Genomic DNA, 56,114 nt, shown 5'->3' with positions numbered 1-56,114 from the left:
GCCCCTCGACCCGGTTGAAGGTCGCCGCCGACTGGGCAAGCGAAACCGCGGCGACGGCCACCAGCACCACCACCACGATCGCCAGCTGCAGGACCAGCAGCTGGCCGGCCAGAGTCGGCCGCTTCCCGATTCGCAACGCCACGGCCGCATGATCACCGCTGGAACCCATCGAAAGCCACCCTTCAGCCCCGATCGAGTCGTGACCACAATGAACTCAACCACCGCTGCAACCACAACACAGACGCCGTACCGCCCCAGCCAGCACCATCTCGAACAGATCCCCTGTGTGATTGGAGTCCTGATGAGGTCGAAGGTTTGGGTGGCGGCGGCAACTGTGGCCGCGCTGGTGGGTACGGCGGGTTGTGGGGCCACGGCGGAGAAGAAGGACTCGGCGGCGCCTGGGGGTGGGAAGCCGGTGAGTGGGTTGCGGTTGATGGTGCCGAATACGGCGGGTGGTGGTTACGACACGACGGCTCGGGTCGCGGCCAAGGTGATGGACGACGCGAAGATCGCGTCCGGGACCCAGGTGTTCAACCTGCCCGGCGCGGGCGGGACGGTCGGTCTGCAGCGGACCGTGAACGAGAAGGGCAACGGGAAGCTCGCGCTGCAGATGGGGCTCGGCGTAGTCGGAGCGACGTACACGTCGAAGTCGAAGGCGACGCTGGCCCAGACGACTCCGCTGGCCAAGCTGATCGAGGAGGCCGGGGCGATCGTGGTCCCGAAGAACTCGCCGTACCAGACGATCGGTGACCTGGTCGCGGCCTGGAAGGCGAACCCGAAGGGGCTCGCGGTCGGCGGCGGATCGTCACCCGGCGGACCCGATCACCTGCTGCCGATGCAGCTCGCGCAGGCGGTCGGGATCGATCCCAAGCAGGTCAACTACATCTCGTACGACGGCGGCGGCGAACTGCTCCCTGCCTTGCTGGGCAGCAAGATCGCCTTCGGGGCCAGCGGATTCGGTGAGTTCCTGGATCAGGTGGAGAGCGGTCAGGTTCGGGTCCTCGCGGTGACCAGCGAGCAGCCGGTCGCGGCGTTGAAGGACGTGCCGACGCTCAAGGGATCCGGGATCGACCTGGTCTTCACCAACTGGCGCGGGATCGTCGCGCCGCCGGAGATCAGTGCCGCGGACAAGCAGGTCTGGATCGATGCGCTGACCCGCATGCACGACTCAGCGGAGTGGAAGGCCGAGCTGACCAAGCACGGCTGGACGGATGCGTTCGTTGCCGGTGACGCGTTCGGCACCTTCCTGACCGAGCAGGACAAGGCGGTTGCCGACGTCCTGACCAAGCTGGGCCTGGCGGCATGACGGTGGTCGAGACTCCTCCGATCGAGGCTCGACGGGACAAAGCGCAGTACGGCGTCTGTGGGTTCCTGGCGCTGGTCGGCGGCCTGGTGATCGTCGACGCGCTGGGGATCCAGCACATTGCCAACAGCAACGATCCGATCGGGCCGAAGCCGGTACCCATCGTGCTCGGCGTACTGCTGCTGGTGATCGCGGTCCTGTACGCCGTCGACGTCGCGCGGGGCGGTACCGGTGAGGCGGAGGGCGGTGAGGATGTCGATCCGACCTCCGCGGTGGACTGGAAGACCGTGCTCCTGCTGATTGCGGCGTTCGTGGTGAACCTGGTCCTGATCGAACCGGCCGGCTGGGTGATCAGCGGAGCGGTGCTGTTCTGGGGTTCGGCGTACGCGCTCGGTAGTCGGCATTATCTGCGGAACCTGCTGATCGCGGTTGCGTTGTCGTTGGCCACGTTCTACCTGTTCGCGATCGGGCTCGGCGTGAACCTGCCGGCCGGCGTACTGCAAGGGATCCTGTGATGGGTAACCTCTCGAATCTGCTCGCCGGGTTCGGCGATGTGCTGACGCCTCTGAACCTGCTGCTTGCGCTGCTCGGCGTGACGGTCGGTACGGCGGTCGGCGTACTGCCAGGGATCGGGCCGGCGATGACGGTCGCGCTGTTGCTGCCGATCACCTATGGGTTGGAGCCGGTGCAGGCGTTCATCCTGTTCGCCGGGATCTTCTACGGCGGGATGTATGGCGGTTCGACGACTTCGATCCTGCTGAATACACCGGGTGAGTCGGCGTCGGTGGTGACGGCGATCGAGGGCAACAAGATGGCCCGGAGTGGTCGAGCCGCGCAGGCGCTGGCGACCGCGGCGATCGGGTCATTCGTGGCCGGGACGATCGGGACGCTGCTGCTCGCGCTGGTCGCGCCGCAGGTGGTGAAGTTTGCGATCAGTCTGGGTGCACCGGACTACTTTGCGATCATGCTGCTGGCGTTCGCCGGGGCGACGTCGGTGCTGGGGTCGTCGCGGATCCGCGGGTTCGCGGCGTTGCTGCTCGGGCTGGTGATCGGGCTGGTCGGGATCGACAAGGTGACCGGGCAGGAGCGGCTGACGTTCGGTATCCCACAGCTTGCCGATGGCATCGATGTGGTGGTGGTTGCCGTTGGCATCTTCGCGGTCGGCGAGGCGTTGTGGGTGGCTGCGCACTTGCGTCGTACGCCGGGGACCGTGATCCCGGTCGGTCGGCCGTGGATGGGCCGGTCGGACTGGCGGCGGTCGTGGAAGCCTTGGTTGCGGGGGACGGCGTTCGGGTTCCCGATCGGGGCGTTGCCTGCTGGTGGGGCGGAGATTCCGACGTTCCTGTCATATGCGACCGAGAAGAGATTGTCGAAGCATCCGGAGGAGTTCGGGCACGGGGCGATCGAGGGTGTCGCGGGACCGGAGGCGGCCAACAACGCATCCGCGGCCGGGACGCTGGTGCCGATGCTGGCACTTGGGTTGCCGACCAATGCGACTGCCGCGGTGATGCTCGCCGCGTTCACGTCGTACGGGATTCAGCCGGGCCCGTTGCTGTTCGAGCGCGAGTCGCGACTGGTCTGGGCACTGATCGCCAGCCTGTTCATCGGCAACCTGATGCTGCTCCTCCTCAACCTGCCCCTGGCGCCGGCATGGGCGAAGCTCCTGCAGATCCCCCGCCCCTACCTCTACGCAGGCATCATCTTCTTCGCCTCAATGGGCGCCTACGCCGTCAACGCCCAACCGCTGGACCTTCTACTGCTTCTGTTGCTGGGCCTCCTCGGCTTCGCCATGCGCCGCTTCGGCCTGCCGGTCCTCCCCCTGATCATCGGCGTCATCCTCGGCCCCATCGCCGAACGCCAGGCCCGGATGTCCCTGCAGCTGTCGAACGGCGAACTCCACGGCCTCATCGGCGGCCCGGTCTCCTACGTCATCTACGCCGTTCTCCTCGTCCTCCTGGGCTGGCCGCTGATCTCGAAATACATGACCAAACGTGTCACCCATTCAGCCTCAAACTGACGCCATGATCATCGAAAGGGCCTGGCTGGCAGTCGTCTCGGCCGAACACACCCACCGCGCAGTGGCAGGCGGCTTCGTCCAGCTCAACCACGGCAGACGCCCCGGCGTAGCCCGCCTGCACCGAGGCGACGGCTTCGTCATCTACTCCCCCACCGACCAGTACGGCACCAAAACCCCACTCCGAGCCTTCACCGCCCTAGGCATCGTCGCCGACGACACCCCCTACCAAGCCGCCCCCATGTCCATGGGCTCCCGCGGCACCATCGCCCCCTGGCGCCGAACCATCACCTTCCAAGAAGTCACCCCACTCCCCCTTACCCACATCACCGCCAATCTCGACCTCACCACCCAACCGAACTGGGGCTACCAACTACGCCGAGGCCTGGTCCCCCTCACCCGCGCAGACTTCGCCACCCTCCAACAGGCCATGACCACAAGCACGAAGGACAGGACGTAGACAGGTACGCATACCCGCGCGCCCGCCTGAGCCGGTCGCGCGGGGCGTCGATTCCACCGACACCTCCTGTCGTTCGTGCACCATTGGGCACGATCTGGTCTCGGTGGAAAGTGGGGCCAACCGAAGCGTTGGAAGGTGCGTCTCAGATCGCGTCAGGCCAACTGGGGCCGCGTGAGGGAGGGACTTGTGATGAAGAAGAGCGTGGTTGGGCGGATGCTGGCTGGGGCCTTGGCGGCGGGGGTTGCTGCTGTGGTTGCGGGGGCGGGGGCCAGTAGTGCGGCGGCGCCTAGCTACGGGTACAAGTGCTGGGGGACCTCGAAGGACCACTGCAACGTGGCGTTGCAGGCGCCGAAGGGGTGGAAGTTCACGCAGATCGACCGGTTCGAGGCGAAGTTCACGCATGGGTCGAACGAGATGCTGCGGGTGGACGGGATCTACTCGAAGGTGAGCCCGAAGGCTCAGGTTGCGCGGAAGACTGCTGCGCTGAAGAAGGTGCCGGGGCTGAAGATTCTGTCGCAGTCCCACGGGGTCGCGCTTTCGACGGTTCCGTGGAACGCCAAGAAGGTTGTGTTCTACGACGTGAAGTACACCTACCGCGACGGCGCCCGCGGGCAGCGCGTGGTCACCACCCGGTACGCCGACACGCTCGACGGCGGCAACCGGGCGTACCTCGAGCTGACCGTGGGTGGGCGGTTGCAGGACCAGGCGACCCTCGACCAGGTGCTGACCAAGGCGACACAGACGGTCACGCTTGTCGGTTGAGGGCGATAGCTTCAGGTCATGAAGCTGATCGGGGACGACGTACCGGTCGCCGCGGCTCGACGGATCGCGCTGGGGGCGCAGGGGTTCGCGGGCGGGCGGCCGGTAGGTCGCATCGACGTACGGCGGATGCGGTCGGCGATCGGGGACGCCGGGGTGCTGCAGGTCGATGCGGTGAATGTGTTGACGCGGGCGCACTACCTGCCGCTGTTCTCGCGGTTGGGCAACTATTCGCGGGACCGGCTGGATCAGTTGAGCTGGGGGCCGAAGGCGGAGCTGTTCGAGTTCTTCTGGGCACACAAGGCGGCGTTGCTGCCGGTGGAGTACTTCCCGCTGCTGAAGCACCGCATGCAGGCCGCCAGGCAGCAGGACTGGGATACCGAGCTCGCGCCGGAGATCACCGCGCCCTGGTCGGTGGTGGTCGGGATGCGACGGTTGCGGGCCGAGCGGCCCGGGTTCGTCGAACGGGTGCTGGCGACGATCACCGAGCAGGGACCGCTGACGGCCGGGCAGATCAGTCCGGACGATGTACGCCGGAAGCGCAGCGACCCCGATCCCGACCCGACCACGGGTTCGATGTGGAACTGGCAGGACGCCAAGATCGCGGTCGAGTACCTGTTTTGCGCCGGTCTGGTGAGCATCGCCGGCCGGCGGAACTTCGAACGGCTCTACGACCTCACCGAGCGGGTGCTACCGGCCGCCGTACTGGCTGCGCCGGAGCCTGATGATCCCCAACGGGAGCTCGTCAAGATCGCCGCCCGCGGGATCGGCATCGGCACCGCTGCCGACCTCTGCGGCGCGCGCGGACACTACAAGCTGCCAACAGCCACCGCCCGCCGGATCGTCACGGAGCTGGTCGAAACCGGTGAACTCATCCCGGTAAAAGTCGAGGGCATCCCCAAGCAGAGCTACCGCTGGCACGAGACCGTGGATCGTCCGGTCGACGCCCGCGCCCTGCTGTCGCCGTTCGATCCCCTGATCTGGAACCGCGACCGCACCCACCAGTATTTCGACTTCTTCTACCGGATCAGCATCTATACCCCAGCAGCCGATCGCATCCACGGGTACTACGTGCTCCCGTTCCTGCTCGGCGACAACCTGGTCGCGCGCATCGACCTCAAGGCCGACCGATCCACCTCCACCCTCGTCGTCCCCACCATCACCCCCGAGCCCGGCGCCCCGGACCTCGCCGAGCCGCTGCTCGCCGAGCTCCGGTTGATGGCCGGCTGGCTGGGCCTCACCAACCTCCGCATCACCGCCACCAGCCCCCTCGGCCGTTCTCTGGCGTCAGCGGACTGAGCGGACCTTGCTCACCAGTACGCCGGCCAGGGCGGTGACGACTGCGGAGAGCAGGTAGAGGACCGGGTAGCCGCCGAGGTGTTTGACGATCGGGGCTGCGATCAGCGGGGCGATCACCTGGGGCAGGGAGTTGGCGATGTTGATGACGCCCAGGTCTTTGGCTCGGTCCTTGGCGTTGGGGAGGACTTCGGTGATGAGGGCGAAGTCGACTGAGAGATAGACGCCGAAGCCGATGCCCAGGACGATTGCGCCGAGGATGGCGCCGGGCCAGGTGGGCCAGACGGCGAGGATGATGCCGGCGAGTGCCATCACCAGGCCGGAGCCGATGACGAAGATCTTGCGTCGGCCGATGCGGTCCGACCAGCCGCCGAAGGCGATGGCGGTGGTGAGGACACAGACGCTGTAGATCGCGGTGAGGATCAGTACGGCGGTGGTGGCGTCGGCGACGCCGACCTCATCCTGCAGGTAGAAGAACAGGTAGAGCAGGCCGAGCGAGTTCCCCACGTTGAACAGGAAGCGCGTCAGCCAGGCCCAGCCGAAGTCCGGATAGCGCCGCGGGCTGACCCAGAAGCCGCGCAGGAACTCGCGCAGCACGAACGGCGGTGGCTGCACGGCGAGCGGGGTGTCGTGCGCGCGCAGCACGTACGGTACGACGGAGAGCGCGAGGAAGGCCGCACAGGCGACGTACCCGAGACCGATGCCGCCGGCAATCGTCACGAGCGCGGTCCCGACCAGCGCGCCGAGCACCTGGGCGATCGCGACCCAGCCGCCGACGAGCCCGCGCTGGTCGACCGGCACCCGGTCGGGCACGGTCGCGGTCTGTGCGGCCAGTACGGCGTTGCCGAACAACTGCACGAGGCACCAGCCGACCAGCATCAGCGCGATGCCCCGAGCACCGGCCAGCACCAGCAGCCCGGCCGCACCTCCGATCGCACCGCCGAGCGTCCACGGGACCCGGCGACCGAAGCGCGACGTGGTGCGATCCGAGACCGCACCGAAGATCGGTGTCGCGATCACCGAGACCGCCGCACCGACTCCGGTCACCAGCCCGAAGACAAACTCTTTGTTGCCTGGCGCAACTGCTTCCGACTGCTTGGCGAGCAGCACCTGGATCGGACCGAACCAGGCCGCGAACACCCCGACGTTCGCGAGCACGACAGCGGCGGTCCACCCGGCCCGAACCCGCTCAGTGGGCTCGGTGAGAGCCGTCATTCGCGATTCTGCGCGATCACGTCGTGCAACCAGTGGTACGACGCCTTGGGCGTCCGCTCGAGCGTTGCGAAGTCGACGTGTACGAGCCCGAACCGCTGTGAGTACCCGGCCGCCCACTCGAAGTTGTCCATCAGCGACCACTGGAAGTAGCCGCGGACGTCGACCCCGTCATCGATTGCCGACCGCAACGACCGCAGATACCCGTCCAGGTAAGCGATCCGCCGCTGGTCGTCGACCACACCGTCGACCGGTACGTCGTTGATCGCGCACCCGTTCTCGGTGATGTAGATCGGTGGCAGGCCATCGCCGTACCGATCCTTGAAGGTCCGCAGGATCTCACCGAACGCGTCCGGCACGATCGGCCAGCCGAAGTCGGTCCGCTCGTACCCCTCCAGCGCCCGCGGCTCGAACGGCAGCCCCGGCGGCAGCGGGATCCCGTCGGTCGCGCCGACATCCGCCTGCCCGGTCGCCGCGCCGACCGAGACCGGCGCGTAGTGGTTGATCCCGAACCAGTCGACCGGTGTCGAGATCACCTTCAGGTCGTCCTCGACCGGCCCTGGCATCGCGGCCTCGTAGCCGGCCGGGTACTTCCCGAGCAGCACCGGATCGGCGAACAACCAGTTGATCAGGTTGTCGTACAGCCCAGCGGCCTCGACATCTTCGGCGCTGTCACTGGCCGCCCAGGTCGGCGCATGGTTGCTGGCGATCCCGATGTTGAGCCCGCCACCCGCCCGCAAAGCCTGTACGGCGCGACCGTGCGCCAGCAGCTGGTGATGCGCGACCGGGAGCGCGTCGAACATCAGCTCCTTGCCCGGGGCATGTGCGCCGAGCGAGTAGCCCATCAGCGTGAGCACCATCGGCTCGTTGATCGTGATCCACATCGGCACCCGGTCCGCGAACCGCCCGGCCAGCACCGACGCATAGTCGGCGAACCGCTCGGTGATGTCACGCGACAGCCAGCCGCCGGCGTCCTCGAGCGGCTGCGGGGTGTCCCAGTGGTACAGCGTCGGCGCGGGGTTGATCCCCGCACCGAGCAGCGTGTCGATCAGCCGGTCGTAGAAGTCCAGGCCGGCCGCGTTCCCCGGTCCGGTCCCGTCCGGCTGGATCCGCGGCCAGGAGAACGAGAACCGGTAGGTGTCGATCCCGAGCTCACGCATCAGCGCGACATCCTCGGCGTACCGGTGGTAGTGGTCGCAGGCGACCGCCCCGGTCTCGCCGTTCAGGACCTTGCCGGGCTCGGCGCAGAACGTGTCCCAGGTCGAAGGACCGCGGCCACCCTCGGCCACGGCCCCTTCGATCTGGTACGCCGAGGTGGAGACACCCCAGCGGAATCCGGGCGGGAAAAAGAGATCAGCTGTCACTCATATCATCCTCGTCGTCGGGCTTGGCGGCCGGCTCGACCTTGTGCACGACCACCGCCGTGCCGTAGGCCGCGACCTCGCTCATGGTCTGCGCGATCTCGGTGCAGTCGAACCGCATCGCGAGGATCGCGTTGGCGCCCATCTGCTGCGCCATCTGGCACATCCGCATCACGGCGACGTGCCGCGACTCGGCCAGCATCTGGGTGTACTCCGGAACTTCACCGCCACCCAGCGACCGGAAGCTGGCGGTGAAGTTCGAGCCGAAGTCGCGGCTCCGCACGGTCAGCCCGAAGACCTCGCCGAACACCTTGTCCGCGACGTACCCGGGCAGGTCGTTCATGGTCGAGACCAGCACCGGGTACGGCGAGCCCTGCGGCGCGACGTGCGGAGCGTTCTGCTGGGCCGGCGGGTAGTTGCCCGGCGCCTGCCCGTACCCCGGACCCGGCTGCCCGTACCCCTGCGGCGGCGGCCCCTGCTGGTACCCCGGCGGCGGCGGCTGGTAGCCGGGCGGGGGTCCCTGCTGGTAACCGCCGCCCTGCTGCGGCGGAGGGAAGGGCTGGTTCGGGTTCGGAGGATAGTTCTGCGTCATGCACTCATCCTGACATCACTGCCGAAACACCTGGAGCTCATACAACGAATACCCGTACGACGTCGCCCGCTGGGCCCCGGTAACCCGGACAAATCGCGCCTGCGTGACCGGGAACCGGACCACATCCTCCCCGCCATTCCCGGTCGTCGTCGCATACACCTGCCGCCAGGCCGACCCGTCCGTGGACACCTCGACCCGGTAGCTCCTCGCGTACGCCGACTCCCAGTTCAGCACCACCCGGCCGACCTGCTGCGTACTGCCGAGGTCGACCGACAGCCACTGCGGATCCGACCAGTCGCTGGCCCACCGGGTCCCGAGATTCCCGTCCACCGCATTCGCCGGCGGCGAGTTGTACCAGCCCGTCTCATGGCTGCTCGCCGTCACCGTCTTGCCCTGGGCAACGTTGCTCACGTTGTCCCCACGACGCGCCGGGAACTCGATCACCTGCTGGTACGTCGGCCGGTTGACCCACGCGATCCGGTCCTGGGTGATCCCGCCCATCGAGTTGTGCGCGATCTGGTCGGCGCAGAACTGGTCGCCCGCCGGACAGTCCGCAGTCGCCGGGTACGTCGTCGCCGCCGGCACCTTGGTTGCGGCCAGCAACGAATCGGTGAGAACCGACCGGCAGGCGGCGAGGGCACCGCTGCCGCAGAACGTGACCGGCTGAGCTGCCTTGACCGGGTCACCGAGCACCTTGCGGAGGTCACGCTGGACGAAACCCCACCAGCCGCTCTGGAACGCCGATCCCTGGGCACTCGGCCGCTCGTCGATCTTCAGGTTCTTGACCAGAGCGCCGTACAGGTCGGGTCCCAGCTCCTTGAACTGCGCGGGGACCAGGATCGGCCACCAGGCATCAAGAATCCGGATCGCCTCGGCATGGTCGTAGGTCTTGGACGACGCGTTCGGCGACTTGCGGTGGCTGCCGGCGTTCTTCCAGGCGGTCAGCTTGGCGACCGCGTCCGCCACCGCCGGGTCGGCGATCGGTGCGCTCTTCAGCACCCGGAGCAGGTACGGCAGCACGTAGTCGGCGCGCAGGTCGACCGTAGCCGCGCCCTCCATCACCTCGACCAGCTTGCCGCGGGTGAACTTCTGCCCGCTGCCGATCACTGCCTTGATCCGATCGTCGAGCGGCTGGTCCCGGTACAGACCGTTGTAGCCCCATTGACCGTCGGAGGCCGAGAACCCCGGCGCCTGCTTGTTGTTCCAGCTGGTCAGGTAGTCCTGGTTGACGACCTGCGGATGCTCGGCCGGTGGCGTGTACGTCGCGCGGTTGGTGGACGAGTTCCAGCCCTGCCACTCGTAGGTGCTCCAGGTCGGCAGGTTCGGATCGGCGCCCGCCGCGCGGACCGGGTTGTCACCGGAGTTGTAGTACGCGATCGACGACTTGTCGGTGTAGAACCAGTTGAAGGTGTAGCCGATCTTCTCCGCGGCCTTCTTGAAGTCGGTCGCGGACTTCATCTTCTCCGGGTCGTTGAACAGCATGAAGCCGAGCGCGGATCCCGCGTCGTTGCCGTACGTCGACCGGTTCTTCGTGAACAGCACCGGCTTGCCGCCCACTGTGCCGCGGTGCGTGACGAGGCCGAACTTGGTGCGCAGGGCAACCAACGTGTACGAGCCGGCCGGTTCCGACGACCCCAGGCTCGAGTACCACGCGTTGTTCCGCTCGAGCCGCTCGATCGGAGTGCACTCGCCCCGGAAGACGTAGTACGCCGAATTCTTCGTCGGCGTACCCCCGTTCGGCTCACAGAGCGGTACCGCGAACGTGTCGGTGATGTCCTGACCGGCGGAGGTCGCGCTCCACGAGTAGTCCGGACCGCGGCCGATCAGCGTGTAGAAGTTGAGGCCGGAGAACGCGATCCCGCGGGTACTGATGCCAGGACCCTGAAGCTCTTGGCGCAGCAGGAGTTGCGGTGCGAAGTAGCCGGTCTGCGGGCCGTAGATCGCGACCGGGTTGCCGCTCTCGGTGTGTGCACCGGAGACCAGCAGCGCGTTCGACATCGCCTTCTTGCCGTAACCCTCGGGGAAGACACCGCCGTCGAAGATGCCCTTGAGGCTTTCGGAACCCTTGGGCGCGGGCTTGGCGGTGGCCGTCTTGTTGACGGTCTCGTTGATGACCTCGGGCTCCGGAGTGACCGAGCCACGATCGGGCATCGCCCGGCCGGCCGGGTTCGGACCGGTGGTTCCGTAGGGGAACGACGTACCGTTGTGGACCGTCGTACTGGCTTCCGGGTCGTTCTGCGAGCGGAACGACTCCCAGACTTTGGTGCCCTGGGCAACGCCGTACTTCGCCTGGGCTTCCAGCAGGGCAAGGGCGGAGTTCACTTCGGACCCACCGCCGGTGCCGAAGATGCCGGCCACCACGGCCGCGGTGGCGACCACGTCGGTCACCTTCCACGGCTGCGTCGGCCAGTCCAGACCGAGCGCCACGTATTCACCGGGGTACGCGATGCCGATCGTGTTGATGTAGTGGTTGACCCCGTCGACCCAGGCCTGGATGTCCTGCTGCATCTTCACGCCGTCGGCGCCGTACAGCTCGTCGGCGCTGTCGTACTGGCGCTGCAGGTCGGCTTCCGTGTACGGCGCGGTCCGCCAGAACTCCTGCTCGAATGCCCGGTTCGCTGCCGCACCACCGGCGAACGGCGTCAGCTGGCCGCGGCCGAGATGCCGGAACACATCCATCACGAACAACCGGTCCTGCGCCCCGGCGAACCCGGCACCGAACATCGTGCCCAGGCGCGTGGTGCCGGTGATGTGCGGGATCCCGCGCGACTTGTCCCGGACGATCGTGACGTCCGAGCGTGGCGAGATCGTGCTCGCGACATCGGCCGGCTTCACTCCGAACGAGGCATCGTCGAAGTACGGCGCGAGTCCGTCGTCCTGGATGCCCTGGGAGTTCCAGACCAGATCCTGATAGGGCTTCACGGTGTCGCTGAAATGCGGCGGACGGACCCCTAACGCCTTGAAGGCAAGGAGATCCGTGAAGGTGGCGTTGCCGTTCTGTCCGGGTGGCAGGATGTCGCGGCACTGCGCGGCGCAGTAGTCCACCGGCGCAGCTACCTGGGTCGTCACTTGAGGGGTGGCCTGAGTAGTAGGCACGGGCAATGTGGCCAGTACGGCGGTACTGGCGAGCACTGCGATGGCGGTACGAAGGGTGCGGGTCCTGGGCGCGGGGCGGGGCACGGAGTCCTCCCTTGGTCGAAGAAACTGAGAATGACTCACTAGTAGCTTCGAGGTCAAGAGTTCGGAACCGGCGCCGCAATTCGTCCGGGGTGACCACTGTTCAAGTACGGACAGTGACCACTACTCTGTCCACCACCATGAGCATTCATGACCGCTATCGGTTGAGTGCGGTGATCAACGCCAGGGGCACCTACACCCCGCTGGGGGTGTCACGGAGTTCCGACGGGGTGGCGGAGGCCGTCGCACAGGCTTTACCCGAGTTCTTCGTGATGGCCGAGCTCGGTGACCGGGCGAGTGAGACGATCGCCCAGGTGACCGGCGCCCAGGCGGGTGCCGTCGTGCACTGCACCGCGGCCGGGATCACGCTCGCCGTCGCGGCCACCATGGCCGGGTCCGACCCGCGCCGGATCGCATCGTTGCCGGACGCAACGGATATGCACAACCGGGTGGTGATGCCGGCCTGTCACGTGGTCGACTACGGCCACTCCAACCTGCAGGCCATCCGGTTGTCGGGTGCGCAGGTCGATCTGGCCGGGGACGAGAACCGTTGCACCCTTGAGGATCTGGAAGCTGAGCTCGACGGGCCCGACGTTTGTTGCCTTGTCCTCGTATCGTCGCGGCTGACCAGCGGTCCGCCGATCGACCTGGTGGCGGCGATCCGCGCCGCCCACCGCCGCGGCGTACCGGCGATCATCGACGGGGCTGCCCAGTTCCCGCGGGTGGCCGACCTGCTGGCGACCGGTGCCGACCTGGTGCTGATCAGCGGGCAGAAGTACCTCGCGTCACCCACTGCCGGGCTGATCGCCGGGACCTGGCCGCTCGTGCAGGCCGTCCGGGCGCAGGAGAAGGGCATCGGCCGGGGGATGAAGCCGACCAAAGAGGCCGTCATCGGGGTCATCGCCGCACTCGAGGAGTGGCAGGCGCTGGACCGGATGAAGTGGGAGGCCGACGAGCTGGCCAAGGTCACCGCCTTCGCCGAAGCCGCGGCCCGGATTCCCGGTGTCACGGCGACCGTCGTACCGGATCCGACCGGTCTGCAGGTGTCCCGCGTGGTCCTCAAAGTGCCTGACGCGCAGGACGTCGCCACTCAATTGGAGGCCGGCTCTCCGTCGATCTATGTGATGACCGACCGGGTCGCCGATGACCAGTTGGTGCTCGAGCTCGTCCCACTCACCAAGGACGAGATCGACGTCATCCTGGCCAGGCTCTGGTCGCTGCTGACATAACAAAGCCCCGACCTCCTCTGCAGGAGACCGGGGCTTCGTTCTAGTTTCAGTGCTGGTACGACTTGCGCGGGCCGCTGTTGCTGTCGCGACGCGGGCCGCTGCTGTCCCGGCGCGGGCCAGAGTTGCTCCGGCGCGGGCCGCTGCCGCCGCCGAAGCGACGACCGCCGCCACCGCTGCCGCGCTGCGGCTTCGGTGCGGGGAGCCGGACCGGGTAGCCGGACGGCGTCTTGCCGCCGGTCAGCTCGGTGACCAGCTCGTCGCCCGGACGGGCGCGGACCGGCTCGGCCTCGACACCGGCCGTCTCGGCCATCCGGATCATGCCCCGACGCTGGTGCGGCAGGAGCAGGGTGACAACCGCGCCCTTGCCGCCGGCGCGCGCCGTACGGCCTGCGCGGTGCAGGTAGTCCTTGTGCTCGGCGGGCGGGTCAGCCTGAACGACCAGGCCGACGTCGTCGACGTGGATACCGCGCGCGGCGACATCCGTTGCCACCAGCACCGGAACCGAACCGTCCTTGAACTGGTCCAGCGTCCGGTTGCGGGCGCCCTGGGTCAGGCCACCGTGCAGGGCCGCGGCCATCACGCCACGGTCGCGCAGCTGGGTGGCGACGCGATCGGCGCCCAGCTTGGTGCGAACGAAGACGATGGTGCGGCCGTCGCGGCTGGCCAGCTCGGCCGTCAGCGACTGCTTGTGACCCGGCTCGATGACGAGCAGGTGGTGCTCCATCGTGGAGACCGTGGCCTGGCCGGACTCGGTCGAGTGCGTGACCGGGTCCTTCAGGTAGGTCTTGACGATCGTGTCGACGTCGTTGTCCAGCGTCGCCGAGAAGAGCAGCCGCTGGCCGTCCTTCGGCGTCAGGTCGAGCAGCGTGGTGACGGCCGGCATGAAGCCCATGTCGCACATGTGGTCGGCCTCGTCGAGGATCGCGACCTCGACCGCGCCCAGGTCGGCAGCGCCCTGCTCACACAGGTCGATCAGCCGGCCGGGGGTGGCGATCAGCAGGTCGACGCCGCGGCGCAGCGACTCGATCTGCTTCGGGTAGGGCAGGCCACCCGCGATGAGCTTGAGCGAAACACCCATCACGTGGGCGAGCGGCTCGAGCGCGTCGTGCACCTGCATCGCGAGCTCGCGGGTCGGGACCAGGATCATCCCGCGCGGGCGGCGCGACTCGGTGTGGCCACCGGCCAACCGCATCAGCGTCGGCAGGCCGAAGCTGAGGGTCTTGCCGGAGCCGGTCTGGCCGCGGCCGAGCACGTCGCGACCGGCCAGCGCGTCCGGGATGGTCGCGGACTGGATCGGGAACGGCGCGGAGATGCCGTCGCGGGCCAGCCGCTGCACGAGCCGCGGCGCGAGGCCGAGGGCGGCAAACTGGTTGTCCTCGGCAACGGTGCCCAGGTCCTCCGGTGCGTTGTCCTGGCTCCGGTTGTCCTGGTAGCTGGGTCGTTCACGGTTCACGTAGGGCTTGTCCTCACGACGCTGGTACGAGGGGCGCTCGTCACGCTGCTGGTACGACGGCTTGTCGTCCCGACGCTGGTACGACGAACGATCGTCGCGCTGCTGGTACTGCGGGCGGTCGCCCCGCGAGCGGTCGTCCCGCTGCGCGTAGGTCGGCCGGTCGTCACGCTTCTGGTACGACGGACGCTCGTCACGCTGCTGGTAGGCAGGACGGTCGTCGCGCTGCTGGTACGCAGGCTTGTCGTCGCGGCGCTGGTACGACGGCTTGTCATCCCGACGCTGGTACGACGGCTTGTCGTCCCGACGCTGGTACGACGGACGCTCGTCACGCTGCTGGTACGACGGCTTGTCGTCGCGGCGCTGGTACGACGAACGGTCGTCGCGCTGCTGGTAGGCAGGCTTGTCATCCCGCTTCTGGTACGACGGACGCTCGTCGCGCGACTGGAAGGCCGGCTTGTCGTTGCGTGCGTACTGCGGGCGGTCGTCACGCTTCTGGTACGACGGACGCTCGTCGCGCTGCTGGTAGGCAGGCTTGTCGTCGCGCCGCGGGTAGGACGGGCGGTCGTCACGGCGGGGCTGCGTGCTCCGGTCGGAGCGGTAGCCCTTGGCCGGCGGACGCCGGTCCTCACCGCGGGGAGCACCGTCGCGCTGTCCACGGTCGGAGTACTGCGAAGGTCCGCCACGACGCTCAGGGCGGTCGTCACGAGCTACCGGCGCAGTGGAGGGGGTGTCACCCATCCGCTCGCCAAAAGACTGGTTCTGGAATTTCTTGTGCCGCGGCTTCTTCGAAGCTGCATCTTCAGGGTGGTGCTGAGTCACAATCTCTCTCTCGAAAATCGCGGACGACACCCCGAGTGGCCCGCACGCAGAGGCCGATCAGCAGTAGCTGACCGGTCTGGACATACAGGCAGGAGATAGGCATCGACCTGCGGGTGCTATCGCGTTGCACCCTCGGCGCCGGACTTTCAGCGGGTGCTGAAACCGACGGGTCGGAGCGCCTGGAAAGAACTCTGGTGACGCGACTCGCGCACCGACACCTGACAAGTGTACAGGAATCCGCCCCTACCTCTGACCATGACGCCAATCACCAGACCAGTAACCCAACTGGTTGTTCACTGTAGTTCAAGTGAGCTTGAGTTCTTGGTGTCCGGTTCTAGGGTGAAGGTATGGCGGAGGAGAACGTCCCGAGCAAGGACCACTGGCTGTCCATCGGGGAGATTGCTCATCGGTCCGGAGTGGCCGCGTCGGCACTGCGGTTCTACGAGGACCAGGGTCTGATCGGGTCCCGGCGGACAGCCGGCAACCAGCGGCAGTACCAGCGCAGCACGCTCCGGCGGATCGCGTTCGTGCAAGCGGCGCAGCGGGTCGGCCTGGCGTTGGCCGAGATCCGCGAGGCGCTCGACTCCTTGCCCGACGACCGCACTCCGACCCGTTCGGACTGGAGCCGCCTGTCCAAGACGTGGCGCAGCCGGCTCGACGAGCGCATCACCGAGCTCGAGCGGCTCCGCGACGACCTGGACGGCTGTATCGGCTGCGGCTGCCTCAGCCTCCAGCGCTGCAACCTCTACAACAAGTCCGACCGCCTGGCCGAACGCGGCCCCGGCGCTCGCATCCTGAACGTCGGCATCCCCGGCGAATAGTCAGCTCCGCCGGACAGCCACCTTTACCACCCCGGCCACCACGGCTGCTCCGGCCAGACCGATGACGCCGAGCTTCCAGCCCCACAACCACGGGTGCTGCGGTAACCGGTCCGGCGGGAGCGACGCAACGATCTGGTCGACGCGCTGCTGGACCTGTTCGCGCTCACCCGGCTGGAAGCCGTCCGCGCCCAACTCCTTGGACAGCGCGATTACTTCGGCGTTCTGCTCATCGGTGAAGCCCGGCAACCTGCCCGGCGACCCGACAACCCCGCACACCAACGGCTCCCCGGTGACTCGACTGACGGACAGCTTGTTGTTCCCGCAACCGTCACCGGGCTTCTTGAAGCCGACGACGTAGGTGTAGTGCGCGGCGTATTGCTCGACGAAGCCGTAAAGGACGAGCATGAACGAGCCGAGGGCCAGTCCGATGACGGCAATCACGGCCAGCAGAATGCCGAAGACCTTGGCAACCGAACGCATGGACCCACCTTAGGAACGGGCGGTCCGGTGGCGGTCCAGATCGGGTCCATGGTCATAGGTAGGCGGTTATGCAGGCCATAGAGCCGGGAGCGGGATTCGCGGGTTAACCCCCGAGTTCTTCCCGAAAGCGTGCAGAAAATCGGTGCGCGAGGCAGGCTCCGAGCTGTAGCGGCCAGTAGTCCGCTGGTTGCTTTCCGCCACTGATCCGGAGTGAGGCCCTCCCATGTCGCATCGCCGCATCCTGTCTTCCTGTCTCGCGGGGCTCGCCGCCGCCGCACTCGCCGTACCGGCTGTTGCCACCGCGGCTCCCGCCCCGGCAGCACCGTCCGTGTCCACCGCCGCCACGCGCGCGGCGTACACGGGGTCACCGCAGGACGAGGCCGCCACCAAGGCGTTCTACGACGCGGTCATGAAGTCCGCGCTCGCCAAGCAGGCCAAGGCCGCCAAAGCCGGGCAGAAGCTCGACGCGGTCACGGTCACCTACGCCGTGGACGCTCCGACCTTCGCGAGCCAGATCAGCCGCAGTACCCAGATCTGGAACTCCTCGGTCAGCAACGTCCAGCTCGTCGAGGGCAGCAACTACGACTTCTACTACACCGAGGGCAACGACCCCCGCGGTTCCTACGCCTCCACCGACGGCCACGGCGGCGGCTACATCTTCATCGACCACGCCCAGTCCCAGCAGTACGACTCCACCCGCATCACCGCCCACGAGACCGGCCACGTCCTCGGCCTGCCGGACCACTACTCCGGCCCCTGCTCGGAACTGATGTCCGGCGGCGGCCCCGGCCCCTCCTGCACCAACGCAACCCCGGACGCCACCGAGCGCAGCAAAGTCAACCAACTCTGGGCCAACGGCAAAACCAGCTGACCCACCCCGTTCCTCCGGCTCGACCTACCCGGCAGGGGGCAGGCCGAGCCGGAGTTCCTTTGCCCACGAGGCGCCCATACCCTGGCAACATGCGGAGGTGGGTGGGGATCTCGCTCGTGGTGACCATGGGGATGGGCACGTTGACAAGCTGTGGGGTGCCTGGCGGCGGCGTCTTCGGAATGCTCGCCGACGGTACGGCGGTCGTGCAGATGTGCGAGGGGCATATCGACGGCGCCACGCTCTATCTACCGGATCCGGACGTACCGGAGGGCCAGGCGCCGAACGACGAGACATTCGGCCGCTGGGTCGCCGATCCCGCCGTCTCGGGTTTCTCGCAGTTCAGCCTGAAGGACGGCGGGAACGGCTGGCAGCTGGACGGCCGGCTGAAACCGCGCGACCCGGCGAAGCGCTACACGATCTACGGCTGGACCAATGACAACAGCTGGTCGGCTTCGCACCTCGAGTTCAGCCAGGACGAGCTGGCGAAGCTGAAACCGGGCGAACTGGTGAGCCTCCCCACCGACGTTCCGGAGGAGGACGTCCAGGTGCCGAACCGCGTCTGGACACTCACGGAGTTCAAGGCAATGGCATGCGAAGTTTATTGACATAGGACGTACTACGACCTGCAGACTGGGTGCATGCGCGTTCGTGGGGTGTTGCTTGCGGTTCTGCTGGTGGTGGCGGGTGGGTTGACGGCGCCGGCTTACGGGGTGGGGTTGGAGGGGAAGGCGGTTCTTTCGCCGGGGACTGCGGGGTATACGTGTTTCCGGATTCCGGCGTTGGTGACTGCGGCTGATGGGGCGTTGGTGTTGTTCGCGGAGGCGCGGAAGCCGAGCTGCGGGGATACGGGGACGCATGATGTCGTGATGGTTCGGTCGACCGATCGGGGTCAGACCTGGAGTGCGCCGAAGGTTGTGCATGCGGGTGTTGATGTCACCGCGCACAATCCGGCGCCTGTTGTCGACTCGCGGACCGGGCGCATCTCGTTGCTGACGACTCGGGAGTACAACACTGTCTGGTCGCAGTACAGCGAGGACAACGGCGTGAGTTGGACTGCTCCTCGCGAGATCACCGGGCAGGTGAAGCTGCCGAGCTGGAAGGGTTATGCGACTGGGCCGTCGCACGGTATCCAGCTGCGGCGGGGTGCACATGCCGGCCGGCTTGTCGTCGGTACGCACTACACGACGACGATCGGCGACCGGAAGGGTGGTGCGCTGGTCTACAGCGATGACGGTGGCCTTAGTTGGGCCCTCGGGGCTCACGACGAGTCGGCCGATCCTGCACTGCGTGTGCAGGAGTTGTCGGTCTTTGAGCGGCCTGACGGTTCGCTGTTCGCGCTGGCCCGGGACGAGAACGGGACCGACACCTCGTCGACCGTGGCCTCGGCTGTCTCGAGCGATGCCGGACTGACCTTCTCCCAAGGGTTCCACGCCGGTGCGGCCGAGCAGAGCCTCGCCGTACCGACTGTGCAGGCGTCCACGCTCGAGCTGCGCGCCACCGATCAGGGCGACCGCTACAACCGCGTACTGCTGGCCACGGAGACTCGTGCGGGCACAACCCGCGAGAACCTGACGATCCGGTCGACGTACAAGGGCGGCACCGAGTGGGTCGATCCGGGGGCAGGCGTCGTCATCTACGGCGGCATGGCGGCGTACACGGATATGACGTTGCTGGACGACAACACCGTCGGCCTGGCCTACGAGCGCGCCGCCAACTGGTCGCACGGCTACATCTGGTTCACGACGTTCACCGAGTCCGCTCTCGGTCTGCCGGATGGCAACACCACCGGCGTACCGACGACACCCGATGCCTCAGGCAACGACCTGCACGGCTTCCTGCGCGGGGCCTCGGCAACCCCAGGGCGATTCGGTACGGCGGTCGCGCTCGACGGCACCGCCGACTACGTCCAGCTCCCGTTCGCCGAGAAGCTCGCGGTCAGCAGCGGCGACTTCACGTGGACCGGCTGGTTCAACTACGGCGCCAGTACGGCGGATCAGCCGCTGCTGTGGGCCTACAACCAGGGCGACGTCTATTCGCAGCTCTGGTTGCGCGCCGAACCGTCCAAGAACCGCCTGCGTGCTCTTGCACAGAGCGGCGAGATCGCTGTCACCCTCGCGACGACGAAGGCCTACAACGACCGTGCCTGGCACCACTTCGCCCTCCGGCGCCAAGGTTCGACCTTCACGCTGGCGGTCGACGGCAGCACGGTCGCGACCAGCACCGCCGTACTGGGTTCGCTCAGTCCGAAGCGGCCGTTCCAGATCCACCTGGGTCAGCGTCTAGACGGTGCTCAGAACCTGCGCGGTTCGCTCGACGACGTCCGCCTCTACAGCCGTGCTCTCACCGCCGCCGAGATCACGTCGCTCTACGCCACCAACGCCACGACGATCCCCGACCTCCGGCTCCGCTACCCGTTCTAGCGAGCCGGGCCGGTGGTGTTGCGGACGACGAGCTCGGGGCGGAACAGGAACTCGGTTTTCGGCGTGGCATGACCGCGGACTTCTTCGAGCAGGGACTGTACGGCGGCCAGCGCCATCGACTGGACGGGCTGGCGGATGGTCGTCATCGGCGGATCGGTGAACTCCATCATCGGGGCATCGTCGTACCCGACGACCGACAAGTCGGCCGGTACGGCGAGACCGCGTTGACGGGCCGCACGGATGACGCCGAGCGCCATCATGTCCGAGCCGCAGACGATGGCGCTCACGCCGGCATCGAGGAGCGGCTGGGCGGCGGCCTGACCACCTTCGACACCGAACATGCTCAGCGAGACGAACGGATCCAGGTCCTCGTCGGTGACGCCGAGCTGGGCCTTCATCGAGGTGCGGTAGCCGGCCAGTTTGCGCTGGACGACGATGAACCGCTCCGGCCCGGAGGCGAAGCCGATCCGACGGTGGCCGAGGGCAACCAAATGCGCGACCGCGAGCTCCATCGCCGCGTTGTCGTCGGAGGAGACGAAGGGCGCCTGGACCTCGGGCAGCCAGCCGTTCACGAAGACCACCGGCAGCCGGCGCTCGACCAGCGACTGGTAGCGCTCGTGGTCGGCGCCGGTATCCGCGTGCAGCCCGGAGACGAAGATGATCCCCGAGACACCGCGCTCGAGCAGCATCTCGACGTACTCCTCCTCCGTCGCGCCGGACGGGGACTGCGTGCAGAGCACCGGGGTGAAGCCGCGCTGCGACAGCGCCGACTCGATGACCTGGGCGAACGCCGGGAAGATCGGGTTGATCAGCTCCGGCATCACCAGCCCGATCAGCCCGGCCGAACGGCGCCGCAACCGGGTCGGCCGCTCGAAGCCCAGTACGTCGAGGGCGGTCAGGACCGACTGTTTGGTGTCCTCCGCGACCCCCGGTTTGCCGTTCAGCACCCGCGAGACCGTCGCCTCACTGACCCCCGCCTTGGCCGCGATATCCGCCAGCCGTGCCCTTGTAGTCACGGCGGAACCATACCCACCTGTCCCTGACATTGCAGCAAGAAGTTGCAAGAACTTGCAGACTGAGACTGCGCACATGTGTCCAGTACGTGAACAGAATGGACAGGTCACACCCTGGCACCCTTGTCAGGAGCAGCGCGGGCGGCGAAGATGAGCGCACCCCCGCCCGGGGGCCTTTACTCGGATCGTCCGGCACGTTCCTGCCGGTGAAGGGATGTACCCAGACATGGCTACTGTGTCTTTCAAGGCCGCCACCCGGATCTACCCCGGTGGTGACACCCCCGCCGTCGACAAGCTCAACCTCGAGATCGAGGACGGCGAGTTCATGGTTCTCGTCGGCCCGTCCGGATGTGGCAAGTCCACCTCCCTGCGGATGCTGGCCGGCCTCGAAGAGGTCAACGAAGGCTCGATCTACATCGGCGACCGCGACGTCACGCACCGTCCGCCGAAAGAGCGCGACATCGCGATGGTGTTCCAGAACTACGCCCTCTACCCGCACATGTCGGTCGCGGACAACATGGGCTTCGCGCTGAAGATGCAGGGTGTCTCCAAGGAGGACCGCGCCAAGCGCGTCCTGGAGGCCGCCAAGCTGCTCGGCCTGGAGGAGTACCTGGACCGCAAGCCGAAGGCGCTCTCCGGTGGTCAGCGTCAGCGGGTTGCGATGGGCCGCGCGATCGTGCGTAACCCGCAGGTCTTCCTGATGGACGAGCCGCTGTCGAACCTCGACGCCAAGCTCCGGGTCCAGACCCGCACCCAGATCGCCGAGCTGCAGCAGCGGCTGGGCGTCACGACCGTGTACGTCACGCACGACCAGGTCGAGGCCATGACCATGGGCGACCGCGTCGCCGTACTGAAGGACGGCCTGCTCCAGCAGGTCGACACCCCGCTGAACCTGTACGACAACCCGAAGAACCTGTTCGTGGCCGGCTTCATCGGTTCCCCGGCGATGAACCTGCTCAAGGGCGAGCTGGTCGACGGCGGTGTCAAGCTGGGCGACTACACGATCCCGGTGGAGCGCTCCATCCTGGCCAAGGCCGGTAGCGACAAGACCGTGTCGATCGGCGTCCGCCCCGAGGCCTTCAAGGTCTCCGACAAGGGCCTGCCGGTCCACGTCGCCGTGATCGAGGAGCTCGGCGCCGACGCCTTCCTCTACGGCACCGCCGAGCACGACGGCAACCACCAGCAGATCGTCGCCAAGATCGGCGCCCGGATGAACGTCGAGAAGGGCTCGCTGATCCACCTCGAGGCCCAGACCGACAAGCTGCACCTGTTCTCCTCCTCCACCGAGGAGCGCCTCACGGCCTGATCCACCAGCTGTCCCGAAAGGCCCCGGAGCTCAGGCTCCGGGGCCTTTCGTCGGTCAGCGCACTAGCCGAGGTCGCTGATCAGGTCGGCGAGGGCGGCCGGGCGGGACAGGAACGGCGAGTGCGAACCGGGCAGATACCGTACGACGTCCGCCTTCGCGGCTCGTTCTGCGAACAGCGGCGGGAAGGCCCGGTCGTCCTCGCACAAGATCGTTGCGGTCGGCACCGTCTTCCAGGCTGCCGTCGTCTGCACGTCCTCGAACGCTCGCGCGCTCTGCGGCTGCAGCTGCTGAACCGCCCACGCGGCAAGTTCGTCCGGAACGTCTGCGAAGAGCAGGTCGCGGGCTGGCTCCGGGACGTCCAGCACCTTCGTCCCCTGCTCGTACCAGGGGCCACCCAGTGGACTCACGACCGATTCGCCCGGTTCCAGCAGGTGCGCGGCCAGGTAGATGAGTTGGTCCGCCGACTCTGCCGCTTCCGCGACCGGGACTCCGCCGTACGAGTGCGCCAGGACTGTCACGCGTCCGTCGAGGGCCTGCAGTGCGTTCCGCACCACCGCGGCATCGTCGTCGAGGCCGCTCGCCGGGGAGGCCGACGTACTCGGCAGGTCGATCACGAGTGGGGTCCAGCCTCGGGTCCGCAGCTCGGGGATCAACTGGTCCCAGCACCATGATCCGTGCCAAGCACCGTGTACGAGCAACAGGTTCCCGCGGTCCATCAAGGCTCTCCTCTAGTCTGATTGGGTCCACGCTATGCAGGCAGCATCGTCCGAACCATGATCGAGAGTCCGCCGTACTGTCGGGAGCGTCCGAATCTGTGAATCCGCTGGAGCACCTGTTGTCGATGCTCAGCGTGCAGTGGGCGGTCGCGACGCCGTTGCACGCGGGTGGGCGGTGGGCACTGCATTTCATCGGCCGGCTGGACCTTCGGGTCGAGGTCGTCGTCGAGGGGCGCGTACACGTGACGGTCGGCGAGCAGAGCTTCTGGGCCGAGGCGGGAGACTGTTACGTCATCGTCGGTCGACGGCCGTACCGCATCGCCGCTGATCCGGACACGCCGTCGGTGTTCGGTGCAACTGTCTACGACGACGAGAACGGCGTACCCCGCGAAGTGGCCCGGATCGGTCGAGGTCACGACACGACGTTGCTCGGCGCGGGCTTCACCTGCCATTCCGAGGCCCGGTTTCTCGACGTACTGCCGCCGTTCATCCATGTGCGCGACGCCGAGGCCGGGCTGGCCCACGCGACGATCGAGCTGATTGCCCGGGAGCTCGACAGCGGTGGGTTGATCCTCGACCGGCTCGCCCAAGTACTACTGCTGCAGGTACTGCGCGACCACGCGAAGTCGGGCTGGATGAGCGCCTCGGTCCACCCGCAACTCGGACCGGCCCTGCGGGCGTTGCACGACGACCTGACCCACCCCTGGACAGTGAGCGAACTCGCCGCGGTGGCAGCGATGTCGCGATCCACCTTCTTCGAGCGGTTCAAGCAAACCGTCGGGCTGACACCCCTCGACTACCTGTACCGCCTCCGCATGCACGCCGCCGCCCGCGCCTTACGAGACACCACGGACACCATCGCCGTCATCGCCTCAGCCTCCGGCTACCGCACCGAAAGCGCCTTCAGCGCCGCCTTCAAACGCTTCAACGGCCTGTCCCCCGGTGAATACCGCTCCCGTACGGGATTGGTGCACGGGCGGGGTGGACCACCCGTGCACCGACCGGGTTAGTTGACGTCTCGGCGTTGGAAGATGGCGGCGGCTGCTACTACTGCTACCAGGGTCAGGATGCCGAGGTACCAGGCGCCGTGTTCGAAGGTCAGGACCTTTTCGATGGATTCGCAGTTGTAGTTTCCGTTGGCGTCGGTGGCGCATTTGTTGAGGTAGTAGGTGGTGTCGTGGAGGACGAAGGCGTCGAAGTTGCGGCCCAGGAGCCAGGGCTGGGCCTTCTGGAGGAAGCTGCCGAAGACGCCTTCGATCAGCACGATGTAGCCCATCACGAGGCCGATCGCGGCTGCGGTGTGGCGCAGTACGAGGCCGACGACTGCGCCGAGGACTGCGCCCATCGCCGTTGTGGTGACGACTCGGGACAGGGAGCCGACGACGTCGCTCCAGTCGGTGCCTGCGGTTGATCCGAGTTGTGCGGTGATGAGGTAGGCGCCCAGTGTCAGGACGCCGGTGATCAGCAACCCGAGCGGGACGAACCAGAGGCCGGCCGCCACGATCTTGCTGGCGTAGACCCGCAGCCGGCGCGGTTCGAAGGTCAGCCAGTTGCCGATCGCCCCCGAGCTGAACTCGGCCGCGACGAAGCTGGCGCCGATCAGGAAGGCAGCGAAGAGCAGGAAGTACGACGCGCCCTGCAGCAGGTTCGGGATCATCTCCGCGAAGACTGCCTGCGGCTTGCCCCACTCCGACGCCTTCGGCTCCGGGTACGAACACATCTCGTCGATGGAGGGCTTCGGGTCCGGTGTCTGGTCGTAGGTCTTGCGGCACTCGGCCTCGTTCGCCTCGTGGTTCTGGACCCAGTCCCGGTGGGCCATCTCGAACTGCGTCTGGGACTGCCGCTGCTCGGCCTCCGACAGCGGCCGGGCCTCCCGCCACGTCACGAACAGCAGGAACGCCGTGATCAGTACGACGCCTGCCACCCCGATCATGGTGATCCGGCGTGCTGTCAGCCGGCGCAGTTCCACTCCGGTCAGGCGGATCACGCGAGCCCCTCCCCTGCGGTCAGCTCCAGGAACACCGACTCCAGGTCGGCCCGGATCGGGACCAGTTCGTTCACGTACAACTGCTGGTCGGCGAGCCGCTTGGTCAGCTCGGCGGGGTGCTCGACCCCGTCCACCAGCAGATAGTTGCCATCGGCCCGGACCACGAGCCCGGCCGCGGTGAGTACCCGGGTGGCCGCCTCACGGTTGTCCACACCGACCTTCACGGTGGTCGTCGTACCGCCGCCGATCACCTCAGCGACCGTGCCGGAGGCGAGCAACCGCCCGTGGCCGATGATCGAGACCGTGTCCGCGACCTGCTCGACCTCGGCCAGGATGTGGCTGCTGACCAGAACGGTCTTGCCCTGGTCGCCGAGCCCACGCATGGTCTCGCGGATCTCCCGGATACCGGCCGGGTCGAGGCCGTTGGTCGGCTCGTCGAAGATCAGCAGGTCCGGGTCCTTGAGCAGGGTGGCCGCGATCGCGAGCCGCTGCTTCATACCGAGCGAGTAGCCCTTGAAGCGGTCCTTGCCGCGCTCGGCCAGGGAGGTCTGCTCGAGCACCTCGGTCACTCGCTGCTTCGGGGCGCCGATGGCCGCGGCGAGCAGCTCCAGGTTCTTGCGGCCGCTGAAGGCCGGGAAGAACTTCGGCGACTCGACGATCGCACCGACCCGCCCGACCACCTCCGGGAGCCGGGCCGGAACCGGCCGGTCGAAGACCGTCATCGTGCCGGCGTCGGCCCGGATCAGCCCGAGCAGCATCCGGATCGACGTCGTCTTCCCGGAGCCGTTGGGACCGAGGAAACCGTGCACACCCCCGACCGGAACATCCAGATCGAGCCCCTGCACCGCCACTACTGTCCGGCCGCGCCGGGTCCGGTACGTCTTGCGCAGACCGCGCGTACTGATCGCCAGGTCAGGCATGCCACCCCTCTCACGTCGTTCCCCCGCAGTGAGGGGACGAACATCCTTGCAGAGGAAGACTCCACCGAAGGCTGTTTGGTTGAACTCTCGCCCGAACAGGCCACGGCTCGGCACTCGTAGGCTGGGTCGCATGGTGTTTCCGACGACTCGTTTCGACCTCACGCCGTACGTCGGGTTCGACATGGATCGGTACGTACGGCGGACCTGCATCTGGTGCTGCCGGTCGCGGGACCGGCTGGTTCCTTCAGTGGTACCTGCGGCGTTTCATGCAGCGGATGGCGACCGGACTCGCCCAGCACGCAGCTCGCGTCAGCTGACCAGGCCGTGGCGGTAGGCGTGGACCACGGCCTGGACGCGGTCGCGGAGGTTGAGTTTGGTGAGGATGCGGGAGACGTAGGTCTTGACGGTCTCCGGGCTGATCACGAGTGTTTCGGCGATCTCACTGTTGGACATGCCGTCCGCGATGAGCCGTAGGACTTCCAGCTCTCGTGCGGTCAGCGGGGAGTCCTCCGGGGTCACCTGGGCGGGGCGGATCCGGGCGGCGTACCGGCCGACGAGCTGGCGGGTGACCTCGGGCGCGAGCAGGGCGGCGCCGGTGGCAACTGTGCGGATGCCGTTGAGGAGCTGGGCGGGCGGAGCGTCCTTCAGGAGGAAGCCGCTCGCTCCGGCGCGGAGCGCCTCGTAGACGTACTCGTCGAGGTTGAACGTCGTGACCACCAGGACCTTCACGGGATGCTCGACACCGTCGCCGGCCAGCAGCCGGGTAGCTTCAATACCGTCCAGGACCGGCATCCGCACGTCCATGACGACGACATCGGGCCGCAGCAGGGTGGCGAGCTCGACCGCGGCGCGACCGTCGCCGCACTCGCCGACGATCTCGAGGTCGGGCTGCGCGTCGATGATGGTGGCGAACCCGGTCCGGATCAGCGCCTGGTCGTCGCAGACCAGGACGCGCACCGGCGCGGTCACGCCGCTCCCCCGACCGGAATCCGAGCCTGTACGACGAACCCGCCGTCCCGCTCGCCCGCCGTGAAGTCGCCGCCGAGCACCTCGACCCGCTCACGCAGACCGCTCAGACCGCGCCCGCTCCCACCCGGGGAGACGGTGTGCGCGCGGGTGTTCTCGGTGCGGATCTCCACGTCGATCTCCCGTTCACCGTGCCGCACGCGGACCGCCGTACGGCCGCCGTGCGAGTGTTTGAGCGCGTTGGTCAGAGCCTCCTGCACCACCCGGTACGTCGTCACCTCGGCGCTGCCGGTGGTCGCCAACTGCTCGCCTTCTTCGCGGAACTCGACCGGCTGACCGGCTTGCCTGGCCTGCTCGATCAGTGCGCCCAGCTCGCCGATCGACGGCGACCGCGGTTCGCTCCCGTGATCCGGGTTGAGGACGTCGAGCAGATGCCGCAGGTCGGAGATGGCTCGCCGGCCGGTGTCGGTGATCGCGGTCAGGGTGTCGTCGAGGCGCTCCGGTGCGGCGGTCAGATAGCGGGCTGCCTCCGCCTGAACCACCATCGCGGTGACGTGATGGGTGACGATGTCGTGCAGGTCCCGGGCGATCAGGCTGCGCTCGGTAGTGCGGGCGAGTTCCGCGACGTGCCGGCGTCGTTCGGCCTCGGCGGCGCGGTTCAGCCGGAGCCAGGAACCGATGCCCCAGGCAACCACCAGCGCCAGGTAGAAGAGGATGTACCCGGCGGTTCCCTCGGTCGACCCGCGCAAATCCAGCGCGACCGCGAACACGACGTACGCGGCTGACAAGGCGATCATCGCCGTCCGCCGGTACTGCTCCAGGTGGAGCGCCGTACTCACGAGCGCGATCGGCAACGCCGTACTGGAGGCCGTGTGATAGGCCAGCAACTGATCCATCGCGAAACCGATCGCCACCAGCGCCAAGGAGGCAGCCGGCCAGCGGCGGCGGCCGAGCAGCGGGAGGCTCTCGAGCGCGATCACGGCGAGCGCCAACGCATCCTGTGGTCGCGTGGGCAGGTTGCCGACCTGGGTGCCCTGACCGTCCATGGCCGGGACGAGCGAGACGATCACGAGCGCGAGGGCCAGCGGCAGATCCCGGACCAGCACGCTGGAACGACGCCACAGCTCGCGGATCCGCATCACGGGACGAGGGTAGCGGCCGGTGCACTCCGGCGGCGGGGAGCGACGAGGTTGCCGCGCCGCCGAGCCAGCCACAGGAAGGCGATGGTGACGAGCAGTCCGGCGCCCACCGAGTACACGCTGCCTTCGGGGCCGAACGCCCCGCCGGTCAGCATGGAGGGTCCGGACAGCACGCCGTCCAGCAGGCCCTGTGGGGTGTTGTTGCCAGAGATTTCGGTGCCGAAGATGCCGCCCTCGGCGAAGTTCCAGGCGAAGTGGATGCCGATCGGTACCCAGAGGTTGCGGGTGGCAACGTAGGCCGCACCCAGCATTCCGCCGGCCTCGACCGCGATGGCGAGGGCACCCCACAGCGTGGCGTTCGCGTTGAGCAGATGGGACAGCCCGAACAGCGCTGCGGTGAGGCCCAGCGCGGCCCAGGTGCCGAGACGACCCTCGATGATCCGGAACAGCACACCGCGGTACATCAGCTCTTCGGTCACCGCCGTTGCCGCGGTGAACCCGAAGAGCGCGAGGGCGCCGCTCACCGAACCCCAGCCGGCCACGTGGTAGCCGCCGAGGAGAGCGATGTTCGCGATCACGGCCACGAACATGCCGAGGCCGATGAGCAACCCACGTCCAACCGCGGCGGCGGCTCCGGACCAGGCGGCTTCGGTCACGTCGCGACGTTCGGTACGTCGCACCACCCAGCGATATCCGAACAGCGCGGCGATGGCTGTACCGAACCCGATGAGCAGTGCGAGCGGGGTGTTCCAGTTCGCGGCGGCCATGAGCTGGCCGCCGATCAGCGAAATCAGCAGGACGACGGCGAGTTGCTTGATCAGTCGCATGACGGCTCCTTCGTCGAGGTTGGCGTGATGCCTCAAACGCTAGGGATCTGCCGACTGCGAAGCGTCACCACTGAGCGGGCACTTCGCGGTAGCTCGCACGGGGGACACGACATACCCCCGACCGGTATTCGCCGCGGACTTGCTTCTGATACCCGGAGGGGGTACTTTCTGGGTGTCGACATACCCCGGAGGGGTAGCAAGCGCGAGCAAAGGATCCGCCGATGACCGAAGAACACGTCCACGGATATACGTCCGAGAAGTCCAGCCACCTGAAGCGGCTGCGGCGGATCGAGGGACAGATTCGCGGTCTGCAGCGGATGGTCGAGGAGGACAAGTACTGCATCGACATCCTGACCCAGGTGTCGGCGGCCACCAAGGCACTGCAGTCGTTCTCGCTCGAGCTGCTCGACGAGCACCTGTCGCACTGCGTGGTCGAGGCCGCGCAGAAGGGTGGCGCGGAGGCGGAGGAGAAGGTCCGCGAGGCCTCCGACGCGATCGCCCGCCTGGTCCGTAGCTAACTTCAAAGGAGACCGATATGACCACCACGACCTACTCCGTCAGCGGCATGACCTGCGGGCACTGCACGTCGGCCGTCACCGAGGAACTCACCAAGCTGGACGGCGTCACCGAGGTGAAGATCGACCTGAACGCCGGTGGCACGTCCGCCGTGCACGTGACCAGCGCCGCCGTACTCGACGAGACCGCCGTACGCGAGGCCGTCGACGAGGCGGGCTACGAACTGGCCGCGTCATGAGCCGGGCCGTCGCGCTCCGGCTCGGCGCGTTCGCCGGTGCGCTCGCGCTCGCCTTCGCGGCGGCGTTCGCGATCGGCTCCGCCGTCGACCCGGTCGCGGCGGCCGACCCCGCTCCCCCCACCGACATGGCGGGTATGGGCGGTGAGACCCACGGGGCCGGGCACAGCGAGTCGAGTGGGCAGCTGCCCGGGCTCGCGGTGTCCGACGCCGGCTACACCTTCGAGCCGGAGTCGACGTTCTTCACCGCGAACAGCAAGACGGTGCTGCGGTTCACGATCAAGGGTCCGGACGGGAAGCCGGTCACCGGCTACACCCCGACCCACGAGAAGGATCTGCACCTGATCGTCGTACGGCGGGATCTGTCCGGGTTCCATCATGTTCATCCCACGCGGGATGCCGGTGGCACGTGGTCGATTCCGTTCACGTTCACAGCCGGTGGCACCTGGCGCCTGTACGCCGACTTCCAGCCGGCCGGGTTCGATCGCACGCTGACACTCGGGACCGATGTGAACGTGTCCGGGCTGTACATCCCGGTCCCGCTGAACGATCCGGCCAGTAGCTACAGCGTGCACGAGTACGACGTGACGCTGGCCGGGACTCCGGTTGCGGGGAAGGAATCCGAGCTGACGTTCCGGGTCAGTAGCGGCGGCAAGCCGGTCACCGATCTGCAGCCGTATCTCGGAGCGTTCGGGCATCTGGTCTCGCTGCGCAGCGGCGACCTCGCCTACCTGCATAACCATCCGTCGCAAGACGCCAAGGCAGGGATGAAGGGCGGGCCGGAGATCAAGTTCGGCACCACCTTCCCGACGGCCGGGACATACCGGCTGTTCCTGGACTTCCAGCATGCGGGCGCTGTGCACACGGCCGAGTTCACGGTGCAGGTCGGTGGCGAGGGCAAGGCGATCGTTCCGCCCACCGTGCTGCCGTCGCAGCCGTCGAAGCCGTCCACGCCATCGCATGAAGACACCCCGCACGGTCACTGAGAGGAGAGCAGCAACCATGAGCCAATCCGTTGAACTTGTCATCGGTGGGATGACCTGCGCCTCCTGTGCGATGCGGGTCGAGAAGAAGCTGAACCGGATGGACGGGGTGACCGCGACCGTCAACTACGCCACCGAGAAGGCCAAGGTCACGTACGGCGACGGTGTCACCACCGACGATCTGGTCGCGACCGTGGAGAAGACCGGCTACACCGCGGCTCTCCCAGTTGTTGCTGAGGGCAAGGAAAACGAGATCGACGAGCTCCGGCCGTTGCGCGAGCGACTGATCGCGAGCGCCGTCCTCGCCGTACCGGTGATTGCCTTCGGCATGATTCCGGCGCTGCAGTTCGACTTCTGGCAGTGGGCGTCGCTGACGCTGGCGTTCCCGGTCGTGACGTGGGCGGCCTGGCCGTTCCACAAGGCCGCCTGGACCAACCTGCGGCATGGCGCGGCGACGATGGACACGCTGATCTCGGTCGGCGTGCTGAGCGCCTTCGGCTGGTCGCTCTATGCGCTGTTCCTCGGCTCCGCTGGTGAGCCCGGGATGACGATGCCGTTCACGCTGATCCCATCGCGAGGTGGCGGCGCCGAGGAGATCTACCTCGAAGTCGCGGCCGGCGTGACGACCTTCATCCTGGCCGGCCGGTACTTCGAGGCCCGGGCCAAGCGGCGGTCGGGTGCTGCTCTGCGCGCCCTGCTGGAGCTCGGCGCGAAGGAGGTCGCCGTACTGCGAAATGGCGTGGAGACGCGGATCCCGGCCGAGCAGCTGATGGTCGGTGACGAGTTCGTCGTCCGGCCGGGCGAGAAGATCGCGACCGACGGGGTCGTGGTCACTGGGAGCAGCGCGGTCGACGCGTCCATGCTGACCGGTGAGTCGGTGCCGGTCGAGGTCGGTTCGGGTGACGCCGTCGTGGGGGCGACCGTGAATGCGGGCGGTCGGCTCGTGGTCCGGGCGACCCGGGTCGGCGGGGATACCCAGCTCGCGCAGATGGCGCGGCTCGTGGAGGACGCGCAGAACGGGAAGGCCGCCGTACAGAGGCTTGCGGACAGGGTGTCCGGGGTCTTCGTGCCGGTCGTGATCGGGCTGGCGCTGGCCACGCTCGGCTTCTGGCTGGGTAACGGTTCGCCGGTCGAGGTCGCGTTCACCGCGGCGGTCGCCGTACTGATCATTGCTTGCCCTTGTGCACTTGGGCTTGCCACGCCGACCGCACTCCTGGTCGGCACCGGGCGGGGCGCGCAGCTCGGCATCCTGATCAAGGGTCCCGAGGTGCTCGAATCCACCCGTCGCGTCGACACCGTCATCCTCGACAAGACCGGCACCGTGACCACGGGGCGGATGGAGCTGGTCGACGTACTGCTGGCGCCTGATCAGGACCGCGCTGAGGTACTGCGCCTGGCCGGAGCGCTGGAGCACTCCAGCGAGCACCCGATCGCCCAAGCCGTCGCCCGCGCCGCGCTGGCAGCCGGCAAGCTGCCCGAGGTCGAGGACTTCGGCAACGTCGAAGGCCTCGGAGTCCAAGGCATCGTCGACGGCCACGCAGTCCTGGTCGGCCGCACCCAGCTCCTGGAGGAGTGGAGCCAGCACCTCCCCGCCGAGCTGGCGCACGCGAAGGAGCACGCCGAGGCCGAAGGCAGCACCGCAGTAGCCGTCGGCTGGGACGGTCAGGCCCGCGCCGTACTGGTGATCGCCGACACGGTGAAGCCCACTTCGGCCCAGGCCATCAAAGACCTGAAAGCACTCGGCCTGCGGCCAGTCCTCCTGACCGGGGACAACGAAGCCGTCGCACGGAAGGTCGCCCGCGAAGTAGGCATCGACGAGGTCATCGCCGAGGTCCTACCGGCCGGCAAGGTGGATGCGGTGAAGAAGCTACAAGGCGAGGGCCGCGTCGTCGCCATGGTCGGCGACGGCGTCAACGACGCCGCCGCCCTGGCCCAAGCGGACCTAGGCCTCAGCATGGGCACCGGCACCGACGTAGCCATCGAAGCCAGCGACCTGACCCTCGTCCGCGGCGACCTCCGAGCCGCCGCCGACGCCATCAGGCTCTCCCGAAGCACCCTCCGCACCATCCGCGGCAACCTCTTCTGGGCCTTCGCCTACAACGTAGCCGCCATCCCCCTAGCCGCCGCCGGCCTCCTCAACCCCATGCTCGCCGGCGCCGCCATGGCCCTCAGCTCAGTCTTCGTAGTAACCAACAGCCTCCGCCTCCGCCGCTTCAAACCCCTCACCTGAGCAACAATGTGGCCGTACGGCAACATCCAATAAAGTTGCCGTACGGTCACATTTCGCCTTTGTGGTCGTACGGCAACTTTTGCTAAAGTGGCGGTACGGTCACATTGATCAGGAGGTGCCATGGAGATCCGCTCGGCACGCAATCTCGGTGCAGCGGTGCGCGACGCACGCCGCCGGCACGGCCTGACCCAGCAAGAGCTGGCTCGCCGAGCAAACGTCTCCCGGGAGTGGCTCGTCCGGCTCGAACAGGGCCACGCGCGCCTCGAGTTGCAACTGGTTCTGAACACACTCGCGGCTGCCGGCCTTGTCCTCGAGGTCAGCGATGACGATCCAGCCGTCGACGACCTGACCGCTGCCGCCTGGTCGGAGGTCTTCAGCACCCTCACCGAAGACTCGACCGAATCCGCGGCCCAGTCCGGCCTGCCCCCAGCTGCCAATGGCTGAAGCACACCTCGCCACCTACCTCGACGGTGTCCGGGTCGGCACTCTCCAGCAGAGCGCACACGGCAGCCTGTCGTTCGAGTACGACGACGCCTATCGGCACGATGCGTCGACCGTGCCGTTGTCCCTGTCGATGCCCAAGGCAGAAGGCACTCACGCCAACAAGAGAGTTCTCGCGTTCATCTCCGGGCTGCTGCCTGACAGCGAGCCGGCGCTCCAGCGGCTCAGCCGGAAGTACGGCGTCTCCGCCAACAATCCGTTCGCCTTGCTGGGGCATATCGGCCGCGACGTAGCGGGCGCCGTACAAGTGCTGCCGATGACGTCGGACTGCGACGACGCGGCCGGTCGGCAAGGTGAGATCGAGTGGCTCGACGAGGAGGACTTCGACCGAACGCTCACCGGCCTCGCCCGGAGTCCGGAGAGCTGGGATCCGGGCCGGAACGCAGGCCGATGGAGTCTGGCCGGCGCTCAGAGCAAGATCGCCTTGTTTCGCTCACCGGAAGGGCGTTGGGGAGTGCCGTGCGACTCGACACCGACCACGCACATTCTCAAACCTTCGATGCCACGCTTTGCCGGGCATCACCTCAACGAGCACCTGTGTCTGCGGGCAGCACAACTCTGCGGTCTGCCCGCCGCGGACACCGAGCTGCTCACATCCGATCACTACGAGGTGCTGGTCGCCCGCCGGTACGACCGGATACTCGACAAAGCCGGTCGCTGGCGACGGCTGCACCAAGAGGACCTGTGCCAGGCGCTCTCTGTCCCACCCGGTAAGAAGTACCAGTCCGACGGCGGCCCGGGCATTGCGCAGATCGGGCGGCTACTCACCACCAGCGGTCTGCCCGCGTCTCAACAGACCAACCTCCGTACGTTCTTCGACTACCTCGTCTACAACGTCGCGATCGCGGCGACGGATGCGCACGCGAAGAACTTCTCGATCCTGCTGGGCCCACGCGATGTCCGGCTGGCACCGTTGTACGACGTTGCGTCCTACCTGCCGTACGACCAGGAGTCGCGGCTGCAGTCGGCGATGAAGATCGGCGAGCACTGGGACATGGTCAGCGTCACCGAGAAGGACTGGGCAGTCGTTGGCAACCGTCTGGGTCTGACCCACGATGAGGCGATCAGCCGGGTCAGAACCCTCCGGGCGCAGATCCCGATGGCCTTTGCGAAGGCCGCAGGCGAGCCGGGGATTCCCGACTCGCTGCGTGACCAGGCCCAGCGAATCGCAGAACTGATCGGCGGTTAGCGGATCCAGGCGGTGGTGTCCGGGGGGAGTTTGCCGTTGTCGAGGGGGCTGCTGGTGAGGAGGAGGTCCTGGTACGGCGGGAGGTCGATCGGCTCGGGGGTGAGGTTGGTGATGCTGGTGAGGGACTCTCGTTGGAAGGACAGGACGCCGGGGGCGGAGTCGAGCCAGGTTAGGGATCCGTCGCCCAGGTGGTGGCGGCGGATTGTCAGGGCGTTGCGGTAGAGGGCGAGCATGGAGTTCTGGTCGGCTTGCTGGGATTCGACGGTGAGGTTCTTCCAGTCGGGGGGTTGGGGGAGCCAGGGGGTTCCGGTGCCGAAGCCGAAGGGGGGTTCCTTGCCTGACCAGGGGAGGGGGACTCGGCAGCCGTCGCGGCCTCGGTCGGTGCCTTGGGAGCGGGCGAAGATGGGGTCCTGGAGCAGGTTGTCGGGGAGGTCTTCTACCTCGGGGAGGCCTAGTTCTTCGCCTTGGTAGACGTAGACGGCGCCGGGGAGGGCCATCGCCAGCAGGGCTGCGGCGCGGGCTCGGCGTTCGCCCAGGACCAGGTCGGTGTGCATGCCGTGTTTGCGGTCCTGGTGGGAGAACGACGTGTCGGGGCGGCCGTACTTGGTGACCGGGCGGGTGACGTCGTGGTTGGAGAGGACCCAGGTGGGGGGTGCGCCGATCGGGATGTGGGTCTGGAGCGTGAGGTCGATCGAGGCGCGCAGCTCGGCGGCTTCCCAGGGGCGGGAGAGGAAGTCGAAGTTGAAGGCGGTGTGCATTTCGTCGGGGCGCAGGTAGAGCGCGAAGCGCTCCTGGTCCGGCATCCACATCTCGCCGACCAGGAAGCGGCCGTCGTACGAGTCGGTGATGCGCCGCCATTCGCGGTACACGTCGTGCACCTCGTCGTGGTCGGTGTAGGACTCCTCGACGCTGTCCAGATCCTTGAACAGTACGGCGGCGCTGTCGATCCGGATGCCGTCGACGCCGCGGTCCAGCCAGAAGCGGAGGATGTCGTGGAACTCCTCGACCACCTCGGGGTTGCGCCAGTTGAAGTCGGGCTGCTCGGGAGCGAACAGGTGCAGGTACCACTCCCCGTCCGGTACCTGCGTCCATGCCGGGCCGGCGAAGATCGACTGCCAGTCGTTCGGCGGCTGATCACCACGCCCCGGCCGGAAGATGAACCGTTCGCGTGCAGGCGAACCCGGTCCGGCCTGCAGGGCCTGGAGGAACCAGTCCTGCTGGTCGGAGCCGTGGTTCGGGACGATGTCGATGATGGTGCGGATGTTCAGCGCGTGTGCCTCGGCGATGTACGCCTCGGCCTCGGCCAACGTGCCGAAGGCGGGCTCGATCGCGCGGTAGTCGGCGACGTCGTACCCGCCGTCGGCCATCGGGGACGGGTACCAGGGGTTGAGCCAGATCGCGTCGACGCCGAGCTCGGCCAGGTACGGCAACCTGGCGCGCAGACCGGCGAGGTCGCCGATCCCGTCACCGTTGCCGTCGGCAAAGCTGCGCAGGTAGACCTGGTAGATCGCCGCGCCACGCCACCAAACGTCTGCCATCGAAGCTCCTTAACCTTTGAGGGAACCGGCGGTGAGGCCGGCCATGATGCTGCGCTGGAACACGAAGAAAACAAGGATCGTGGGCAGACTGGCGATCACCAGCGACGCGATCAGCACGTTCTGCGGCATCTGCGCGGACAACGACGCGATCCCGACGCTGATCGACATCTTGTCGGTCTCCGGCAGCACCAGCAGCGGCCAGACGAAGTCCTTCCACACGGTCACCACGGACAGGATCGAGACCACGCCGAGGATCGGCCGCGACACCGGCAGCACGATCGACCAGAGGATCCGCATCGGTGACGCGCCGTCGATCTCGGCCGCCTCCAGCAGTTCCTTCGGGATCGAGTCGAAGAACCGCTTCAGCAGGAACACGAAGAACCCGTTCGCGGCCGCCGGCAACCAGATCGCCCACGGGGTGTTGAGCAGATCGAGGTGCAGGATCGGCAGATCCTTGGCCACCAGGTACGTCGGCAGCAGCAGCACCATCGGCGGGATCATCAACGTGGCCAGCATCAGCCCGAGGACGACCTTCCCGAACATCGGCCGGAGCTTCGACAACGCGTACGCCGCGGAGACGTCGACTGCGAGGGTGAACAGCCACGCGCCCCCGGCGTACAGGGCGGTGTTCTTCAGGAAGACGCCGAGCTGGAGCTGGTTCCACGCCTCGACGTACACGCCGAAATCGAAATGCGAAGGGAAGAAGCTCGGCGGGATCTGCGCGAGTTCGTCGGGCGACTTCAGGGCGCCGGTGATCATCCAGTACAGCGGGAAGACGAAGGCACCGGTGAAACCGATCACGGTGATGACGAGGATCGTCCAGTAGATCGCCTTGCCACGCGAAGACTGCAGGGACAGCGGGGACACCAGGGTTCTCGTCATCGCTCCGCCTCCCGGGAGACTCGCAGGTAGATCGCGGAGAACGTCATCAGCACGATCATCAGCATCAGGCCGAGCGCGCTACCGCCACCGAAGTCACCGAAGTTGAAGGCGTACTGGTACATCAGGTAGGCGACCGTGACGGTCGCGTTCTCCGGGCCGCCGCCGGTGAGCAGGTACGGCTCGATGAAGACCTGCATGGTGGCGACGACCTGCAGGAGCAGCATCACCAGCAGGATCAGCTTGGTCTGCGGGATCGTCACGTGCCAGACCCGCCGGAACAGACCGGCACCGTCGAGCTCGGCGGACTCGTAGAGATCACCGGGGATGCTCTGCAGCGCGGCCAGGTAGATGAGGGTGCCGGTCCCGAGGTTCATCCAGGTCGACACGAGCACAAGGCTGATGAGCGCCGTACTGGTGGAATCCAGCCAGCTCAAGGCCGGTATCCCAAAAGCCCCAAGCACCTGGTTGAACAGGCCGGCGCCCGGATCGTAGAACCACTTGAACAGCAGTACGGCGACCGCCGGCGGCAGCATCACCGGCAGGTAGACCACGAACCGCAGGTACGCCTTGGCGTGCTTCAGCTCGTTCAGTACGACCGCCAGCACGAACGGCACCGCATATCCGACCACCAGTGCCAGCCCGCTGAAGACCGCGGTGTTCAGCCAGGCCTGCCGGAACGCCGGATCCTCGATCACGTTCCGGAAGTTGTCGAATCCGACCCACTTCCCGGGGTCCACGAAGTTGTTCTCCTGGAAGCTGAGAACCACCTCCCGGACCATCGGATACCAGGAGAACAAGGCGAAACAGATCAGCGCACCACAGAGAAATCCGTACGCCGTGAGGTTCCGCCCGACCGCGCGTTTCAGCGCACCTCGATCGTCCGGGCGCGGGCCCGCCGCCCTCGGTTGAGGACGGCGTACCCGCTCTTGGGTGACAGTCATTACGTGTTCTTTGCCAGGATCTTGTTGGCCTTGGACTCAGCGTCGCTGAGCAGCTTGTCGATATCGGCGTCCTGACGGGTCAGGACGGCGGACATCGCGACGTCGAGGACGGCGTACAGTTCCTGCGCCTTCGGCGGCTCGAGCTTGTTGGTGATCGTGGACTGCGCGGTCACGTACGGCGTGAAGTGGTCGACCGGGACCGTGGCGAACTGCTTGCGCAGGGCAACGATCTCCTTCCCCGGGGCGGAGTCGCCGTACAGGTCCGGGATCGGCAGACCGACCGGGCGGCCCTGCTCCTTGGCGCGGGCGTAGTTGAACTGGCCCTGACCCGGCGTGAGCTCGTGGAACTCCAGCCAGAGCAGACCGGCCTTGATCTTCTCCGGTGACGCCTTCGGGTTGAACATGTAGCCGTCACCACCGCTCAGCGACGACTTGCCCTCGGACTCCGGTACGGCGGTCACCCCGTAGTCCTCGAACTTGCCCTGGAAGTCGTTGTTCACCGACTGCACCACGTCCGGTGCGCCGATCATCATGCCGAGCTTGCCCGAACCCATCATGCGCATCAGGTCCTCCCACTGCAGCAACTGCTTGCTGCCCATGGAGTTGTCGTTCCAGCGCATCGTCTTCAGGTTCTCCAGCACCGCCTTGCCTTCGGGGCTGTTGAACGCGGCGGTCTTGCCGTCGTCGCCGACCATCGAGCCGCCGCGGGCGTACAGCGACGCGGCGAAGTGCCAGCCGCCGGTGTTGCCTGCGGAGTACTCACCGAAGCCGACGTAGCCGGCGCCGAGCCCGGCGATCTTCTTGGCCGCGGCCTGCACCTCGGCCCACGTCTTCGGCGGGCTGTCCGGGTCGAGCCCGGCCTGGGTGAACAGCTTGCGGTTGTAGACCAGGCCCATGTTGTAGTTGTTGCGGGGCAGGCCGTACGTCTTGTCGCCGTCCTTGAAGACGCCCTGGACATCCGGGCGCAGGTCCTTGGCCGCCTTGACCTCACCGATGTACTGACTGATGTCGGCGGCCTGACGGGCCTTGATGATCTTCTGGACGTCGGTGTAGTAGACGTAGAACACGTCCTCCTGGGTCCCGCCGGCCAGCTTCGCCTGGAAGGTGTCCGGGTTGATACAGGGGAACGCGTCCTTGCTCTCGATGGTGATGTCCGGGTGCAGCTTCTGGAACGCGGCAACGTCGGCGTCCCAGGCCTCCCGTTCCTTCGGATTGCTCTTCGGTGGCTGACAGCCGACCGTGATCGTGACCGGTCCGCCGGAGCCTTGAGCTCCCGGCTTGTCGTCCCCCGAGCCGCAGGACACGGCCCCCAGCCCGAGTCCCGCCACCAGCAGCAGGCTGAGCCCGCGGCGCCTTGTCGTCATGTTGAACCCTCTCCCTCGACTCTGCGCCACACCGTAGGGTTGTCGACACATGAACGCAATACTTCAAGAGAAGATTGCAAAAACGTGACTTGAGTACGGCTGAACACACCAACGCCCCGTCCACCTGGGGTGAACGGGGCGTTACCGGCAGTGAGAGCTAGCTGCGAGCCCGGGCCGTCGAGGCCCGTACGACGAGCTCCGGCTCGAAGAGGAGTTCGTCGGCCGCGACGGCGGCTCGCTCGATCAGCGCCATCAGCATCTCGACGGCCGCACGGCCCATCGCGTCGATCGGCTGGCGGACGGTAGTGAGGGGCGGGTCGGTGCAGTTCATCATCGCGGAATCGTCGTACCCGATCACCGAGACATCGCCAGGGACGTCCAGACCGGCCCGCCGTACGGCGCGGATGACGCCGAGCGCGAGGATGTCGCTGGCGCAGACGATGCCGGTGACGCCCGCGGCGACCAGCCGGCTGCCGGCGGCATGACCACCCTCGAGCGAGAACATCGTGTGCTCGACCAGCTTCGGATCCCCCTCGTCGGAGGCGAGGAACGCGGCCAGCTTGCGGCGCGACGGGATGTGGTCCCGCGGGCCGAGAACCATGCCGATCCGCTGGTGTCCCAGCGTGCGCAGGTGTCCGATCGCCATCTCCGCGGCGACCGTGTCATCGGTCGACACTTGAGGGAAGCCGAGGTGATCGACGGCCGCGTTCACCAGAACGGTCGGCAGCTTCCGCTCCTGGATCAGCTCGTAGTGAGCATGCGGCGCGTCCGCCTGCGAGTAGAACCCACCGGCGAAAACCACCCCGGAGACCTGCTGCTGCAAGAGCAGGTCGACGTAGTCCGCCTCGGACACACCACCGACCGTCCGGGTGCAGAGCAAGGAGGTGAAACCTTGCTGCGCCAACGCTCCCCCGACGACCTCGGCGAACGCCGGGAAGATCGGGTTCTGCAACTCCGGCAAGACCAGACCGACCAGCCGCGCCCGGTCGCCACGCAGTTGGGTCGGACGCTCATAACCCAGTACGTCGAGCGCCGTGAGCACCGCTTCCCGGGTCGCCTCGGACACTCCGGGCTTGCCGTTCAGCACCCGGCTCACGGTGGCCTCGCTGACGCCGACCTTCTTGGCCACCTCTGCAAGTCGTCGTGTCATGACGCAAACAATACGCCCATCTACGCAATTTCTTGCAAGGACTTGCGTACTCGCTGAAGTCTCAATATTCCTGACAGACTGTTCGCCGTGCCTCGCTTTGTCGCTACCCGTCCGGACACCGGTCTACTGTCGCTCCCGTGGGATATCCCGCTGGAGGACTGGCCCGAGGAAGAGCTGGTTGCGCTGCCTCGCGGTATCTCGCGGCATGTGGTCCGGTTCGTCCGGGTCAACGGCACGGTCTACGCGATCAAGGAGGTGCTCGAGCACCTCGCCCTGCACGAGTACCGGCTGCTGCGCGATCTGGAGCGCCTCGAGTCCCCCTCGGTCGAGCCAGTCGGCGTCATCACCGACCGCATCGACCGCAACGGCGAGCCGATCGACTCGATCCTGATCACCCGGCACCTGCAGTTCTCACTCCCGTATCGCGCGCTGTTCTCCAGCACGCTGCGCCCGGACACCGTGAACCGGCTGATCGACGCCCTGGTCGCGCTGATCGTCCGGATGCACCTCCTCGGCTTCTTCTGGGGCGACTGCTCCCTGTCCAACACGTTGTTCCGGCGCGACGCCGGCGCGTTCGCGGCGTACCTGGTGGATGCCGAGACCGGCGAACTGCACCAGGAGATCTCCAGCGGCCAACGCGCGCACGACCTCTACACGGCCGAGATCAACCTGTTCGGCGAGCTGTCCGACCTCGAGGCCGGCGGTCTGCTGGACGAGTCGCTCGACCCGCAGGAGATCGTGCAGTCGATCCAGGACCGGTACGAGGCGCTCTGGAACGAGCTGACCGCTCCCGAGGAGTTCGCCACCGACGAGATGCACCGGCTGGACTCGCGGATCCGACGGCTCAACGAGCTCGGTTTCGACGTGGCCGAGATCGACATCATCACCGACTGGGACGGCAGCCAGGTCCGGATCCAGCCGAAGGTCGTGGACGCCGGCCACCACTCCCGCCGCCTGATCCGGCTGACCGGTCTGGACGTCGAGGAGAACCAGGCCCGCCGCCTGCTCAACGACCTCGACTCCTACGCCGCCGCCACCGACCAGCAGAACGAGGACGAGGAGATCGTCGCCCACGAGTGGCTGACCGACGTCTTCGAACCGGTCGTCCGCTCGGTCCCCCGCGACCTCAAGCGCAAGCTGGAGCCGGCCGAGGTCTTCCACGAGGTCCTCGAACACCGCTGGTTCCTGTCCGAGCAGGCCGGCCACGAGGTCGACACGATGGAGGCTGCCCGCTCGTACGTCGAGAACGTGCTGAGCGCCAAGCCCGACGAGAAACTGGCGCTCCCGCCGGCACCGCTGCCTGGCAGCACCATGGACCCGGATCTCGACTGACACCTTCGGGACAAGGCACTCCTCAACCGCACACACCAGCGGAGCCTCGAAGGATGAACGTCTCGGCTGGTGCCCGCCTAGTGGTAGGCCTGCCGATGCAACGTCCTGCGCTCCGCTAGCGTGCAATCGGGTGGGAGGTGCCGGATGGAGAGGCCTGAGTTCGACGACTGGGTCGCGCAGCGAGGTGCGGCGTTGCTGCGCTTCGCGTACCTGGTCACGCGGGACCACAGCCGCGCGGAAGAAGCGGTGCAGGAGGCGCTGATCTCGGCGTATCCGCGCTGGAAGCGGATCACGCGGGACGGCGATCCGGAGGCCTACGTACGGCGTTCGATCGTGAACGCGGATATCTCGCGCTGGCGAAAGTTCTTCCGGCGGGAGACGGTAACGGAGTCACCGGTGGTGGGGGATGCGCCTGATCATGCGCCTGATCATGCGGCTGCTCATGCCGATGCGGATGCTGTTTGGGCGTTGTGCGCGACGCTGCCGACCAAGCAACGGGCGGCCGTGGTGCTCCGGTACTACGAAGACCTGTCCGACGGCGATATCGCGGTCATCCTCGACTGCTCCCCCGCAACCGTCCGCTCCCAGATCCACCGCGCGCTGGCCACGCTGCGCGCCACCGTGACCGAGGAGGTCAACCGCTGATGGACAGTTCCGAGCAGAAGATCGCGGACAGCCTCGCCAGGCACGCCGTCGACGCCCCCTCCGACCACGCGCTCCTGTCGACAGTCCACGCGCGCCTGCGCCGCCGCCGTACGGGCAGGGTCGCGGGCGCCGCCGTACTGGCCGCCGCCGTCATTGCTACCGCCTTCACCGCGAACCACACGCTCCGCACAGAGCCGGAGGTGGCGCAGACCAAGCCGGGGTGGCGCTGGGAGTCGTACAAGACCGTGCAGGTGCAGGTCCCGGAGAGCTGGGATCGCTACATCGCCGGCCCAGCCCCCTGCGGCACCTGGGAAGGCCCGACAATCGGCCGCTGGTACGACTGGCAGCCACGCGACCAGTACACCTGCGAGCAGGCCGTCTATCCGCTGAAGGACCGGCAGCCGTATGTCTGGTTCGACGACGCGCAGGCGCCCGGGATCAAGCAGTACGACGGCGGCTGGTCGGAGGAGACCCGCCTCGTCGGCGGCACGAAGATCAGCGTGCTGGCGCCGGACGAGACGCTGCGACGGCAGATCATCGACACCGCCCGCCCGATCACGAACGTCGACGCCTACGGCTGCACACCGGAGAACCCGCGCCCGGCAACCGCCGTACTGAACGAGGAAGCCGACGGCGCGGAGATCTGCGAGTACTTCCAGGGCAAGCTGATCGCCGGTTCGCACCTACCCCCGAGGATCGCGGCACAACTGGCCAAGGCGATGGCCATAGATCGCACCGCACGCTTCCCGGCACCCGCCGCGGGATGCGAGAACGACGATCCGCGCACATACGTCGTACAGTTCCACGCCGGCACGAAGACCTGGACGATGCGGCTGGACCACAACCGCTGCATCCTCCTACACCCCGCCAGCCTGGACGTCCTCCGCACCGGCCCCCACCGCGCCTACGACCCAAGCCAACTCCACGACCCACCCGGAAAAATCACCCCACCGGTGCGTTAGCGCGGGGGCATGCGGAGGGCGCCGTCGAGGCGGATTACCTCGCCGTTGAGGAGTTGGTTGTCGAGGATGTGGCGGACCAGGGCGGCGTACTCGGCGGGGCGGCCGAGGCGGGAGGGGTGGGGGATCTGCTGCTCGAGGATCGTGCGGGTTTCTTCGGGGAGGCCGGCGAGCATGGGGGTTTCCATGGTGCCGGGGGCGATGGTTACTACGCGGATGCCCTTGTCGGCAAGGTCTCTCGCGGCGGTGAGGGTGAGGCCGACGATGCCGCCCTTGCTGGCTGCGTACGCCGCTTGGCCGACCTGGCCGTCGTACGCGGCGATCGACGCGGTCATCACGACGACGCCGCGGTCGCCGTCGGCGGTGGGGTCCTGGGCGATCATGCGCTCGGCGGCGAGGCGGAGGACGTTGAAGGTGCCGATCAGGTTGACCTCGATCACCTGGCGGAAGGTTGCCAGGGGCAACGGGCCCTTGCGGCCGACGACCCGGCCGGGGGTGGCGATGCCGGCGCAGGTGACGACGACTCTTAACGAGCCGAGTCCGGCTGCTGCGGCGAGGGCGGACGTGACGGCGGCTTCGTCGGTCACGTCGGCGGGGGCGAAGACGACCCGGTCGCCGAGCTCGTCCGCCAGCGCCTTGCCCGCCGAGGACGGGAGGTCGACGATGACTACGCCGAGCCCGTCCGCGGCCAACCGGCGTACCGTCGCTTCTCCGAGGCCGGAACCACCACCGGTGACGAGGGCGACATCGGACGGGCTGAACTTCATCACACGCTCCTGAGCAGGTCGCGACTGATCACCAGTCGCTGGATCTGGTTGGTACCTTCGAAGATCTGGGTCACCTTGGCCTCGCGCATGTAGCGCTCGGCCGGGAACTCCCGCGTGTAACCGTAGCCGCCGAGGACCTGGACGGCGTCGGTCGTGACCTTCATCGCGGCGTCGGTGCAGACCAGCTTGGCGATCGCGGCCTGCTGGGTGAACGGGCGGCCGAGGTCGCGTCGGCGGGCGGCCTGCAGGTACGTCGCTCGGCCGGACTCGACCGCGGCTGCCATGTCGGCGAGCAGGAACTGGACGCCCTGGAAGTCGGCGATCGCCTGGCCGAACTGCTGACGCTCCTTCGCGTACGACGCTGCTACCTCGAGCGCGGCCTGAGCCAGCCCGATCGCAGTCGCCGCAATGCCGAGCCGGCCGGAGTCGAGTGCCGACAGCGCGATCCGCATCCCGTCACCCTCGGCACCGATCAGGTTCGCGGCCGGGATCCGGACCTGGTCGAAGTTGACCAGGGTGGTCGTCGAACCGGTCAGGCCCATCTTGCGTTCGGGTGCGCCGAAGCTCAGCCCCTCGGTCGGCGCCGGGACGTGGAAGGCGGAGATACCGCGCTTCGGGTCGGGCGACGTACGGGCGAAGGTGGTGTAGAAGTCGGCGTGCGAGCCGTGGGTGATCCAGGACTTGGTCCCGGTGAGGACGTAGGAGTCGCCGTCGCGGACTGCCTTGGTCGTCATCCCGCTGATGTCGGAACCGGCCTGCGGCTCGGACAGCGCGTAGGCGCCGAGCAGCTCGCCGCCGACCATGCCGGGCAGCAGGCGGGCCCGCTGCTCCTCGGTCCCGAACGTCGCGAGCCCGTAGCTGGCCATCGTGTGCACGGACACGCCGACGCCGACCGACATCCAGGCGGCCGCGATCTCCTCGAGCATCTGCAGATAGACCTCGTACGGCTGGTCGGCGCCGCCGTACTGCTCCGGGTAGGGCAGACCGAGCAGACCCGCCTTCCCGAGCGTGCGGAACGCGTCCCGCGGGAACGACTCGGCCTCTTCGGCCTTGGCGGCGTACGGCGCCAGCTCGTGCTCACACAGGTCGCGGACGAGCGCGAGCAGGTCAGTGGATTCCTCGGTCGGCAACAGGCGATCGACACTCATCAGGCGGCCCTCCCCGGGTCTACCAAAACGATACCAGCAATGATACTGACGGCCATACTTCAGTATCGTTCTATGCTGTCTTGTTATGACGACAGTCGTGCCTGGCCGCCGCACCCGCAGGCAGAGCGAGCTGCTCGACCGCCTCCTGTCCCTGTTCCTCGAACAGGGCTTCAGCCGGTTCACCCTGGACGACCTGGCCGCCGAGCTGCGCTGCAGCAAGACGACCCTGTACGCGCTGGCGCCGAGCAAGGAGCAGCTCGCCGTCGAGGTGGTCAAGCACTACTTCAAGAACGCCACCGCCCAGGTCGAGTCCGCGGTCGCCCGGCAGACCCGGCACGACCGCCGGATCGCGGCGTACCTGAACGCTGTCGCCGACGCGCTGCGCCCGGCCAGCCGGACGTTCCTGGACGACGTCGCGACCTTCGCGCCGGCCCGCTCGGTCTACGAGCGGAACACCCGGATCGCCGCCGAGCGGGTCCGGACGCTGATCGAGGACGGCATCAACAGCAAGACCTTCCGGCAGGTCGACATCGCCTTCGCCGCCGAGATGATCGCGCACACCATGCAGGCCATCCAGCGCGGTGACATCGCCCGCCGTACCGGCCTGAACGACGCCGAGGCCTACCGCGAGCTGGCGTCGTTCGTGCTGCATTCGCTCCGGTTGGATTAGGTCTGTAGTTTTCCGGCATGGAACTCAGGCTGGGTCCGCTCCTGCGGTACGTCGATGAGACGCGGGCGACCGTCTGGGTGGAGACCTCCTCACCGTGTTCGGTGGAGGTGCTGGGGCATACCGCACAGACCTGGTCGGTGCATGGACATCACTACGCGCTGGTGCTCGTGGAAGGGCTCGCGCCGGACAGCTCCACGCCGTACGAGGTGCGGCTGGATGGCGACGTGGTGTGGCCGCTGGCGGACTCCGACTTTGGGCCTAGTGTGATTCGGACGCCGCGGGCGGACGGGACTTTCCGGATGACCTTCGGGTCGTGCCGGCGGTCGGCGCCGTTCTCAGCTGAGGGGTTCAAACGGTTCGGGCCGGACGCACTGGTGGCGCTGGCGGGTTTGGAGGAGTTGCCCGACGCACTGCTGCTGCTCGGGGATCAGGTGTACGCCGACGAGCCGTCCGAGGCCGTACTGGAGCGGCTGCGCGACGCTCACGGCGGGCGGCAGGGGTCCGACGTGGCCGACGAGATCGGGAACTTCGAGGAGTACACCTGGCTGTACGACGACGCCTGGCTGGAGCCGGCCGTGCGCTGGCTGTTCTCGACCGTGCCGCTGTGCATGCTCCTGGACGACCACGACCTGCGCGACGACTGGAACACCTCCCTGACCTGGCGGCGCTGGATCACCGCGCAACCGTGGTGGCGGGATCGCGTGGTCGGGGCGTACGCGTCGTACTGGGTGTACCAGCACCTGGGGAACCTGTCGCCGGAACAGCTCGACCAGGATGCGACGTACCGGGCGATGCTGACGCTCTCCGACGACGAGGAGCGGACGGCGTACCTCGACAGCTTCGCGTGGGCCGCTGACGACGACCCGGCCTCGACCCGGTGGAGCTTCTACCGCGACTTCGGTACGGCGGCGCGCGGGGTGCGGCTGGTGGCGATCGACTCGCGGTGTTCGCGGCACCTGGAACCGGGTGAGCGCGCGATGGTCGATGCGCATGAGTGGGCCTGGGTGGAGAAGGTTGTACTGGAGGCCAACCGGCCGATTCACCATCTGTTGCTGGCATCGACACTGCCGTTCCTCCTGGCGCCAGGGCTGCATCACTTGGAGGGCTGGGACGAGGCGATCTCGTCCGGCGCGTGGGGACCGCGGGGTGCGCGACTCGGGGAGCGGATCCGGCAGGGGATGGATCTGGAGCACTGGGCGTCGTTCCGGAAGTCGTTCGACGATGTGACTGCGCTGTTGAGTGCGGTGGTGAGTGGTGAGGATCCACCGGCGTCGATCCTGATGCTGTCGGGCGACGTGCACTGCAGCTACATCGCTGAGGCTTCGCTGCGGACGGTTGAGCACCCGGGTACGGCGATCCGGCAGCTGACGATGTCGCCGTTCCGGAACCCGGTGCCCAAGCACGTGCGGTGGGCGAACCATCTGCTCGATGCTCGGTGGATGACGTGGCTGCTGCACCGGCTGGCGCGGTCGGCCGGCGTACGGGATGTGGCGGCGGACTGGCGGCTCGCGCACGGGCCGTGGTTCGGGAACGGCGCGATGACGGTGACGCTGTCCGGTGAGAGCTGGGCGGTCGAGGTGGAGCACGCTTCACTGTGTGGTGACGAACAGCTACTGGGGCGCACGCTCAGTTATCCTCAGTCGAACGCCTGACCGGGGCGGTGGGGTGGGGAAGGAATCAGCGCCGTCCGGAAGTTGCCATGGCGGCTCTGTTAGCCCCTCGTCGTGGGAGGTTGATCGCATGAGATCTTTGACCATCCGCCGGAGTGCAGTGGCTCTCGCCGCAACTGCACTCGTCACCACCGCCGTCCTACCGGCCGCTCAGGCAGATCCGGTGAAGCCGCCCCGGCTGTCCGCAGCCGCCATCTCCTCCGAGCTCGCGCGCGACGTGACCACGCCGGGTACCGCCTGGCAGACCGAACCCGACGGCACCGTGCTGGTGTCCTACGACTCGACCGTGACCGGCGACAAGCTGGCCGCGCTCACTGCGAAGACACGCCGTCTCGGGGACGGCGTGAAACTCGAGAAGCTGCCCGGGAAGCTGCGGAAGTACTCCACTGGTGGCGAGGGGATTTACGGCGGCGAGTACAGGTGCTCGCTCGGCTTCAACGTGTACCGCAAGGGACGGTACTCGTTTCTGACCGCGGGACACTGCGGGAACGAGGCCTCGACCTGGTACGCCGATTCTGACCACAACAGGAAGCTCGGCACCCGGCAGCACTCCAGCTACCCGTACAACGACTACGCGCTGATCAACTACCCGGTGGGCATCAAGAAGCCCGGCGGCAGCGTGTACCTGTACAACGGGAAGTCGCAGGACATCACGCGCGCGACGACGCCGGCGTTCGGGACCTACGTGTACCGGTCCGGGGTGACCACCGGCCTGCGCAGCGGCCGGGTGCGCGGTCTGAACGCGACCGTGAACTACGGCGACGGGCGGATCACCGGGCTGATCCGGACCAGCATCTGCGCCGAGCCGGGCGACTCGGGTGGTCCGCTGTTCAGCGGGCGCAGCGCCTACGGCCTTACCTCGGGTGGAACCGGTGACTGCAAGACCCCCGGTGGCGTGACCTACTTCCAGCCGGTCACCGAGGCCCTCCAGGCGTACGGCGTGGTCGTGTACTGATTTTCCGGCCGGAGCGTGCGGGAAAACCCTCACGCTCCGGAATTACCTGAATACTCAGCGGTCATCGCGGGTAGGAATGCTCACGGTTGAAGTCAAGGACGCACCCGCCCCGAGCGCGTCCTCATCGTGAGGAGGCTGAAACCGTGAACGTTTCCCGCCGTACCACCGCCATCCTGGCAGCCGCCGGGCTCGCCGCCGCCGGACTGCTCGCCACCGGGCAGGCCTCGGCCGCACCCGCCGTACCGTCTCCGGCCGCCATCACCTCGGTCCTCGACACCGAGGCCCGGATCCCCGGCACCGCCTGGCAGACCAACCCCGACGGCCGGATCATCGTGTCGTACGACGACACCGTGAACGCGTCGAAGCTCGCCGCCCTGACCCGCGTCACCAACCGCTTCGGTAGCGCGGTCACCCTCGAGAAGATCCCCGGCAAACTCACCAAGTACATCGCCGGTGGCGACGCCATCTACGGCGGGCAGTACCGCTGCTCGCTCGGCTTCAACGTCCGCGACACCGCCGGCGCCTACTACTTCCTGACCGCCGGCCACTGCGGCAACATCGCCTCGAGCTGGTACGCGAACTCCGCCAAGACCACGCTGCTCGGCACCGTCACCGGTTCCAGCTTCCCGGGGAACGACTACGCGATCGTCAAGTACAGCACGTCGTACACGAACCACCCCGGCGTCGTGAACCTCTACAACGGCAGCACCCAGGACATCACCTCCGCCGCCAACGCCACCGTCGGCCAAGCCGTCCGCCGCTCCGGCAGCACCACCGGCCTCCGCTCCGGCTCCGTCACCGGCACCAACGCCACCGTCAACTACGCCGAAGGCACGGTCACCGGCCTCACCCGCACCAACGTCTGCGCCCAAGGCGGCGACTCCGGCGGCGCCCTCTTCGCCGGCACCGTAGCCCTGGGCCTGACCTCCGGCGGCTCCGGCAACTGCACCACCGGCGGCACCACCTACTTCCAGCCGGTCGTAGAGGTCCTCAACCGCTACGGCGTCCGCGTCTACTGAGAGACAACGGGACAGAAGTAAGAACAAAAGAAGATATAGAGAGCTGCGGCCAGGCGAGTGTCCGTCTGGCCGTCAGCTTCGACTGGGAAAAATAGCCACCCGCCAGCCACCCTCATCCCCACATGCATCGATGGTCAGGTGAGCGCTCACCTGACCATCGACAAGAACTGCGACAGAAGTCCGAAACAAGCCACTCGCCTGGCGACCTCTAAGCGGCTTAAGAAACTAGCTCCTACTCGAGCTGTTCCGAACGCCTCTCCTTTCGCGACTCAAGTCATCTCTGCAAGAACTGCTTGCCGGCAGTCCCCCTCGATGGCCAAGAGAAAGCTTCAGCTACCTTTGAAATCCTGGTAATGCCTGAGTGGCGGGAGCATGTCGGGGGTAAGGGCTTACCGACAGCATGGTCCGCACACTCAATGAACCTTGGCGGACCATGCAGGCTGGCTGACTACCGGGTGAGCGCTCTCCGGGCCGTCGGTCTACCCATGCCCACTTTTGAGGGCAAGAGGCGACGACGCCGGGGGGCTCAGACAGGAAATGGCGGGTGTGAACAAGGCATTACCTGTCTCAGGCCATCCGAGGGTGTTCACAGCCACGACAACCGTCTGCCGCGAAGGGACGGCACGTGCAAACCGAGCCTCGCGAGCGGGATTACCCGTCGGAGGCTCGGTGGTGCCCGTGGGTCAGCCGGCGCGGCGGCGGGAGATTTCGTAGAGGGCTACGCCGGTGGCTATGCCGGCGTTGAGGGATTCGGTGGCGGACGTCATCGGGATGGAGACGATGAGGTCGCAGTTCTCGCGGACCAGGCGGGCCAGGCCTTTGCCTTCGGAGCCGACTACCAGGACGATCGGTTCGGTGGCGGCTTCGAGGGCGGGGAGTTCTACTTCGCCGCCCATGTCGAGGCCGATGACGAGGAGGCCGGCGTCCTTGTAGGACTTGAGGGCCCGGTTGAGGTTGGTGGCTCGGGCTACCGGGATGCGGGCGGCGGCGCCGGCGGAGGTTTTCCAGGCGGAGGCGGAGACCTGGGCGGCGCGGCGTTCGGGGACTACTACGCCGTGGGCTCCGAAGGCGGCGGCGGAGCGGGTGATGGCGCCGAGGTTGCGGGGGTCGGTGACGCCGTCGAGGGCGACGATCAGGGGGACCTCGTGCGCGTTGTAGGCGCGGTCCAGCAGGTCGTCGGGGTGTGCGTACTCGTACGGCGGGATCTGGATCGCGAGGCCCTGGTGCGAACCGCCGGCGGTGACGCGGTCGAGCTCCGGGCGCGGGACCTCGAGGATCGAGATGCCGTGCTGGGTGGCGATCAGCAGGGCTTCGCGCAGGCGGGCGTCGCGCTCGGTGCCTTCGGCGACGTGCAGGGCAGCAGCCGGTACGCCGGCCCGCAGCGCCTCGACGACCGGGTTGCGGCCGTAGACCCACTCGACGGTGGCCTCGGTGTCCTTGCGGACCGGACGGCGGCGCGTCTCGCGCTCCTCGGCGCGCTCCTTCGCCTTGGCCCGCTTGTGCGCCGGGTGCTTGGTGCGGTCGACCGCCTTCGGTGTCGGGCCCCGGCCCTCGAGACCCTGGCGGATGCGTCCGCCGGACCCGGCCGTCGGGTTTCCGCGCTTCTTCCGGATGGCGCCCTTGCGCTGGCTACTGCCTGGCACGTCAGTTTCCTTCGATCGTGTTCGGCGCCGCGAGCGTCCAGCGCGACCCCTGGGGTGTGTCCTCGACGACGACGCCGAGCGCCTTCAGCCGGTCGCGGATCGCGTCCGACGCGGCGTAGTCCTTGCGTGCACGGGCGGCCTGGCGCTGCTCCAGCAGGGCCTTCACCAACCCGTCGACGACCTCGGTGAGCTCGTCTCCGGCCGCGGCACGGGACGCCCACGGCTCGGCCAGCGGGTCGAGTCCGAGCACGCCGAGCATGCCCCGAACCGCCGCCAGTGCTTCCCGCAACGCGGCCGAGTCGCCGTCGGCGACCAGCTTGTTCCCGTCGCGGACGGTGTTGTGCAGTACGGCGACCGCGGCCGGCGTACCCAGGTCGTCATCCATCGCGGTCACGAACTCGGCCGGCAGCTCGGCCGACGGCTCGACCCCACCGGTCACCTCGGTCGCGCGGGTAACGAAACCGTCGACCCGCTGGAAGCTCTTCGCAGCCTCCTCCAGCGCCTCGAAGGAGAACTCGACGACCGACCGGTAGTGCGACTGCACGAGGTAGTAGCGCAGCTCGATCGGGCGCACCCGCTCGACCACGTTCCGGACGACGGCGCTGTTGCCCATCGACTTCGACATCTTCTCGCCGGCCGTGGTGACGAGCGCGTTGTGCATCCACGTCCGGGCGAACTTCTGCCCGACCGCGGTCGACTGGGCCAGCTCGTTCTCGTGGTGCGGGAAGCGCAGGTCCAGCCCGCCGCCGTGGATGTCGAACTCCTCGCCGAGGTACTTGCCGGCCATCGCCGAGCACTCCAGGTGCCAGCCCGGGCGGCCGCGGCCCCACGGGGTCGGCCAGGAGGCCGTCCGCGGCGTGCCCTCGGTGTAGCCCTTCCAGAGCGCGAAGTCGCGCGGGTCCCGCTTGCCGCGCGGATCCGCGTCCTCGGCGGCCTCCATGTCGGCGATCTTCTGGTGCGACAGGGCCCCGTACGCCGGCCACGACCGCACGTCGAAGTAGACGTCACCCGATCCGTCCGGAGCGACGTACGCGTGCCCGGCCTCGATCAGCTGGTCGATCATCTCCAGCATCTCCGGGATGTGCCCGGTGGCGCGCGGCTCGTACGTCGGCGGGCGGCAACCGAGGACGTCGTACGCCCAGTGCAGCTCGCGCTCGAACTCGTAGGCGTGCGCCCACCACTCCACGTCGCGCTCGGCCGACTTGGCCAGGATCTTGTCGTCGATGTCGGTCACGTTGGCGATCACGGTGACCTGGTAGCCCGAGCGCTCGAACCAGCGCCGCAGGACGTCGAAGACGACCTCCTTGTAGATGTGCCCGACGTGCGGGGCACCCTGCACCGTCAGCCCACAGTGGTAGATCCCGACCTTGCCCGGATGGACCGGTACGAAATCCCTCACTGTTGCCGTCGCGGTGTCGTACAAGCGAAGTGTCACCGGTCAAGAGTACGGGAAATGGCACTTCTCCTTGACAAGATGTCCGCAGCACCCCTCAGGAGGACCCTTGTCGAACCAGCACTACGGCCCACCGCCCCAGCAGTACGGCGGCCCGCCCGGCCCGCCGCAGCAGCAGTACTGGGGACCTCCGCAGGGACCGCCACCCGGCCAACCGCCGTACGGCGGACCGCCACCGGGACCGGGTTTCGGCTTCGGGGGGAACGGCTACCCGCCGCCCAGGAAGAAGCGGAGCAAGGCGCCGTTCATCATCGTGCCGGCGGTGCTGCTGTTCGCCGGTGTGGTCTCGCTGTACCTGTTCGCTCTGCACGCGAAGCAGGAGCGCCGCAACAACTACTCCAGCTCGCAGCCGACGTACGGCTCCACGACGCAGACCCCGGCGCCGGAGTGGAACCCGTCGAGCAACCGCCCGACGGCCACTCGGCCGACGCGCCCGGTGGCGACCCGGCCGACGCCGACCAAGTCCACCCCGCCGCCACCGTCGGACGTCGATCTGACCGCGCGGAACAGGATCTACAAGACCGGCGTCCAGAAGTCGGTGAACTGCCGGGCGCCTGCCCTGCCCTACACCAGTGAGCCCAACGCCCGGAAGAACTACGCCGCGGTCATCGCCTGCCTGAACCGGGCCTGGCCGGCCCAGGTCCGCGCATCCGGCGCGAACTGGGGGCAGAACGTCAAGATGACCAGCTACGTCGGCACCGGCTTCAGCCCGTGCGGCAGCATGGTCCAGCGCTCGTTCTACTGCGGCTCGAACCGGACGATCTACATGGACGCCAAGACCGACATCGAGAACTGGCGAAAGTACACCAACTCCCCGCAGGGACGGAACTGGGTCCGCGGCCGCGCGATACACGTGACGGCCCACGAGTTCGGCCATCACCTCCAGAAGATCACCGGCATCCTGAGCGCGCAGAACCGCCTTCAGTACGACCTGAACCGCGCCAAGGCCCTTGAGATGAACCGTCGGATGGAGATCCAGGCGAGCTGCTTCGGCAACGTCTTCATGGGCGCGAACCGGCGGACGATGATCTCCGCCGGGGTCCGCAAGGAGCTGATCTGGATGGCGAAGAACTCCGGCGACGAGTACGACGTCGTCCGCGACCACGGCAGCCGGGAGATCCAGCCGTACTGGGCCGACCGCGGGTACAACAGCCGCAACCCGGCCTTTTGCAACACGTTCACCGCCAGCCCGCAGTATGTTCGGTAAATCCTCACGGTGACATCCAGCTGAGAAGGTTGATTCTTACGACTTCCGGGTAAACCTCTGCCGAGCGCTCTGTTCCGCCCCATCGCTCTGTGGAGGTTCACCGTGAAGTCAGTCCTCACGGGTGCCGCCGTCACTCTTGGCCTGCTCCTGGCCTCGATCGGCTCCGCCCAAGCCAGTAACACCAACCAGCCCACCCCGGAAGCGAAGCAGCACGGCATCGACCGTGCCGGCGACGCCTACGCGGGCTGGCTGCAGAACACGAGCACCACCAGCGCCGCAGCCCCGGCCGGGATGGCACCCGCCGCCACGGTCGAGGGCATCGACGTGTCCAGTCACCAGGGCAACGTCAACTGGTCGGCCCAGTGGACCGCCGGCAAGCGGTTCGCCTACGTGAAGGCGACCGAAGGCAACTACTACACGAACCCGTACTTCGCCCAGCAGTACAACGGTTCCTACAACGTCGGCATGATCCGCGGCGCCTACCACTTCGCCACCCCCAACGACTCCAGCGGCGCCAACCAGGCCAACTACTTCCTGGCCCACGGCGGCGGCTGGTCCCGCGACGGCAAGACGCTCCCCGGCGCCCTCGACATCGAGTACAACCCGTACGGCGCCACCTGTTACGGACTGAGCCAGTCCGCCATGGTGAGCTGGATCCGGGACTTCGTGAACACCTACAAGACCCGCACCGGCCGCGACCCGGTCATCTACACCAACCTGGACTGGTGGACCCGTTGCACCGGCAACAGCACCGCCTTCCGCTCGACCAACCCGCTCTGGGTGGCTCGGTACGCGTCGGCACCCGGCACACTGCCCGGCGGCTGGCCGTTCCACACCATCTGGCAGTACAGCTCCACGCCGATCGACCAGAACCGGTTCAACGGCGACATGTCCCGTCTGATCGCACTCGCCAACGGATAAAGGGGTTGCACGGTCACATAGCCTCGATGGGTGACTTACACGTTGCCGATCGAGACCGACCGTCTCACTCTGCGCCGCTATGTTGAATCCGACTACGACGACCTGCTGAAGCTGCAGTCCAACCCGGACGTCGCCCGCTTCCTGCTGTACGACGCGAAGACGCCCGAGCAGGTCAAGGAATCCCTCGCCAGCCGGCTGGCCGATGTCCCGATGGACGGCCCGGACCAAGCGCTCACGGTCGCCGTGATCCTGCGGGAGACCGGCCAGCACGTCGGCGAGGTGACCTTGTTCGTGGCGAACTTCGACCATCAGGGCGGCGAGATCGGCTTCGTCTTCCATCCCGAGGCACACGGTCACGGGTACGCCGGGGAGGCATCGCTCGCGTTACTGCGGCTCGGGTTCGAGGAGCTCGGGATGCACCGGATCATCGGCCGCCTCGACGCGACCAACACGAGCTCGGCGAAACTCCTGCAGCGGCTGGGGATGCGCCAGGAAGCGCATTTCGTGCGGAACGAGTTCCTCAAGGGCCGATGGACCGACGAGGCCGTCTTCGCGATGCTCCAGGACGAGTGGATCAAACGCTCGTAACTAATTGACCGATTCTCGACACGATGCGGCACGCGTTCACCGCGACAGCGGCCGGCGCCGGGTCTACCGTCGAAAGATGAGCGCCCCCACCCGTACCATCACCGCCCTGATCGCCGGAGTGGTCGTGCTGAGCTCGGCCGTGCTGCCGAGCGAGGCCGTGAAGGTAGCCGCACCGCGACAGATCACCTTCCACACATGGACGTCGGACGCCGACTTCCTCGCCGGTGCGCACTCCGGCACCACAGTCACCGACGGTTCGCTGACCTTCGGCCAGGCGACCGGCAGTACGCCGTACGTCGATCCGTTCGGCGACGGGACCGCCAAGAGCTACGACCAGGCCAGCTGGGTGTCCCCGCCGGTCAGCACCGGTTTCGGGGTGACCGAACTGATCGCCTCCTGGAACGCCACCACCCCGCCCGGGACCTGGGTCGAAGTGTCGATGGCGGCCAAGACGAACCTCGGTGCGA

At 67.5% G+C, this 56,114-nt stretch carries 53 protein-coding genes (2 of these 53 running past the window's edge); 30 read left to right on the top strand and 23 right to left on the bottom strand.

The window, feature by feature from the left end:
- On the bottom strand, positions 1–142 hold the 5' end (the start) of the coding sequence (locus tag ACFCV3_RS09720) for an ATP-binding protein (protein ID WP_376028106.1). It extends 1,523 nt beyond the left edge of the window; 142 of the gene's 1,665 nt are visible here — the first part of the coding sequence; its start codon is at positions 140–142; its stop codon lies beyond the left edge, outside the window.
- A gap of 159 nt (positions 143–301) precedes the next feature.
- On the opposite strand from ACFCV3_RS09720, the gene ACFCV3_RS09715 reads away from it, so the two are divergent.
- The 6 genes from ACFCV3_RS09715 (at position 302) to ACFCV3_RS09690 (ending at position 5,835) form a co-directional block, all read left to right on the top strand.
- Positions 302–1,306 (top strand): Bug family tripartite tricarboxylate transporter substrate binding protein, encoded by a 1,005-nt coding sequence (locus tag ACFCV3_RS09715; RefSeq protein WP_376028104.1) that lies wholly within the window; start codon positions 302–304, stop codon positions 1,304–1,306.
- On the top strand, positions 1,303–1,818 hold the full coding sequence (locus tag ACFCV3_RS09710) for a tripartite tricarboxylate transporter TctB family protein (protein ID WP_376028102.1): 516 nt from the start codon (positions 1,303–1,305) through the stop codon (positions 1,816–1,818). Before ACFCV3_RS09715 ends, ACFCV3_RS09710 begins: the two co-directional genes overlap by 4 nt.
- Positions 1,818–3,320 (top strand): tripartite tricarboxylate transporter permease, encoded by a 1,503-nt coding sequence (locus tag ACFCV3_RS09705; protein WP_376028099.1) that lies wholly within the window; start codon positions 1,818–1,820, stop codon positions 3,318–3,320. The genes ACFCV3_RS09710 and ACFCV3_RS09705 overlap by 1 nt, the downstream gene beginning before the upstream one ends.
- A gap of 4 nt (positions 3,321–3,324) precedes the next feature.
- On the top strand, positions 3,325–3,777 hold the full coding sequence (locus ACFCV3_RS09700; protein WP_376028097.1) for an EVE domain-containing protein: 453 nt from the start codon (positions 3,325–3,327) through the stop codon (positions 3,775–3,777).
- 189 nt (positions 3,778–3,966) lie between these two features.
- Positions 3,967–4,539: a hypothetical protein gene (locus ACFCV3_RS09695; protein ID WP_376028095.1), complete on the top strand. Its 573-nt coding sequence runs from the start codon at positions 3,967–3,969 to the stop codon at positions 4,537–4,539.
- An 18-nt stretch (positions 4,540–4,557) separates the two neighbouring features.
- Positions 4,558–5,835 (top strand): winged helix-turn-helix domain-containing protein, encoded by a 1,278-nt coding sequence (locus tag ACFCV3_RS09690; RefSeq protein ID WP_376028093.1) that lies wholly within the window; start codon positions 4,558–4,560, stop codon positions 5,833–5,835.
- Here ACFCV3_RS09690 and ACFCV3_RS09685 read toward each other — a convergent pair.
- From ACFCV3_RS09685 to ACFCV3_RS09670, 4 genes are read right to left on the bottom strand one after another with little or no spacing between them, the layout of a single operon-like run.
- Entirely contained in the window at positions 5,824–7,047 is a 1,224-nt protein-coding gene (locus tag ACFCV3_RS09685) for an MFS transporter (protein ID WP_376028092.1), read from the bottom strand. The genes ACFCV3_RS09690 and ACFCV3_RS09685 overlap by 12 nt on opposite strands.
- Entirely contained in the window at positions 7,044–8,408 is a 1,365-nt protein-coding gene (locus tag ACFCV3_RS09680) for a GH1 family beta-glucosidase (RefSeq protein ID WP_376028089.1), read from the bottom strand. The genes ACFCV3_RS09685 and ACFCV3_RS09680 overlap by 4 nt, the downstream gene beginning before the upstream one ends.
- On the bottom strand, positions 8,398–8,997 hold the full coding sequence (locus tag ACFCV3_RS09675) for a YbjQ family protein (RefSeq protein WP_376028088.1): 600 nt from the start codon (positions 8,995–8,997) through the stop codon (positions 8,398–8,400). Before ACFCV3_RS09675 ends, ACFCV3_RS09680 begins: the two co-directional genes overlap by 11 nt.
- 15 nt (positions 8,998–9,012) lie before the next feature.
- The gene (locus ACFCV3_RS09670) at positions 9,013–12,177 is read right to left on the bottom strand and encodes a penicillin acylase family protein (RefSeq protein ID WP_376028086.1); all 3,165 of its coding nucleotides are present in this window, start codon (positions 12,175–12,177) and stop codon (positions 9,013–9,015) included.
- Positions 12,178–12,314: 137 nt separating this feature from the next.
- On the opposite strand from ACFCV3_RS09670, the gene ACFCV3_RS09665 reads away from it, so the two are divergent.
- The gene (locus ACFCV3_RS09665; protein ID WP_376028083.1) at positions 12,315–13,403 is read left to right on the top strand and encodes an aminotransferase class V-fold PLP-dependent enzyme; all 1,089 of its coding nucleotides are present in this window, start codon (positions 12,315–12,317) and stop codon (positions 13,401–13,403) included.
- Positions 13,404–13,449: 46 nt separating this feature from the next.
- Here ACFCV3_RS09665 and ACFCV3_RS09660 read toward each other — a convergent pair whose 3' ends face one another.
- Positions 13,450–15,594 carry a DEAD/DEAH box helicase gene (locus ACFCV3_RS09660; RefSeq protein WP_376028080.1) on the bottom strand — a complete coding sequence of 715 codons (2,145 nt, stop codon included), beginning with the start codon at positions 15,592–15,594 and terminating at the stop codon, positions 13,450–13,452.
- 428 nt (positions 15,595–16,022) lie between these two features.
- Here ACFCV3_RS09660 and soxR point away from each other — a divergent pair, with 428 nt between their 5' ends.
- The gene (gene soxR, locus ACFCV3_RS09655) at positions 16,023–16,496 is read left to right on the top strand and encodes a redox-sensitive transcriptional activator SoxR (protein WP_132410572.1); all 474 of its coding nucleotides are present in this window, start codon (positions 16,023–16,025) and stop codon (positions 16,494–16,496) included.
- On the opposite strand, the gene ACFCV3_RS09650 is transcribed toward soxR, so the two are convergent.
- A complete protein-coding gene (locus tag ACFCV3_RS09650) occupies positions 16,497–16,976 on the bottom strand; it encodes a hypothetical protein (RefSeq protein ID WP_376028077.1) in 480 nt (159 codons plus the stop codon).
- Between the two features lie 223 nt (positions 16,977–17,199).
- Between ACFCV3_RS09650 and snpA the strand changes: the two genes are divergently transcribed.
- From snpA to ACFCV3_RS09635, 3 genes are all read left to right on the top strand, one after another.
- Positions 17,200–17,847 (top strand): snapalysin, encoded by a 648-nt coding sequence (gene snpA / locus ACFCV3_RS09645; RefSeq protein WP_376028074.1) that lies wholly within the window; start codon positions 17,200–17,202, stop codon positions 17,845–17,847.
- A gap of 89 nt (positions 17,848–17,936) precedes the next feature.
- Positions 17,937–18,452 (top strand): hypothetical protein, encoded by a 516-nt coding sequence (locus ACFCV3_RS09640; RefSeq protein WP_376028071.1) that lies wholly within the window; start codon positions 17,937–17,939, stop codon positions 18,450–18,452.
- 33 nt (positions 18,453–18,485) lie between these two features.
- Positions 18,486–20,267 carry an exo-alpha-sialidase gene (locus ACFCV3_RS09635; RefSeq protein WP_376028069.1) on the top strand — a complete coding sequence of 594 codons (1,782 nt, stop codon included), beginning with the start codon at positions 18,486–18,488 and terminating at the stop codon, positions 20,265–20,267.
- Here the strand turns inward: ACFCV3_RS09635 and ACFCV3_RS09630 are convergent.
- Positions 20,264–21,313, bottom strand: a complete 1,050-nt coding sequence (locus ACFCV3_RS09630; protein WP_376028066.1) for a LacI family DNA-binding transcriptional regulator — start codon at positions 21,311–21,313, stop codon at positions 20,264–20,266. The two genes, ACFCV3_RS09635 and ACFCV3_RS09630, sit on opposite strands and share 4 nt — an antisense overlap.
- Positions 21,314–21,506: 193 nt before the next feature.
- On the opposite strand from ACFCV3_RS09630, the gene ACFCV3_RS09625 reads away from it, so the two are divergent.
- Positions 21,507–22,586 (top strand): ABC transporter ATP-binding protein, encoded by a 1,080-nt coding sequence (locus tag ACFCV3_RS09625; RefSeq protein WP_376028064.1) that lies wholly within the window; start codon positions 21,507–21,509, stop codon positions 22,584–22,586.
- A 62-nt stretch (positions 22,587–22,648) separates the two neighbouring features.
- On the opposite strand, the gene ACFCV3_RS09620 is transcribed toward ACFCV3_RS09625, so the two are convergent.
- Entirely contained in the window at positions 22,649–23,302 is a 654-nt protein-coding gene (locus tag ACFCV3_RS09620; RefSeq protein WP_376028061.1) for an alpha/beta fold hydrolase, read from the bottom strand.
- A gap of 98 nt (positions 23,303–23,400) precedes the next feature.
- Between ACFCV3_RS09620 and ACFCV3_RS09615 the strand changes: the two genes are divergently transcribed.
- Entirely contained in the window at positions 23,401–24,312 is a 912-nt protein-coding gene (locus ACFCV3_RS09615) for an AraC family transcriptional regulator (RefSeq protein WP_376028059.1), read from the top strand.
- On the opposite strand, the gene ACFCV3_RS09610 is transcribed toward ACFCV3_RS09615, so the two are convergent.
- From ACFCV3_RS09610 to ACFCV3_RS09590, 5 genes are all read right to left on the bottom strand, one after another.
- The gene (locus ACFCV3_RS09610; RefSeq protein WP_376028057.1) at positions 24,309–25,289 is read right to left on the bottom strand and encodes an ABC transporter permease subunit; all 981 of its coding nucleotides are present in this window, start codon (positions 25,287–25,289) and stop codon (positions 24,309–24,311) included. The two genes, ACFCV3_RS09615 and ACFCV3_RS09610, sit on opposite strands and share 4 nt — an antisense overlap.
- A complete protein-coding gene (locus ACFCV3_RS09605) occupies positions 25,286–26,209 on the bottom strand; it encodes an ATP-binding cassette domain-containing protein (protein WP_376028054.1) in 924 nt (307 codons plus the stop codon). The genes ACFCV3_RS09610 and ACFCV3_RS09605 overlap by 4 nt, the downstream gene beginning before the upstream one ends.
- 309 nt (positions 26,210–26,518) lie before the next feature.
- On the bottom strand, positions 26,519–27,178 hold the full coding sequence (locus ACFCV3_RS09600) for a response regulator (RefSeq protein WP_376028052.1): 660 nt from the start codon (positions 27,176–27,178) through the stop codon (positions 26,519–26,521).
- The gene (locus tag ACFCV3_RS09595) at positions 27,175–28,314 is read right to left on the bottom strand and encodes a sensor histidine kinase (RefSeq protein ID WP_376028731.1); all 1,140 of its coding nucleotides are present in this window, start codon (positions 28,312–28,314) and stop codon (positions 27,175–27,177) included. The genes ACFCV3_RS09600 and ACFCV3_RS09595 overlap by 4 nt, the downstream gene beginning before the upstream one ends.
- Positions 28,314–29,141, bottom strand: coding sequence for a lysostaphin resistance A-like protein (locus ACFCV3_RS09590; protein WP_376028050.1), 828 nt, complete (start codon positions 29,139–29,141; stop codon positions 28,314–28,316). The genes ACFCV3_RS09595 and ACFCV3_RS09590 overlap by 1 nt, the downstream gene beginning before the upstream one ends.
- Before the next feature lie 221 nt (positions 29,142–29,362).
- Here ACFCV3_RS09590 and ACFCV3_RS09585 point away from each other — a divergent pair, with 221 nt between their 5' ends.
- The 6 genes from ACFCV3_RS09585 (at position 29,363) to ACFCV3_RS09560 (ending at position 34,795) form a co-directional block, all read left to right on the top strand.
- Positions 29,363–29,659, top strand: a complete 297-nt coding sequence (locus tag ACFCV3_RS09585) for a metal-sensitive transcriptional regulator (protein WP_376028048.1) — start codon at positions 29,363–29,365, stop codon at positions 29,657–29,659.
- 17 nt (positions 29,660–29,676) lie between these two features.
- Complete coding sequence (locus ACFCV3_RS09580; RefSeq protein ID WP_376028047.1) at positions 29,677–29,895, top strand: heavy-metal-associated domain-containing protein; 219 nt, start codon at positions 29,677–29,679, stop codon at positions 29,893–29,895.
- Positions 29,892–30,878 (top strand): hypothetical protein, encoded by a 987-nt coding sequence (locus tag ACFCV3_RS09575; protein WP_376028045.1) that lies wholly within the window; start codon positions 29,892–29,894, stop codon positions 30,876–30,878. The genes ACFCV3_RS09580 and ACFCV3_RS09575 overlap by 4 nt, the downstream gene beginning before the upstream one ends.
- Positions 30,879–30,894: 16 nt before the next feature.
- Positions 30,895–33,105 (top strand): heavy metal translocating P-type ATPase, encoded by a 2,211-nt coding sequence (locus ACFCV3_RS09570; protein WP_376028042.1) that lies wholly within the window; start codon positions 30,895–30,897, stop codon positions 33,103–33,105.
- Positions 33,106–33,225: 120 nt separating this feature from the next.
- Positions 33,226–33,549 (top strand): helix-turn-helix domain-containing protein, encoded by a 324-nt coding sequence (locus ACFCV3_RS09565; protein WP_376028041.1) that lies wholly within the window; start codon positions 33,226–33,228, stop codon positions 33,547–33,549.
- Positions 33,542–34,795, top strand: coding sequence for a type II toxin-antitoxin system HipA family toxin (locus ACFCV3_RS09560; RefSeq protein WP_376028040.1), 1,254 nt, complete (start codon positions 33,542–33,544; stop codon positions 34,793–34,795). The genes ACFCV3_RS09565 and ACFCV3_RS09560 overlap by 8 nt, the downstream gene beginning before the upstream one ends.
- Here ACFCV3_RS09560 and ACFCV3_RS09555 read toward each other — a convergent pair.
- The 5 genes from ACFCV3_RS09555 to ACFCV3_RS09535 form a co-directional block, all read right to left on the bottom strand.
- Positions 34,792–36,333 (bottom strand): alpha-amylase family glycosyl hydrolase, encoded by a 1,542-nt coding sequence (locus ACFCV3_RS09555; protein WP_376028037.1) that lies wholly within the window; start codon positions 36,331–36,333, stop codon positions 34,792–34,794. The genes ACFCV3_RS09560 and ACFCV3_RS09555 overlap by 4 nt on opposite strands.
- A gap of 9 nt (positions 36,334–36,342) precedes the next feature.
- Positions 36,343–37,215: a carbohydrate ABC transporter permease gene (locus ACFCV3_RS09550; RefSeq protein WP_376028035.1), complete on the bottom strand. Its 873-nt coding sequence runs from the start codon at positions 37,213–37,215 to the stop codon at positions 36,343–36,345.
- A complete protein-coding gene (locus ACFCV3_RS09545) occupies positions 37,212–38,156 on the bottom strand; it encodes a carbohydrate ABC transporter permease (protein WP_376028033.1) in 945 nt (314 codons plus the stop codon). The genes ACFCV3_RS09550 and ACFCV3_RS09545 overlap by 4 nt, the downstream gene beginning before the upstream one ends.
- Positions 38,156–39,520, bottom strand: coding sequence for an ABC transporter substrate-binding protein (locus tag ACFCV3_RS09540; RefSeq protein WP_376028030.1), 1,365 nt, complete (start codon positions 39,518–39,520; stop codon positions 38,156–38,158). Before ACFCV3_RS09540 ends, ACFCV3_RS09545 begins: the two co-directional genes overlap by 1 nt.
- 157 nt (positions 39,521–39,677) lie before the next feature.
- Positions 39,678–40,670 (bottom strand): LacI family DNA-binding transcriptional regulator, encoded by a 993-nt coding sequence (locus ACFCV3_RS09535; protein WP_376028028.1) that lies wholly within the window; start codon positions 40,668–40,670, stop codon positions 39,678–39,680.
- 66 nt (positions 40,671–40,736) lie between these two features.
- On the opposite strand from ACFCV3_RS09535, the gene ACFCV3_RS09530 reads away from it, so the two are divergent.
- From ACFCV3_RS09530 to ACFCV3_RS09520, 3 genes are all read left to right on the top strand, one after another.
- Positions 40,737–42,002: a DUF4032 domain-containing protein gene (locus tag ACFCV3_RS09530; RefSeq protein ID WP_376028729.1), complete on the top strand. Its 1,266-nt coding sequence runs from the start codon at positions 40,737–40,739 to the stop codon at positions 42,000–42,002.
- A gap of 144 nt (positions 42,003–42,146) precedes the next feature.
- On the top strand, positions 42,147–42,647 hold the full coding sequence (locus ACFCV3_RS09525) for a SigE family RNA polymerase sigma factor (RefSeq protein ID WP_376028026.1): 501 nt from the start codon (positions 42,147–42,149) through the stop codon (positions 42,645–42,647).
- Positions 42,647–43,609 (top strand): hypothetical protein, encoded by a 963-nt coding sequence (locus tag ACFCV3_RS09520; protein ID WP_376028024.1) that lies wholly within the window; start codon positions 42,647–42,649, stop codon positions 43,607–43,609. Before ACFCV3_RS09525 ends, ACFCV3_RS09520 begins: the two co-directional genes overlap by 1 nt.
- On the opposite strand, the gene ACFCV3_RS09515 is transcribed toward ACFCV3_RS09520, so the two are convergent.
- The gene (locus ACFCV3_RS09515) at positions 43,606–44,373 is read right to left on the bottom strand and encodes an SDR family NAD(P)-dependent oxidoreductase (protein WP_376028022.1); all 768 of its coding nucleotides are present in this window, start codon (positions 44,371–44,373) and stop codon (positions 43,606–43,608) included. The two genes, ACFCV3_RS09520 and ACFCV3_RS09515, sit on opposite strands and share 4 nt — an antisense overlap.
- The gene (locus ACFCV3_RS09510) at positions 44,373–45,521 is read right to left on the bottom strand and encodes an acyl-CoA dehydrogenase family protein (RefSeq protein WP_376028020.1); all 1,149 of its coding nucleotides are present in this window, start codon (positions 45,519–45,521) and stop codon (positions 44,373–44,375) included. Before ACFCV3_RS09510 ends, ACFCV3_RS09515 begins: the two co-directional genes overlap by 1 nt.
- A gap of 85 nt (positions 45,522–45,606) precedes the next feature.
- On the opposite strand from ACFCV3_RS09510, the gene ACFCV3_RS09505 reads away from it, so the two are divergent.
- From ACFCV3_RS09505 to ACFCV3_RS09490, 4 genes are all read left to right on the top strand, one after another.
- Positions 45,607–46,191: a TetR/AcrR family transcriptional regulator gene (locus ACFCV3_RS09505; RefSeq protein ID WP_376028017.1), complete on the top strand. Its 585-nt coding sequence runs from the start codon at positions 45,607–45,609 to the stop codon at positions 46,189–46,191.
- A 17-nt stretch (positions 46,192–46,208) separates the two neighbouring features.
- Positions 46,209–47,843 carry an alkaline phosphatase D family protein gene (locus tag ACFCV3_RS09500; RefSeq protein WP_376028014.1) on the top strand — a complete coding sequence of 545 codons (1,635 nt, stop codon included), beginning with the start codon at positions 46,209–46,211 and terminating at the stop codon, positions 47,841–47,843.
- Positions 47,844–47,931: 88 nt separating this feature from the next.
- Positions 47,932–48,816 (top strand): S1 family peptidase, encoded by an 885-nt coding sequence (locus tag ACFCV3_RS09495; RefSeq protein WP_376028012.1) that lies wholly within the window; start codon positions 47,932–47,934, stop codon positions 48,814–48,816.
- Between the two features lie 143 nt (positions 48,817–48,959).
- Entirely contained in the window at positions 48,960–49,835 is an 876-nt protein-coding gene (locus tag ACFCV3_RS09490; RefSeq protein ID WP_376028009.1) for a S1 family peptidase, read from the top strand.
- Positions 49,836–50,518: 683 nt separating this feature from the next.
- Here the strand turns inward: ACFCV3_RS09490 and rlmB are convergent.
- Both rlmB and cysS read right to left on the bottom strand, forming a co-directional pair.
- Positions 50,519–51,478 carry a 23S rRNA (guanosine(2251)-2'-O)-methyltransferase RlmB gene (gene rlmB / locus ACFCV3_RS09485; RefSeq protein ID WP_376028007.1) on the bottom strand — a complete coding sequence of 320 codons (960 nt, stop codon included), beginning with the start codon at positions 51,476–51,478 and terminating at the stop codon, positions 50,519–50,521.
- A gap of 1 nt (position 51,479) precedes the next feature.
- The gene (gene cysS / locus ACFCV3_RS09480) at positions 51,480–52,913 is read right to left on the bottom strand and encodes a cysteine--tRNA ligase (RefSeq protein WP_376028004.1); all 1,434 of its coding nucleotides are present in this window, start codon (positions 52,911–52,913) and stop codon (positions 51,480–51,482) included.
- 67 nt (positions 52,914–52,980) lie between these two features.
- Between cysS and ACFCV3_RS09475 the strand changes: the two genes are divergently transcribed.
- The 4 genes from ACFCV3_RS09475 to ACFCV3_RS09460 all read left to right on the top strand — a co-directional run.
- A complete protein-coding gene (locus ACFCV3_RS09475; RefSeq protein WP_376028002.1) occupies positions 52,981–54,138 on the top strand; it encodes a neutral zinc metallopeptidase in 1,158 nt (385 codons plus the stop codon).
- 102 nt (positions 54,139–54,240) lie between these two features.
- Positions 54,241–55,059 carry a lysozyme gene (locus tag ACFCV3_RS09470; RefSeq protein WP_376028000.1) on the top strand — a complete coding sequence of 273 codons (819 nt, stop codon included), beginning with the start codon at positions 54,241–54,243 and terminating at the stop codon, positions 55,057–55,059.
- Positions 55,060–55,089: 30 nt separating this feature from the next.
- On the top strand, positions 55,090–55,647 hold the full coding sequence (locus tag ACFCV3_RS09465; protein WP_376027997.1) for a GNAT family N-acetyltransferase: 558 nt from the start codon (positions 55,090–55,092) through the stop codon (positions 55,645–55,647).
- A 76-nt stretch (positions 55,648–55,723) separates the two neighbouring features.
- Positions 55,724–56,114, top strand: partial view of a peptidase C39 family protein gene (locus ACFCV3_RS09460; RefSeq protein WP_376027995.1) — the beginning only. It continues 899 nt past the right edge of the window; the window shows 391 of its 1,290 coding nt (coding positions 1–391); the start codon lies at positions 55,724–55,726; its stop codon lies off the right edge, out of view.

The sequence above is a fragment of the Kribbella sp. NPDC056345 genome (assembly GCF_042262745.1).
Taxonomy (GTDB): Bacteria; Actinomycetota; Actinomycetes; order Propionibacteriales; family Kribbellaceae; genus Kribbella.
Note: the sequence above shows the minus strand (reverse complement) of the source record. Positions and strands in the feature narration are given on the sequence as shown.

Excerpts from the sequence above, each read along its gene's own strand:
- ACFCV3_RS09715 (WP_376028104.1), top strand. The coding sequence starts at position 302 with ATGAGGTCGAAGGTTTGGGTGGCGGCGGCAACTGTGGCCGCGCTGGTG.
- ACFCV3_RS09710 (WP_376028102.1), top strand. The coding sequence starts at position 1,303 with ATGACGGTGGTCGAGACTCCTCCGATCGAGGCTCGACGGGACAAAGCG.
- ACFCV3_RS09705 (WP_376028099.1), top strand. The coding sequence starts at position 1,818 with ATGGGTAACCTCTCGAATCTGCTCGCCGGGTTCGGCGATGTGCTGACG.
- ACFCV3_RS09700 (WP_376028097.1), top strand. The coding sequence starts at position 3,325 with ATGATCATCGAAAGGGCCTGGCTGGCAGTCGTCTCGGCCGAACACACC.
- ACFCV3_RS09695 (WP_376028095.1), top strand. The coding sequence starts at position 3,967 with ATGAAGAAGAGCGTGGTTGGGCGGATGCTGGCTGGGGCCTTGGCGGCG.
- ACFCV3_RS09690 (WP_376028093.1), top strand. The coding sequence starts at position 4,558 with ATGAAGCTGATCGGGGACGACGTACCGGTCGCCGCGGCTCGACGGATC.
- ACFCV3_RS09685 (WP_376028092.1), bottom strand. The coding sequence starts at position 7,047 with ATGACGGCTCTCACCGAGCCCACTGAGCGGGTTCGGGCCGGGTGGACC.
- ACFCV3_RS09675 (WP_376028088.1), bottom strand. The coding sequence starts at position 8,997 with ATGACGCAGAACTATCCTCCGAACCCGAACCAGCCCTTCCCTCCGCCG.
- ACFCV3_RS09665 (WP_376028083.1), top strand. The coding sequence starts at position 12,315 with ATGAGCATTCATGACCGCTATCGGTTGAGTGCGGTGATCAACGCCAGG.
- ACFCV3_RS09660 (WP_376028080.1), bottom strand. The coding sequence starts at position 15,594 with ATGGGTGACACCCCCTCCACTGCGCCGGTAGCTCGTGACGACCGCCCT.
- soxR (WP_132410572.1), top strand. The coding sequence starts at position 16,023 with ATGGCGGAGGAGAACGTCCCGAGCAAGGACCACTGGCTGTCCATCGGG.
- ACFCV3_RS09650 (WP_376028077.1), bottom strand. The coding sequence starts at position 16,976 with ATGCGTTCGGTTGCCAAGGTCTTCGGCATTCTGCTGGCCGTGATTGCC.
- snpA (WP_376028074.1), top strand. The coding sequence starts at position 17,200 with ATGTCGCATCGCCGCATCCTGTCTTCCTGTCTCGCGGGGCTCGCCGCC.
- ACFCV3_RS09640 (WP_376028071.1), top strand. The coding sequence starts at position 17,937 with ATGCGGAGGTGGGTGGGGATCTCGCTCGTGGTGACCATGGGGATGGGC.
- ACFCV3_RS09635 (WP_376028069.1), top strand. The coding sequence starts at position 18,486 with ATGCGCGTTCGTGGGGTGTTGCTTGCGGTTCTGCTGGTGGTGGCGGGT.
- ACFCV3_RS09630 (WP_376028066.1), bottom strand. The coding sequence starts at position 21,313 with ATGTCAGGGACAGGTGGGTATGGTTCCGCCGTGACTACAAGGGCACGG.
- ACFCV3_RS09625 (WP_376028064.1), top strand. The coding sequence starts at position 21,507 with ATGGCTACTGTGTCTTTCAAGGCCGCCACCCGGATCTACCCCGGTGGT.
- ACFCV3_RS09620 (WP_376028061.1), bottom strand. The coding sequence starts at position 23,302 with ATGGACCGCGGGAACCTGTTGCTCGTACACGGTGCTTGGCACGGATCA.
- ACFCV3_RS09605 (WP_376028054.1), bottom strand. The coding sequence starts at position 26,209 with ATGCCTGACCTGGCGATCAGTACGCGCGGTCTGCGCAAGACGTACCGG.
- ACFCV3_RS09595 (WP_376028731.1), bottom strand. The coding sequence starts at position 28,314 with ATGCGGATCCGCGAGCTGTGGCGTCGTTCCAGCGTGCTGGTCCGGGAT.
- ACFCV3_RS09590 (WP_376028050.1), bottom strand. The coding sequence starts at position 29,141 with ATGCGACTGATCAAGCAACTCGCCGTCGTCCTGCTGATTTCGCTGATC.
- ACFCV3_RS09585 (WP_376028048.1), top strand. The coding sequence starts at position 29,363 with ATGACCGAAGAACACGTCCACGGATATACGTCCGAGAAGTCCAGCCAC.
- ACFCV3_RS09580 (WP_376028047.1), top strand. The coding sequence starts at position 29,677 with ATGACCACCACGACCTACTCCGTCAGCGGCATGACCTGCGGGCACTGC.
- ACFCV3_RS09575 (WP_376028045.1), top strand. The coding sequence starts at position 29,892 with ATGAGCCGGGCCGTCGCGCTCCGGCTCGGCGCGTTCGCCGGTGCGCTC.
- ACFCV3_RS09570 (WP_376028042.1), top strand. The coding sequence starts at position 30,895 with ATGAGCCAATCCGTTGAACTTGTCATCGGTGGGATGACCTGCGCCTCC.
- ACFCV3_RS09565 (WP_376028041.1), top strand. The coding sequence starts at position 33,226 with ATGGAGATCCGCTCGGCACGCAATCTCGGTGCAGCGGTGCGCGACGCA.
- ACFCV3_RS09560 (WP_376028040.1), top strand. The coding sequence starts at position 33,542 with ATGGCTGAAGCACACCTCGCCACCTACCTCGACGGTGTCCGGGTCGGC.
- ACFCV3_RS09555 (WP_376028037.1), bottom strand. The coding sequence starts at position 36,333 with ATGGCAGACGTTTGGTGGCGTGGCGCGGCGATCTACCAGGTCTACCTG.
- ACFCV3_RS09550 (WP_376028035.1), bottom strand. The coding sequence starts at position 37,215 with ATGACGAGAACCCTGGTGTCCCCGCTGTCCCTGCAGTCTTCGCGTGGC.
- ACFCV3_RS09545 (WP_376028033.1), bottom strand. The coding sequence starts at position 38,156 with ATGACTGTCACCCAAGAGCGGGTACGCCGTCCTCAACCGAGGGCGGCG.
- ACFCV3_RS09540 (WP_376028030.1), bottom strand. The coding sequence starts at position 39,520 with ATGACGACAAGGCGCCGCGGGCTCAGCCTGCTGCTGGTGGCGGGACTC.
- ACFCV3_RS09535 (WP_376028028.1), bottom strand. The coding sequence starts at position 40,670 with ATGACACGACGACTTGCAGAGGTGGCCAAGAAGGTCGGCGTCAGCGAG.
- ACFCV3_RS09525 (WP_376028026.1), top strand. The coding sequence starts at position 42,147 with ATGGAGAGGCCTGAGTTCGACGACTGGGTCGCGCAGCGAGGTGCGGCG.
- ACFCV3_RS09520 (WP_376028024.1), top strand. The coding sequence starts at position 42,647 with ATGGACAGTTCCGAGCAGAAGATCGCGGACAGCCTCGCCAGGCACGCC.
- ACFCV3_RS09515 (WP_376028022.1), bottom strand. The coding sequence starts at position 44,373 with ATGAAGTTCAGCCCGTCCGATGTCGCCCTCGTCACCGGTGGTGGTTCC.
- ACFCV3_RS09510 (WP_376028020.1), bottom strand. The coding sequence starts at position 45,521 with ATGAGTGTCGATCGCCTGTTGCCGACCGAGGAATCCACTGACCTGCTC.
- ACFCV3_RS09505 (WP_376028017.1), top strand. The coding sequence starts at position 45,607 with ATGACGACAGTCGTGCCTGGCCGCCGCACCCGCAGGCAGAGCGAGCTG.
- ACFCV3_RS09500 (WP_376028014.1), top strand. The coding sequence starts at position 46,209 with ATGGAACTCAGGCTGGGTCCGCTCCTGCGGTACGTCGATGAGACGCGG.
- ACFCV3_RS09495 (WP_376028012.1), top strand. The coding sequence starts at position 47,932 with ATGAGATCTTTGACCATCCGCCGGAGTGCAGTGGCTCTCGCCGCAACT.